Origin of the sequence: Rathayibacter sp. AY1H2 (genome assembly GCF_002931985.1) — a bacterium.
GTDB lineage: Bacteria > Actinomycetota > Actinomycetes > Actinomycetales > Microbacteriaceae > Rathayibacter.
The window spans coordinates 55,280-112,950 of the sequence record NZ_PSUV01000007.1 but is presented as its reverse complement, the minus strand read 5'-3'; the positions used below and the strand labels follow the sequence as shown (position 1 = coordinate 112,950).

Sequence of the window (57,671 nt, the reverse complement as noted above, 5' to 3'; positions counted from 1 at the left end):
GTGGTCGTCACCCGGCACGCGCGGCCGGGGGTCCTGCGGCGAGCGCTCGGAGCGGGCGTCAGCGGCTTCCTGCCGAAGTCGCGCCGGGTCGAGGACGTCGCCGAGGTGATCCGCCAGGTCGCGAGCGGACGCCGCTACGTCGATCCGGAGATCGCCGCCGACGCCCTGGCGAGCACGCGCAGCCCGCTGACCGACCGCGAGCTCGACGTGCTCAGCGCCGGCTCCCGCGGCGAGACGATCGGCGAGATCGGCGCGGCGCTGCACCTCTCCTCCGGCACCGTCCGCAACCACGTCTCGTCGATCCTGCGCAAGCTCGACGTCGACACCCGCCAGCGCGCGGTCATCGAGGCCCGCGAGCGCGGCTGGATCTGAGCGAGGCGCCGCAACGGCAGCCACTCCGCAGGAGTCGTCGCACTCACACACGAGTGCGACGACTTCTGCGTTCTCGCGAGCGCCGCCGGGTCAGGCCGTCGGCGTCCAGATCCGCATCGTCGACGGTCCGCGGTTCGCCCAGCGGTGGTACGGCCGGAACTCCGCCTCGAAGCGGCGCCCCTCCTCCACCGGCACGGAACCGTAGGGCCAGCCGGGAGCCGCCTCCCGCGCCACCAGGGACACGCGCGCTCCCTCCGCCGTCACGACGGGCGGCACCGAGGCGTCGACCGCGATGTGCTCGGTGTCCAGGCCCTCGGGCAGGTCGAGCGACTCGATCGCCAGCACGAACGGCCCGCGCTCGAGGGCGACCTGGCCGCGCACCGCGTCGATCCGGGGGTGCGGGGCGACGAAGCGGGCCGTCATCGGCAGCGAGAGCCGCACGGTGTCGCCGGCGGAGAACGCCCGGCGGACGGTGACGGTCGGCGTCGAGACCGGCTCGCCGTCGAGCAGCGCCGAGCCCCGCGCGAACGGCGGCACCCGCAGCGTCAGCGCGAACTCCGCGTCCTCGAGGATCCGCACGACGATCTCGCCGTCGGCCGGGTACTCCGTCTCGACGCGCAGCGCGACGCCTCCCGTGCGCACCTCGTATGCGCCGTACTGGTGGAGTTGCACCCCGTCGTCGGTGGCGGTCGCGAAGCCGAGCTCGACGCTCGCGAGGGTGCGGGCGGTGTTGGTCGGGCAGCACGAGACCCAGAACCAGGGCGCGCGGAGGCTGGACTGCGCGCGGTCGGTCTCGCGCGACTCGTCCGGCGCCACTCCGTCGACGCGCTGCTGCAGCGTGTTCGTGTAGAAGAAGGCGCGGCCGTCGTCGCGGGTGGCGGGGAGCACCGCGTTCAGCAGCGTCCGCTCCATCAGGTCCGCGTAGCGGTGCTCGTTCGAGCCGAGCAGGAGCCGCCAGCTGAGCATCGTGGAGCCGATCGCCGCGCAGGTCTCGGCATAGGCGCGATCCGGCGGCAGCTCGTAGTCGGCGCCGAACGCCTCGTCCTGGTGGTGCGAGCCCATCCCGCCCGTGACGTAGGTGCGCCGCTCGACGGTCGCCTCCCACTGGCGGCGGACCGCCTCCTCCAGCTCGGCGTCGCCGGTCTCGACCGCGACATCGAGAGCCCCGGAGGCGAGGTAGAGGGCGCGCACCGCGTGGCCGCGCAGCACCTCCGCGTCGCGCACGGGCACGTCGTCCTGGAAGTACTCGGCGCCGAACGCGATCGGCTTCAGCGTCCCCGTCCCGCGCCGCTCCACGAAGAGGCGGGCCAGCTCGAGGTAGCGCTCCTCCCCCGTCGCCCGCGCCAGCTCGGCGAGCGCCGGCTCGATCTCGGGGTGGCCGCACACGGCGACCCTCCCCTCGGGCCCGAACTCGCGGTGCACGTGGTCGGCGAGGCGCCGGGCGACCTGCGGCAGGAGGTCGTCGTGCCCGGTGCGGAGCCGCGCCACGGCGGCCTGGATCAGGTGCCCGAAGCTGTACAGCTCGTGGCCCCACTCCAGGTCGGAGTAGCGCGCACGCTGGCCGGGCCGGCCGAAGCTCGTGTGCAGGTAGCCGTCCGGGTCCTGGGCGGAGGCGACCCGCGCGACAAGGTCGTCGTACCGCTCCTGCAGCCCGGCGTCGTCGCTCCGGCCGAGCTCCCAGGCCATGGCCTCGAGGAGCTTGTAGACCTCGGAGTCCACGAACTCGATGCCCGCGTGCGCGTCGCCGCTCTCGGCGGACGAGATCGAGCCGTCGGCAGCGCGGTCGAAGTTGCCGGCCCAGCCGACGCGCTCGATCCACGAGCGGCAGTGCTCGATGACGGCGGAGGAGTTGAGGTCCTGGTAGTGCTTCCAGAAGCCGCCGGTGAGGCGGATCTCGTCCTGGCGCAGCGGCCGGAGCACGCTCCGCGAGGGGGCGACCGGGCCGCCGAGGGCGGTGGCGGTGGGGGCGGTGAGGGTCACGGTGTCTCCTTGGAGGGACGGGTCAGTCCTTGACGGCGCCGGCGGTGACTCCCGCCGAGACGTACCGCTGGGCGACGACGAGGAGGACGGCGGCCGGGAGCGAGGCGACCACGGCGGTCGCCATGATCGAGTTCCACTCCTGGTTGTTGTTGCCGATGTACTTGTAGATGCCGAGGGTGATCGGCTGGAGCTTCCCGCCGCTGTCGAGCGTCGAGGCGAAGATGAAGTCCGACCAGGCCCAGAGGAACGCGAACAGCGAGACGGTGACGACGGAGTTGCGGCTGATCGGCATGATCACCGAGGTGAAGGTGCGCCAGGCGCTCGCTCCGTCCATCCGCGCCGCCTGGGTGAGCTCGTCGGGGATCCCCGACATGAAGGCCGTGAAGATCAGCACGCCGAACGGCACCGCGATGGTGGAGTCGGCCACGATCAGGCCCGGGATCGAGTTGAGCAGCCCCAGGTTGAGGTAGATGGCGTAGAAGCCCATCGCCATGATGATCGCCGGGATCATCTGCGCGATCAGCAGCACGAACGAGAGGGCCTGACCGCCGCGGGGCCGCAGCTTCGCCAGCGAGTAGGCGGCGGGAGCGGCGATCGCCACGGTCAGCAGCACCGTGCCGAGGCCGACGACGAGGCTGGTGCCCAGGTAGGGCAGCTGCTCGCTCAGCACCGCCTGGTAGCCGGTGAACGTGGGCGAGAACGGGAACCAGTCCGGCGGATCCTTCCGCATCGAGCCGGTCGGAGTGAGGGAGACGTTGATCATCCAGTAGACGGGGAACAGCATGACCGCCGTGAGGGCGATCCCGACCACCGTCAGGTACCAGGGGCGTCGGGCGGTCACGAGTCGGCCTGCTTCCGCTGGACGCGGATGTACACGAGGCCGAAGACGAGGGCCAGGATGATCAGCAGGTTGCCGACGGCCGCGGCCGGTCCGAAGTCGGGCAGCATCGAGCCGAAGCCGAGCTGGTACGTCCAGGTGGCGAGCGTGGTCGAGGAGTCGGCGGGGCCGCCCTTCGTCATGATCCAGATGATGTCGAACACCTTCAGCGTGTAGACGAGGCCGAGCAGGATCGTGATCGCCGACACCGGCCGCAGCAGCGGCAGCGTGATCCGCCAGAACTGCTGGGCGCCGGTCGCGCCGTCGAGCGAGGCCGCCTCGTAGAGGTCCTGCGAGATGTTCTGCAGGCCGGAGTAGAGGATCACCAGGTTGAACGGGATGCCGATCCAGATGTTCGCGATCAGGACCGCGATCAGCGAGGTGGTCGGCGAGGTGAGCCAGTTGATCTGGCCGATCCCGAACGACTCCAGGAACGCGTTCACGATGCCGGAGTCGCTGTTGAGCATCCACGACCAGGTCGAGGCCGAGACGATCAGCGGCAGGAGCCACGGCACCAGGAACAGAGCCCGGAGCGTGCTCGCCAGCGGGAAGCGGCGGTAGAAGAACACGGCGAGCGCCAGCCCCAGCGTGAACTGGAAGAGGAGCGAGACGCCGGTGAAGACCGCCGTGTGCAGCAGCGCCGGGCCGAAGGTCGCGTCCTGGAACACCTGGACGTAGTTGTCGAACCAGACGAAGGGCGCGTTCCCCTGCACGAACGAGCGGACCGTGTAGTCCTTCAGGCTCAGCTCGAGGTTGCGGTAGAGCGGGAACGCGTAGAAGACGAGCAGGTAGGCGACGAGCGGGGCGAGGAACGCCCACGCGACCAGGCGGCCGCCCTCGGGGTGCCGGCGGCGCCGACGGCTCTCGGCGGCCGGGGCGGGCGGGGCCGGCGGCTCGGTGCCGCGCCGCAGGAGGCGGGCGGTCTCGGTGGCAGTGGTCATGGTCTCTCCCGTCCCCCCGGCCGGTGCGCGGAGCACCGGCCGGGGGGACCTCGTTCGGGGAGCGGGAGCCCCCGGTCGTCCTACTTCGTGGCGGATTCGGCGGCCGACTGGGCGGCCTTCAGGGCGTCCTCGGGAGACTGCGAGCCGCTGAGCACGGTCTGCACCGCGCCCCACAGCTGCTCCGAGATCTTCGGGTACTTCGTGCCGAGGTCGTCCGAGGTGCGGCCCTTCGCCGCCTGCACGGCGGTGACCCACGGCTCGAGGTCGGCGTTGCCGGCGACCTGCTCCTGCTGCGCCTCGGCCGTCGGCGCGATGTACGAGAGCGTGTTGTCGGTCGTGACCAGGCTCTCCGTCGAGGTCAGGCACTCGGCGATCTGCTTCGAGGTCTCGTAGCGCGCCGTGTCCGACTGCACCGGGAGGGTGAGGAACTCGCCTCCGGTCGGTGCGGGGGCCGCTCCGCCGTCCTTCGACGGGATGGTCAGGACGCCGTAATCGATACCCGAGGCCTTCGCGTTGGCCAGCTGCCAGGTGCCGTTCTCGCCGAACGCGTACTCGCCGGTCTCGAACTCCTGCCAGCTCGTGGTCTGCGTGTTGCCGATCACGGAGTTGGGCGCGTAGCCCTTCTGCAGCCAGTCGCTCCAGAGCGAGACGGCGTCGACCGCGGCGGGCGAGTCGAGGTCGGTCAGCTCGGCGCCGGAGCCCCAGAACCAGGGCAGGAACTGGAAGGTCCCCTCCTCCGTGCCGATGCCGGAGAACGTGATGCCCTTGCCGCCGGAGGCGGTGACCTTCTCGAGCGCGTCGGTCAGCCCGGCCCAGTCGGTGATGGAGGCGGCGTCCACGCCGGCCTTCTCGAGCACGGCCTTGTTGTAGTACAGCGCGAGCGTGTTGGCGCCGATCGGCACGCCGAAGGTGTCGCTGCCGGTCCGGCCGGCCGCGAGGATGTTCGCGTCGATCCCGTCGGTGGAGAGCCCGGACTCGGCGGTCGTGGTCAGGATGCCCGACTCCGCGAGCGTCGAGACCACGGGGTTGTCGACGAGCAGGAGGTCGGGCGAGTTGCCCTGCTGACCGGCGAGCAGCGCCTTGTTGGTCAGGTCGGTGGTGTCGTAGCCGGTGCGCTCGACGGTGACGCCGGCCTCGGTCCCGCAGGAGTCGATGAGCTTCGCCCAGTCGGACGACTCGTCGAACTGGGGGTACGGGTCCCAGAACGTGTAGCTGCCTCCCGCGGCGGAGCCGGAGTCTCCCCCGGAGCCGCTCGCGCAGCCGGTCAGTGCGGCGGCGGCCGTCCCCAGCAGGACGGCGGCGGCGAGGCCCCGAGCGTGCTTCCTCGTCTTCACGGATGATCCCTTCGTCGTTGACGGATTCCTCGGCAGTCGTCCCGAATGTCTGCGCCGGGCCGAAACTACTTTCTGTCGGGTAAACCTAAGCAGGGGCGGTCAGCGCGTCAAGAGATGCGACCTTTTCGGTCTTTTCGGTATTTCGCCGGAGTCGTGCGATGATCGACGCGGCGGCCCGCCGGGCCCGGAACGGAGGCGCGGTGCCACCACGCAAGCCCACCGGCACCATCACGCTCACCGACGTGGCGGCCGCCGCCGGCGTCTCGATCGCCACCGCCTCCAAGGCGCTCAACGGCCGCGACCAGGTGCGCGCCGAGACCCGCCAGCGCGTGCTGGACGCCGCCGAGGCCCTCTCCTTCACCCCGAACCCGTTCGCGCAGGCCCTCAACTCCCGGCGTACGGGCACCATCGGGATGCTCACGAACGACCTCGACAACCGCTTCGTGCTCCCCGTGCTGCTCGGCGCCGAGGACGCGTTCGGCGCCGGATCGACGTCGGTGCTCCTCTGCGACGCCCGCGGCGACTCGATCCGCGAGCAGCACCACATCAAGAACCTGCTCGCCAAGCGCGTCGACGGGATCGTGGTGCTCGGCCGGACGACGAACCCGCGCCCTTCGATCACCCGCACCATCCCGGTGCCGGTCGTCTACGCCTATGCGCCCTCGGAGGATCCGCGCGACTCCTCCTTCACGCCCGACAACGTGCAGGCCGGCGTCCTCGCCGCCCGCCACCTGATCGAGCGCGGACGGACGAGGATCGCCCTCGTCAACGGCGAGCCGAGCTACACCGCCGCGCACGACCGCGCCCGGGGCGTCGAGCAGGCGCTGACGGAGGCGGGGCTGCCGCTGGTCGGCGGCGGCGTCCTCTTCGGGCAGTGGTCCGAGAGCTGGGGGCGTCAGTGCGCCGAGACGCTGCTGCGGGCGCATCCGGACCTCGACGCGATCATCTGCGCGAGCGACCAGATCGCCCGCGGCACGCTCGACCACCTGCGCGAGACCGGCCGGCGGGTGCCGCAGGACGTGGCCGTCGTCGGCTTCGACAACTGGGACCTCCTCGTCGAGGCCGCCCGCCCGCCGCTCTCGAGCATCGACATGATGCTCGACACGCTCGGCCGCGCCGCCGCGGAGGAGCTCTCGAACGCGATCCACGGACGTCCGACCGCAGGCGTGCAGGCCATGCCCGTCCGCCTCGTGCCGCGGGAGTCCTCCGGCTGACGCCCCCGCCCTCCGCGAGAACGCGGAGGACACCGCCTGCTCAGCGGTGTCCCGACGCTCGGAGCGGCGTCTCGACGCACGAGCGGGCCTGCGCGCATCGGCGAGGACACCCGAGAGACGGGCGGAGCGCGATCGTGGGCGCAGACGTGCGCCGGACCCCTCGGGAGTCCGGCGCACGGCCTGGCGGTGATCAGCTGCCGGTGATCAGCCGGGATCAGCTGCCGGTGTGCTCACCGCGGCGTCGGAGGGTGAGGAGCATCAGACCGCCGCCGACCAGGGCGAGCAGGCCCAGCACTCCGGCGGTCGCCGTCGCTGCGGCGTCCACTCCGGTCGAGGCGAGAGCCGGACCGCGGGGACCGTTCGACCCGGACACGGGAACGACCGCGGCGTGGGAGGGCGCCGGTCGCGGCGCTGTGGTCGCGGTCGGAGTCGGCGAGGCCGTGGGCGTCGCGGTCGGCGTGGTGGTGGGAGTCGCCGTCGGAGCCACGGTCGGCGTCACCGTCGGCGTGGTCGTCGGCGTGACCGTCGGGGCCACGGTGGGCGCGATCGTCGGCGTCACCGTCGGAGTGACGGTGGGCGCGATCGTCGGAGTCACCGTCGGAGTCACCGTCGGCACGACGGTGGGAGTCACCGTCGGAGTCACCGTCGGCACGACGGTGGGAGTCACCGTCGGGGTGACGGTGGGAGTCACGGTCGGCGTGACAGTGGGTGTGACCGTCGGCGTCACGGTCGGCGTGACGGTAGGGGTCACGGTCGGCGTGACGGTGGGGGTCACGGTCGGCGTGACGGTGGGGGTCACCGTCGGGGTCACGGTCGGAGTGATGGTCGGGGTCACCGTCGGCGTGACCGTGGGCGTCACGGTCGGCGTGACCGTGGGGGTCACGGTCGGCGTGACCGTCGGGGTCACGGTCGGCGTGACCGTCGGCGTCACGGTCGGCGTCACGGTCGGCGTGACCGTCGGCGTCACGGTCGGCGTGATCGTCGGCGTCACGGTCGGCGTGATGGTCGGCGTAGCCGTCGGCGACGGTCCGCCGTCGGAGGGCTCGCAGCCCGGCTCGGTGAAGTCGTTGGAGTCGAGCGTGACCGCTCCCGTGCGGGCCAGTGCGCGGCCCTCGACGGAGACGCCAGTCGTCACCGTGATCGAGGCCGAGGCGAGCACGGAGCCCACGAAGTCCGAATCGGTGCCGAGCGTCGCGGAGCTGCCGATCTGCCAGTAGACGTTGCAGGCCTGCGCTCCGTTGATCAGGGCCACAGTGCTCGACGACGCCGTCGTCAGCGTCGACGCGGCGCGGATCACGAAGACCGCCTCGTTGACGCCCTCGGCGTCGAGCGTGAGCGTCCCCGTCGCTCCGACCGGTCCGGCCGCGGTGTACACCCCGGGCTTCAGCGTGCTGCCGCCGATCTCGGCGTCGACCTGCGCGGTCGTCGCCTGCGAGGCGAGCTGTCCGTAGGCGGTGCCCACGTCGGCCTGGGCCTGAGCCGCCTCCGCGTCTCCGCGGTGGATCACTCCGTCCGTCCGTCCGGGCGGGAACCCGGTGACGGCGGTCAGCGGGCTGACCCCGACGCTCTGGTCCAGGACGCTCGACCCCGTGTTCGTCACGGTCGACGCGGCCAGGACCGAGTAGTCCTCCGCCGTGCCGAGGTCGGAAGCAGTGGCCGCCTGCGCCGAGACGCCGGCGAAGAGCGCGGCGCCGACGACGGCGAGGACGACACCCGTCCCGATCGCCCCTCTTCTGCGGTTCTGCCGATGACGGCGGAGCGAGGTACGAGAGGACACGTGCGGCATGAGGCCAGCGATCTGCCCACGTCAGCGTGAGCTCAATAACCCGAGGTGGGAGGCTCGAACCGTGGGTCGCGCTCCTCGCCCGCGTCTACGCCGCGACCCTGACGGGGGGCAGGATCCGCCGACGGCGTCCCACGACCCGGGACATGGCCGCCACAGGAGTCCTCGCGCCGGTGACGGCGGACCCGGCCGGCGGAGCGGATCAGCGGTGACGCCCGCGGCACCCGAACCGGTCGGAGTGCTGTGCGTCCCGAAGCCCTCAGCCGAGAGCCGCCACCCGCTCGATCACGCCCTCGCCCAGCCGGGCGACGTACCCCTCCGGATCCGGCCCGGCCGGCGCCAGCTGCACGTGGTCGATCCCCAGCGCCGCGTACTCCTCCATCGCACGGACGAAGCCGTCGGGGTCGCCGATCGGATCGCCGCCCCCGGTGATGGTCTTCGTGATCGTCGCGTAGTCGCGCCCGAGGTCGTCGCAGTGCCGCTTCAGCACGTCGAGCTTGTGCGCCACGTCGTCCGCGCCGGTGCCGAACAGGTTGCAGGCGTCGCCGTACTGCGCGACCAGCCGCAGCGTCTTCCTCTCGCCTCCGCCGCCGATGAGGATGGGCGGGCCGGGCTGCTGGATCGGCGCCGGGTGGTTCAGCGTCTCGGCCAGCCGGTAGTGCGTCCCCTCGAACGGCCCGTCGTCGTCGCTCCACATCTGACGGCAGATCCGCAGCGTCTCCTCCAGCCGCTCGAACCGCTCCTTCAGCGGCGGGTACGGCACGCCGAGCCCGAGGTGCTCGCGCTCGTACCAGGCGGCGCCGATGCCGAGCATCGCGCGCCCGCCGGAGAGCACGTCGAGGGTGGTGACGATCTTCGCGAGCAGTCCCGGATGGCGGTACGTCACGCCGGTGACGAGGAGCCCCAGCCGCATCCGCTCCGTCCGGCCGGCGACGAAGCCGAGCGAGGTGTAGCCCTCGAGCATCGGATCCTCGCTCGTCGCGAAGTGCTCCATCTGGAAGTAGTGGTCCATCAGCGTGAACCACGCGCAGCCGACGTCCTCGGCCGTCCGCGCGGTCGCTCCGAGGATCGGCGCGATCTGCGCACTCCCCCCGGTCAGAGTGAAGTTCATGAAGTGAATGCCGAGCTGCACGCGCGTCTCCTGTCGTCCCGGGATGTCCAGGAGCCAGTGTGCGCCGAGCCACCGCTCAACACGCCGACGCGCCCGCCTCTGAGCGGCGTCTCATCCGTTCCGCGGTGTCTCGGCCGATCGCACCCGCCGAGGCGTGGCCGCCCTCACTCGCAGACGCGGAAGCGGTTCCGGTCGAACCCGACGACGTCGCCGACGGCGAGCTGGCGCCCGCGGCGCAGATCGACTTCGCCATTGACGGTCACCATCCCCTCGGCGACCGCCTCCTTGGCCTCGCCGCCCGAGAGGATCCCCGCGAACTTGAGGAACTGGCCCAGGCGGATCGACCCGCCGCCCAGCGGGACGTCGACGGGCTCGGGGACGGCAGCGGCGCCCTTCACGTCAGACCGCCGGGATGTCGGCGAAGCGCGAGAAATGGCCGTGGAAGCCCACGGTCACCGTGCGGGTCGGGCCGTTGCGGTGCTTGGCGACGATGAGGTCGGCCTCGCCCGCGCGCGGGTTGTCCTTCTCGTAGGCGCTCTCGCGGTGCAGGAGGATCACCATGTCGGCGTCCTGCTCGATCGAGCCGGACTCGCGGAGATCCGAGATCGCGGGGAGCTTGTCGGCGCGCTGCTCGGGGCCTCGGTTCAGCTGCGAGAGCGCGATGACCGGCACCTGCAGCTCCTTCGCGAGGAGCTTGAGGGCACGCGAGAACTCCGAGACCTCCTGCTGGCGGCTCTCGACCTTCTTGCCGGAGGTCATCAGCTGCAGGTAGTCGATGACGACCATCTTGAGCCCGACCCGCTGCTTGAGCCGGCGGCACTTCGCCCGGATCTCGACGAGGGTCATGTTGGGCGAGTCGTCGATGTAGAGCGGCGCGTCGTTGATCCGGCCGCGGGTGGAGGCGATGGTCGTCCAGTCGCGCTGGTCGACCGTGCCCTTGCGCATGTGCTGCAGCGGCACGGACGCCTCGGCCGAGAGGAGGCGCATCGCGATCTCGCTTCGCCCCATCTCGAGGGAGAAGAAGATCGTCGCCATGTTGTGCTTGATCGCGGCGGCACGGGCGAAGTCGAGCGCCAGCGTCGACTTTCCGAGCGCGGGGCGCGCGGCGACGATGATCATCTGCCCGGCGTGGAAGCCGTTGGTCAGGTCGTCGAGGTCGGCGAAGCCCGTGGGGACGCCGGTGAAGCTGCCGTCCTTGTGAGCGGCCGCCTCGATCTCGTCGATCGCGACGGTCACCGCGTCGGTCAGCGGGACGTAGTCCTCCGCCGTCTCGGAGCCGGTGACGTTGTAGATCTCGGCCTGCGCCGTGTTGACCAGGTCGAGCACCTCGCCCTCGCCCTGGTAGCCCATCTGCGCGATGCGGGTGCCCGCCTCGACGAGGCGGCGCAGCAGAGCGCGCTCGGCGACGATGGAGGCGTAGTACCCGGCGTTGGCCGCGGTGGGGACCATCGAGGTGAGCGTGTGCAGGTAGTCGGCGCCGCCGGCCCGCTGCAGCTCGCCCTGCTTCGTGAGCTCGTCGGTGACCGCGATGACGTCGGTCGGCTCGCCGTGCGAGTAGAGGGCGAGGATCGCGTCGAAGACGATCTCGTGCTTGGGGATGTAGAAGTCGGTGCCCTTGACGCTCTCGACGACATCGGCGACCGCGTCCTTCGAGAGCAGCATGCCGCCCAGCGCCGACTGCTCGGCGAGGAGGTCGTGCGGAGGGGTCCGCTCGTTCCCGCGCGACTCGCCGCGGTCTCCGCGACCGTCCCGTCCGTCCGAGCCGGGTACCGCCAGGTGCGCGATCGTCATGCCTTCGCCTCCTCCTGTCGGGTGCTGCGCGTCCGGTCGAGCCGGTGCCGGGATCCGGTCTACCAGCGACCTCCGACAGCGGCGCACGGGCGCCTGCCCGCACCCCTCGCGGGGCGCTGCGCCACCCTACGGACCGCCGCCCGCGGCACGCAAACCGCCCTGTGGAGAGAGCTGTGCAGAACCGAGGGGAAACGCCGGGCCCACTGTGGGCAACGTGTGGACAACCCTGTGGGATCAGCGGCCCTCAACAAGTTTTTTCCGGCTCTTGACCAGGCATTTCCTGCTTTCCACAGGTGTGTGGGGAAAAGAGTCTCAAGACCACAGTGAAGGTTGGTCCCGCCGGAGGGTGTATGTGGATGGAGCTGTGGAGAACGGGAACGACGAAGGGCGGTGCGAGGGGACTCGGAAGTCCCGTCGCACCGCCCTCCGCGGCGTTCTCGCGGCCTTACTTGGCCGCGACCACCTGCAGCTTCACAGTGGCCTGGATGTCGTCGCGCAGACGCACCACGGCCTCGTGCTCGCCGACGTGCTTGATCGCGTTCGAGATGACGATCTTGCGCTTGTCGAGTTCGCCGAATCCGGCCGCCGCCACCGCGTTCGCGATGTCGGAGGTCTTCACCGAGCCGAACAGGCGGCCGTCCTTGCCGGCCTTGACCGTCAGCTTCACGCGGTTGGCCTCGAGGACCTGCTTGGTGTGCTGGGCCTCTTCGATGGTCTTGTGCTCACGAGCGGCTCGCGCCGACTTGATCTGCTCGACCTGCTTCTCGCCACCGCGGGTCCACGCGACGCCGAAGCCCTGCGGGATGAGGTAGTTGCGGGCGAACCCGTTCTTCACGTCGACGACGTCGCCGGCCGAGCCGAGTCCGTCGACCTCGTGGGTCAGGATGACCTTGGACATACCGTTACCTACCTTCCGCTGCCGGCGTAGGGCAGGAGCGCCATCTCGCGGGCGTTCTTGACGGCACGGGCGATGAGGCGCTGCTCCTGAACGGAGACGCCGGTGATACGACGGGCGCGGATCTTCCCGCGCTCCGAGATGAACTTGCGGAGGGTCGCGACGTCCTTGTAGTCGATGACACCCACGCGGACCGACTTCGCGGGGGCCGCGTTCTTCGCGCCCTTGCCGCGGATCGGCTTGCGGCGGTCGCCGCTGCTCTTTCCAGCCATAGTGGTTTCCTTAGATTCTGGTTCGCCCCTGCCCCGCCGCGAGCGATCGCGGTGCGGGGGAGGCGTGATTCAGGTGAGGAGAGCGTCCGAGCCGAGGCTCAGAACGGCGTCTCGTCGTTGTAGCTGCCCGGCGTGCTCCACACGTCGCCACCGGCGGGAGCGCTCGGCGCCCACGGCTCCTCGGCCTGACCGCCACGGTTGCCGCCGGCGTTGCCGGAGCCCCCCTGACCGCCGCCGCCGAAGCCGCCCTGGCCGCCGCCGATCTGACCGCCGTTGCCCTGGCCGCCACCGGCCTGGCCGCGTCCGCCTCCACCGGAGGCGCGCGTGACCTGCGCGGTCGCGTAGCGCAGCGAGGGCCCGATCTCGTCGATCTCGAGCTCGATGCTGGTGCGCTTCTCGCCTTCCTTCGTCTCGTAGGAGCGCTGCTTCAGGCGGCCGGTCGCGATGACGCGGCTGCCCTTGGTCAGCGTTCCTGCGACGTTCTCGGCGAACTCGCGCCAGACGGAGGCGCGAAGGAACAGCGCTTCGCCGTCCTTCCAGTCGTTCGCCTGACGGTCGAAGGTGCGCGGCGTGGAGGCGATGGTGAAGTTCGCGACCGCGAGCCCGCCCTGCGTGTAGCGCAGCTCGGGGTCGGCGGTGAGGTTCCCCACCACGGTGATGATCGTCTCGCCGGCCATGAGCGCTACGCCTTGGGAGCGGCCGAGGCCTTGGCAGCCTTGCGGGCGGCCTTCTCGTCGGCGAGCTTCGCGGCGGCCGCGACCTGGGCGATGCCCTCTTCGGCCCGCAGCACCTTGGTGCGCATGACGGCCTCGGACAGCTTCAGCTGACGGTCGAGCTCGTTCGCTGCGGCGGAGGTCGACGTGAAGTCGACGACGGCGTAGATGCCCTCGGACTTCTTGTTGATCTCGTACGCCAGACGACGGCGGCCCCAGACGTCGACCTTGTCGATGGATCCACCATCGGTGCGGATGACGTTGAGGAACTTGTCGAGACTCGGAGCGACGGTGCGCTCATCGATCTCGGGGTCCAGGATGACCATGATCTCGTACTGATGCGTCACTAACCCACCTCCTTCGGACTGAACGGCCACGGTATTTCCGTGACAGGAGGGTATGTAGCATCTGCCCACTCCCGCGGACGCGAGTGCGTCTGGTCGTGGACAACCTGTACAGACTACAACAGGACCGCGGCGACGCGCCGGACGGATCCGCTCGAGGCGCACCATCCCGGGCGCAGGGCGAGGCGAGCACAGGGCCCGGCTCAGCGCCTCAGCGCGACGCCCACCATTCGCGGAGCCGCTGCGTCGCGACCTCCTCGCCGAGCGGACCCTCCTCGAGCCGCAGCTCCAGCAGGAACCGGTACGCCTGCCCGACCGCGGGGCCCGGGGCGAGGCCGAGGATCTCCATGATCCGCGTGCCGTCGAGGTCGGGGCGCTTGGAGGCGAGCTCCTCCTTCTCGGCGAGCTCCGCGATGCGCGCCTCGAGGTCGTCGTAGGCGTGCGCGAGCCGGTCGGCCTTGCGGCGGTTGCGCGTGGTCACGTCGGCGCGGGTGAGGATGTGCAGCCGCTCGAGCAGGGGCCCGGCGTCGGTCACGTAGCGGCGCACCGCGGAGTCGGTCCACGCGCCGTCCGTGTACCCGAAGAAGCGCAGGTGCAGCTCGATGAGACGGGCCACGTCCTTCGTCGTCTGGTTGTCGAACTTCAGGGCGCGCATCCGCTTGATCGCGAGCTTGGAGCCGACCAGGTCGTGGTGGTGGAAGCTCACCGCTCCGGCCGGCTCGAGCCGCCGCGTGGCCGGCTTGCCGATGTCGTGCAGGAGAGCGGCGAGCCGCAGCACCACGTCCGGCGCGGCTCCGGGGTGCCGCGACTCCTCCAGCGCGATCGCCTGCTCCAGCACGGTGAGGCTGTGGGTGTAGACGTCCTTGTGGTGGTGGTGCTCGTCCTGCTCCAGGCGCAGCGCGGGCAGCTCCGGGAGGAAGCGACCGGCCAGACCGGTGTCGACGAGCAGCTCCAGGCCGGCACGGGGCGAGGCGGTCGCGAGGAGCTTCCGCAGCTCCTCCTGCACGCGCTCCGCCGAGACGTCGTCGATCCGGCCGGCGAGCTCGGCCATCGCCCACTCGACCTCGTCGGTGGTGCGGAATCCGAGCTGCGAGGTGAAGCGCGCGCCGCGGAGCATCCGGAGCGGATCGTCGCCGAAGGAGAGGTCGGCGGGGGAGGGGGTGCGCAGCCGGCCGGCGAGCAGGTCCTCCACTCCTCCCGAGGGATCGACGAGGACGACCTCCGGGAGCCGCAGCGCCATCGCGTTGACCGTGAAGTCGCGCCGCACCAGGTCGCCCTCGAGCGAGTCGCCGAACTCGACCTCGGGCTTGCGGCTCACCCCGTCGTAGCTGTCGCTGCGGTAGGTCGTGATCTCGACCGTCTCGCCGGCGACGCGGGCGCCGATCGTGCCGAAGGCCCGGCCGATGTCCCAGTGCGCCTCGGCGATCGGAGCGACGATCCGCACGATGTCGTCGGGGCGTGCGGAGGTGGTGAAGTCGAGGTCGTGCACGCCGTGGCCGAGGAAGGCGTCGCGGACCGGGCCGCCGACCAGCGCGAGCTCGTGGCCCTGGGCTGCGAACGCCTCCGCCAGCCGCGTCACCGTGGGCGTCCCCGCGAGCGCGCGGAGGGTCTCGAGAGCGGTCTGGACGCTGTGCATTCGCACGATCCTAGTGGCGGGGGGTGTCCCGGCAGCGGGTGACCGTGCCAGGGGGTTACAGGGAGAACCGCGTGCACAGCGGACGCACCGCCTGCCCCGAGGAGGGCTGCCCGTAGAATCACCCGCATGGAGGCCGAGTGAGTCCGATGCATCGGCGCGACCCCTCCCTCCGCTCCCGCCGCTCGCGGGCGGCCCTCCTCCTGCTCCGCTCGGCAGGTGCTGCCGCTCTCGCGCTCGGCCTGACCGGCGTGGCCTCCCCCGCCCTGGCGGCCCCGATCTCCGCCGCGACGGCGACCTCGACGCCCGCTCCCGGCACCGTCACCACGACCGCGGGGGCCGGCAGCGACGGCGTCCTGCGGCCCGGCCAGGACCTCGAGCTCTCGATCGCCGTGCGCAACGGCACCACCGAGGCGATCGACAGCGCCGACGTGACGGTCGCCCTCTCCTACGCCACCCTCGACACCCGCGCGGAGCTGCACGACTGGCTCGACGCCGAGGCCGACAACGACACCGACCCGGTCCGTGCGACCGCCCAGCTGCGCCTGCTGCCCTCCAGCACCGCCGAGGCCGGCCTCACCGTGCCGGTCGACCAGATCCCCTTCTCCAACGACCGGACCGCGCTCGGCACCCACGCCGTCCTCGTCACGGTCACCGGTCCGGGTGGTGTCGTCTCGACCGCTCGCACCGCCGTCGAGCTGACCGACGACGCGGCGGCCCCGGAGCGCGAGACCGGCGTCAGCGTCCTCGTCCCGCTCACCGTCCCGGACACGGCCGACGGCCTGCTCTCGGCCGAGGCCCTCGCCGACTACACCGACGGCACGGGGACCCTCACCCGGCAGCTCGACGCGGTCGCGGGGAAGGGCGTCACGATCGGGGTCGACCCGCGCATCCTCGCCTCGATCCGCATTCTCGGCAGCGCCGCTCCGGAGTCCGCCCTCGACTGGCTCGACCGGCTGCAGTCCGTGCCGAACGAGCGCTTCGCCCTGCCGTACGCCGACGCCGACGTCTCGGCCCAGGCGCAGGCCGGGCTCTCCGCACTCCTCTCTCCCACCTCCTTCGAGTACGCGATCGACGACACCCGCTTCGCCGCGGTCCCCGGCACCGCCAGCCCGGCGCCCACGGTCGCCGTCGACTCCGACCAGCCGGCCGAGGACCTGCCGGCGCGTCCGAGCACCGAGTCGCTGCTCGCCTCCGACTGGAGCACCTCCCTCGGCAGCGTCGCGTGGCCCGACGAGGGCACCCTCCGGGGGTCGGACCTCGACGTCTACGCGGCCAGCGGAGTGAACCGCACGGTCGTCCCCTCCTCCGGTCTCCTGCTGCCGGAGGAGGTGACCACCACCTCGCGCGCCACCGTCGGCGACTCGGACCTGGTCGTGGCCGACTCGCGCCTCACCGAGGCGTTCGACGCGGCCGCCACCGCCACCGACGACACCGAGTGGCGCGCCCGCATGTCCGAGATCGCGACCGATCTCGCCGAGGTGCAGGAGGAGGGGACCGCGCCGGACGTCGTGCTCACCCTCGGCCGCGGCTCGGCGATCGGCGCCGCGCGCCTCTCCGAGACCCTCGACGCGATCGAGTCGCTGCCCTGGGCCCGCGGAGTCGCCCTCTCCACCGCCCTCGCCGTCCCCGCGACCGAGGGCGCGAGCGTCGTCGACTCGCCGGAGTCGGAGTCGCGGCTCGACCGGGTGCGCGACCTGCTCGACGCCGGCTCCGAGGTCGAGGCGTTCTCCTCCGTGCTGCAGGAGCCGGAGCTGCTCTCGGGCAAGAGCCGCAACGACGTGCTGGCGCTGCTCTCGGTGACCTGGCGCGGAGACGGCAGCGGCTGGGGCGACGCCGTCGGCGCGGCCATGACCGAGGCCGACCGGACGCTCTCGCTGGTGTCGATCGACGCGACCGGCAGCATCCTGCAGGTCTCCCGCGACTCGAGCATCCCCGTGTACGTCCGCAACGAGCTCCCCTGGCCGATCGCCGTCCGCATCCAGGCCTCGACCTCGAACGCCGTCCTCGACATCGACGAGGAGGCGATCGAGACCACCGAGATCGACGCCCGCTCGCAGGGCCGCGTCCTCATCCCCGTGAAGGCCCGGGTCGGCAACGGCGAGACGAGCCTCGGCCTGCAGCTGACCTCGGCGCAGGGCGTCCCCATCGGCACCCCCACGGGCATGACGACCAGCGTCCGCGCCGACTGGGAGACCGTCGGCACCCTGGTCATCGGGATCGCGCTCGTCGTCGTCTTCGGAGCCGGCATCCTCCGCAACATCCGCCGTCGCCGTCGAGGCGACACCCCTGAGGACGAGGAGGACCCGAACGCCGTGCTCGAGGTCCAGCCCGATCTCGACGACCAGCGATCGGACCCGCGTGGCTAGCTTCTCCCTCGGACGCGCGAGCGCCGTCCTCGCCTCCGGCACGATGGTCTCGCGGATCCTCGGCTTCATCATGTCGATCGTCATGGCGAACACGATCGGAGCCGCGGTCGCGCCGGGCGCGGACGCCTTCACGACGGCGAACCTGCTGCCCAACACGATCTACTCGATCATCGCGGGCGGCGCTCTGAACGCCGTCCTCGTCCCGCAGATCGTGCGGGCGGGCCTCGACGCCGACGGCGGCCGCGGCTACATCAACCGCCTGCTGACCCTGGCGCTCGGCCTGCTCCTGGTGACCACGATCGCCGCCACGGTCCTCGCTCCCCTGCTCGTGCGCCTCTACGCGCCCGGCTACGGACCGGAGCAGTACCAGCTGGCCGTCGCCTTCGCGTTCTGGTGCCTGCCGCAGGTCTTCTTCTACGGTCTCTTCACCATCCTCGGCGAGGTGCTCAACGCCCGCGGCTCGTTCGGCCCCTTCACCTGGGCGCCCGTGCTGAACAACGTCGTGGTGATCGCCGGGCTCGTCGCCTTCATGGTGCTGTTCGGCGCCGATCCGGAGGGGAACCGTCCGGTCGACTCGTGGTCCCCGGCGATGGTCACCCTCCTCGGCGGGAGCGCGACGCTGGGCATCGTCGTCCAGTCGCTGTTCCTGATGCTCTTCTGGCGGAGGGTCGGCCTCAGCTACCGCCCCGACTTCCGCTTCCGGGGCGTCGGCCTCGGCACGGCCGGGCGGATGTCGCTGTGGTCGTTCGCCACGGTGCTGCTGACCATCGTCGCCGGCATCGTCGAGAGCCAGGTCTCCTCCACCGCGTCCGGCGAGGGGCCCTCGGCCGCGGCGCTGCAGAAGGCGTGGCTGATCTTCATGCTGCCCCACTCGGTCATCGCGATCTCGATCGCCATGGCGTACTTCACCAAGATGAGCGGCCACACCGCGCGGGGGGAGATGAAGGAGTTCCGCTCGGACGTCTCCACCTCGCTCCGCCTGGTGCTGATGATGCTCGTCTTCGCCGCCGCCGCGATCGTCGTGGTCGCGGTGCCGTTCGGCTCCGTCTTCACCGACTCGTTCGCGGACGCGCAGGCCATCGGAGCGATCGCCATGGCCTACGTGATCGCCCTGCCGCTGTTCTCCTCGATCGCCATCATGCAGCGCGCATTCTACGCCCTGAGCGACGGAGCGCGGCCGTTCCTGTTCACCCTGGTGCAGGTCGTCGTGGCGGTCGCCGGGTACCTGATCGTGCTCCGGCTCCCCGCCGACCGCACCGCTGTCGGCATCGCCGCTGCGACCTCGCTCGGCATCTGCGTGCAGGCCCTCGTGGCGGCCCTCCTCTTGCGCCGCCGGCTCGGCGGCCGCGGAGGCAGGCGGATCCTCGTCAGGCTCGCGCAGTTCGTCCTCGCCGCGGTGCCCTCCGCCGCCGCCGGCTACGGCGTCCTGGTCGCCCTCGGCGGCACGCGCGCGGGCGGTTTCGCCGTCTCGAACTACGTGGAGCCGCTGCTCTCGATGGCCGCGATCGGCACCGTGATGGCGCTCGTCTACTTCGCGGTCCTCTGGTTCCTCCGGGTGCCGGAGCTGCGCGCCGTCCTCGCTCCGGTGCTCCGCCGACTGGGCCGCTGATGCTGCTCCGGTAAAAACCCGGTCAGAGGCCCTTTCCGGTTCTGCTGAGTCGACCGGACCGTAGCACTGCCCACGCTACCGGGCCCGCGGAATAGTGCCCGCCTAGGATGTGTTGTAGCCCACGGAGCCGCGGAACGATTCGAGCGACCGGCTCCGGGTGCTCGGCTCCCGCCCCACCCGTCACCGCTCGTACAGACCCCGAGGAGTTGCCGTGCGCGACATCGTCATCATCGGATCCGGCCCCGCCGGCTGGACCGCCGCCATCTACGCGGCGCGCGCCGAACTGCACCCGGTGGTCGTGGCCTCGTCGGTCGAGATCGGCGGCGACCTGATGAACACGACGGACGTCGAGAACTTCCCCGGCTTCCCCGACGGCGTCCTCGGCCCCGAGCTGATGACCTCGATGCAGGCGCAGGCCGAGAAGTTCGGCGCCGAGACCTTCTACGACGACGTCACCTCCCTCGATCTCGAGGGCGAGGTCAAGACCGTCCACCTCGGCTCCGGCGAGAGCATCGAGGCGAAGACCGTCGTCGTCGCGACCGGATCCGCGTACCGCAAGCTGGGCCTCCACGACGAGGACCGCCTGTCGGGACATGGTGTCTCGTGGTGCGCCACCTGCGACGGATTCTTCTTCAAGGGCAAGACCATCGCCGTCGTCGGCGGGGGCGACTCCGCCATGGAGGAGGCGACCTTCCTCACCAAGCACGCCGCGAAGGTCTATGTGATCCACCGCAAGGACTCGCTCCGCGCCTCGAAGGTCATGCAGAAGCGCGCCTTCGACAACGACAGGATCGAGTTCATCTGGAACGCCGAGGTCACCGGCATCACCGGCGAGAACCACGTCGACGGCGTGAAGCTGCGCGACACGGTCGACGGCACCGAGTCCCACCTCGACCTCGACGGCCTGTTCATCGCGATCGGCAACGACCCGCGCACGCACGTCGTGCACGGCAAGCTCGACCTCACCACCGAGGGCACCATCTCGGTGGTCGGCCGCTCCTCCCAGACCTCCGTTCCCGGCGTCTTCGCCGCGGGCGACGTGATCGACCCGACCTACCGTCAGGCCGTCACCGCCGCGGCATCCGGAACGGTCGCCGCCCTCGACGCGGAGCACTACCTCGCTTCGCTCGCCGATGGCACCGCCCACACCGAAGGCTCACCCCGGGCCGAGCTCATCACCCGCTGACCGTCCGGTCATCGCACATCGGAGCCGGCAGCCCGCCGACTCGTGAAGGAGAGAACACCATGTCCACCGCGAAGAGCGTCACCGACGCATCGTTCCAGTCCGACGTCCTCGACTCCGAGAAGACCGTCCTGGTCGACTTCTGGGCCGAGTGGTGCGGCCCCTGCCGCATGGTCGCGCCGATCCTCGACCAGATCTCGGCCGAGCACGGCGACAAGATCGAGATCGTCAAGCTGAACGTCGACGAGAACCCGCAGACCGCCGCGAAGTACCAGATCACGTCGATCCCGGCGATGAAGGTGTACCAGAAGGGTGAGGTCGTGAAGACCGTCATCGGCGCCAAGCCGAAGCCGGCCCTCGAGGCCGACCTGGCCGCGTTCCTCTGAGTTCGCACTCCTGACCGCCCTGCGGTCTCCGAGAGCCCCTGTCACGTCGTGACGGGGGCTCTCCTCGTGCAGGGCTGTTTCACGTGAAACAGCCCTGCTTTGGCGCAGGCCACGATCCCTGCAGTGGCGCCCGACCGCCCCGCCGCAGCACAGGACCGGCCGGTACTGTGGATCCACCCGGCTCCGGCCGGAGAGACCCTGTCCACCGAGCGAAGCGGAACCATCGTGACCAACCGCGGCACCAACCTCGACCCCTGGTACAACTCCTACGCGGAGCGCACGGCCGGTCTGGCCGCCAGCGAGGTCCGAGCCCTGTTCGCCGTCGCGTCACGCCCCGAAGTGGTCTCGCTCGCCGGCGGCATGCCGTTCGTGTCCGCGCTCCCCCAGGACCTGGTGACCGGCGCCATCGACACCGTGATGCGGGAGCAGGGACCCGTCGCGCTGCAGTACGGGTCGGGGCAGGGCGTCCCCGTCCTGCGCGAGCAGATCCTCGACGTCATGGCTCTTGAGGGCATCTCCGCCAGCGCGGACGACATCGTGGTCACCACGGGCTCTCAGCACGCCCTGGAGCTCGTCTCGAAGCTGTTCCTGGACCCGGGGGATGTCGTCCTCTCCGAGGGCCCCAGCTACGTCACGGCGATGGTCATCTTCCGGTCGTACCAGGCCGACGTCGAGCACGTCCCCATGGACGAGCACGGGCTCATCCCCGCGGCCCTCCGCGAGCACATCGCCCGCGTGCGCGCCGCCGGGAAGACGATCAAGTTCCTGTACACGATCCCCACCTTCCACAACCCCGCAGGCGTGACCCTCAGCTGGGAGCGCCGCGTCGAGATCCTCGAGATCTGCAAGTCCGAGGGAATCCTCGTGCTCGAGGACAACCCCTACGGCCTCCTCTACTTCGAGGATGTCCCGCCGAAGGCGATGCGCTCGCTGGAGGAGGACGGGGTGATCTACCTCGGGACGTTCTCGAAGACGCTCGCTCCCGGCTTCCGGGTGGGCTGGGCTCTCGCTCCGCACGCGATCCGCGAGCGGCTGATCCTCGCCAACGAGGCGGCCGTCCTCAGTCCGTCGTCCTTCAGCCAGCTGGTCATCTCGAAGTACCTCGAGACGGCCGACTGGCGCGGACAGATCGACACCTTCCGCGGCGTCTATCGCGAGCGGAAGGAAGCGATGCTGAAGGGCCTGCAGACCCATCTGCCCGGCCTCAGCTGGACGAACCCGAACGGCGGCTTCTACGTCTGGGTCACGCTGCCCGAGGAGCTCGACTCCAAGGCGATGCTGCCGCGCGCAGTGAAGGAGCTCGTCGCGTACACGCCGGGCACTGCGTTCTACGGTAACGGAGACGGACGTCAGAACATCCGCCTCTCGTTCTGCTACCCGACGCCGGAGCGCATCGGTGACGGCATCCGCCGCCTCGCCACGGTCATCAACGGGGAGCTCGATCTGCTGTCGACCTTCGCGGGCACGGGCCGGCTGAGCAGCGCCGACGCGAGCAAGCGTGACGCCGTCCTGCCGCCGAACGTCTCCTGACACCGCTCCTTCGATAAGAAAGCCCTGGTCATGACCGATTTCTCTGTGCTCGACCGTACACTCGACATCGTCGTCATCAGCGGTGGCATCAGCCACGAGCGCGACGTCTCCTTGCGGTCGGGCCGTCGCGTGGCGGATCGTCTCTCCGCGATGGGCCACCGCGTCTCCCTGCACGAACCGGACGCCGGCCTCCTCTCGACGCTCCTGCAGAAGCGTCCGGACGTCGTCTGGCCCGCGGTGCACGGGGCGAGCGGTGAGGACGGTGCGCTCCTCGGGCTCCTCGAGGCGGCTGGCTTCGCCTACGTCGGCTCGCAGACGGACGCGGCGCGCCTGGCCTGGTTCAAGCCGACCGCGAAGACGCTCGTCGTTCGCGCGGGCTTCTCGACCCCGCGCTCCGTCACCCTCCCCCGCGAGACCTTCCGCGAGCTCGGAGCCGGCGGGATTCTGGAGCAGGTCGAGGCGCACCTGCCGGGCTCCCTCGTGGTGAAGCCCGCTCAGGGCGGTTCAGCCCAGGGCGTCAGCATCGTGACGGAGTCGTCGCAGCTCCCGCGAGCGATGGTCGAGGCGTACACCTACGGCGACGTCGTGCTCATCGAACAGCAGATCCAGGGAACCGAGGTCTCCGTCGGTGTTCTCGACCTCGGTGACGGACCTTTCGCGCTGCCGCCCGTAGAGATCGCACCCGTCGCGGGCCAGTACACCTTCGAAGCGCGCTACAACGCGGGGGAGACGCACTTCTACACGCCGGCCCGGATCTCGCCGGAGATCACGGAGGAAGTGTCCCGCGTGGCCGTCGCGATCCACGAGCTGCTGGGGCTCCGCCACCTGTCGCGACTCGACTTCATCATCGACGAGGCCGGACTCCCCTGGTTCTTCGACGCGAACGTCCTTCCCGGAATGACCGAGACCTCACTCGTTCCCCAGGCCATTGAGGCATCCGGCCGCTACCTCGGCGACGTTTACTCCACCCTCGCGAAGCTCGCAGCCTCCTGACTCCATACCGTTTCACGTGAAACGGTCCGCTGCGCGTACGCTCCTGGTCGCGAGGCTGCGACGTTCTGAACAAGCGCGCGAAACCATACCAGACGAGTAGTCGGATCGCGGCATGTCGAGACCCGCGATCGCCCCCTGCTGCTATGACATGGGTCGAGTAGCCGCCCGACAACGTGTCTTGGTCTTCATCAGCAGACCAGTAGTGCCGACTCGGGGGAAGAACCCGAGGCCGGGTCTCGACTCCCACAACGCCAGACATCCATCGCCGCGCCGGTCGAATATCCGTAGATCCGCGTGGTCAGACCCCCTCCTCGCGCTGAACCCACCAGGAATCGACCTGGCCCATGGCTTCCATCGGCACCTGGTCCTCGTCGTCATGCTGGTCGAGGAACCGCATTGCTGAGTATCGAGACCCGGACACCCTCGGTGGGTACCAGGTGAGGCATTGCCTGGGGCAAGATATCCACGCCAATCGCTTCCTCATATGAGCAGACATGCCGGTGAAGAGCAGTAGTGCGTCGAATCGAGGCTCACCACGATCGCCGCCCGCGCCATCTCTGCGGAGACACAACATTGGTCGATCGACGCTGATCGACACCAGGCACCCGTCGCCATGCTGGTCGAGTAACCACAACGCGACGTACCGAGACCCACGGCCCGAAGGGATCCCTTTAGCTTGGTTCTCCGACCTCAACTTCGCCTCGGGGGGGTGGTGTCTCTATTCCGCTGGTCAGGCGAGCAATCTCTTTCGAGCATTGCGGTCGAAGTCGGTCCCACGAGGATCCGCATGGGCGTCCAATGTTCTCGGCAGGGGCGTTTCACGTGAAACGCCTCCGCAGCCGTTGGGTAACTTCGATCCAAAATATTGCGCCCGTTGGAGCGAGTCGAGCCGACGAGGGCCTCCTCTCTTACATGACAAGCTCGTAGCTCTTCAATGGCTAGGCCGCCCTAGAGCGGACCGTTTCACGTGAAACGGCCCTTCCATCGCCTCTTTCAGTGCTCTCTGGGGGCGACCGCCGACGGGGTCCTCCGTCAAACCTCGGCGAACCCAGTCATCACATCTGCATCGATCCGCGAAAACGAAGCGATACTGCATTTCGTCTAAACTTGACCCCCCGCCGGTCAATTTCTGGAGGCCCAGGAAGCGCTCCTCACCGGCGACTTGGGATGCACGGACAGCCGAGGGGGTCCTCATCTCAGCTGCCAACGTAGGAATGTTTCACGTGAAACATTGCGCACGCGAATACCGGCGACGATGTCGTCGCCCTGGGCAGCGGAGAGCGCGACCGCGAACGACCCGTCCAGGCGCCCGTCCTGCGCCCGCCAGCGACTCACCGAACGCGACATCAACTCCGGAGCGCGACGATGTCTGAACTCGCCAACCCGCGATCCGGCGCTCCACGCCTACTCGACCGCCATATAGCCGCATCGTGATTTGCTCTATCCAGAGATAGATGTACCGGATACCCGGCGATCATCGCCGTTCGGCTATACCAGCCGTATTCTCGACCAGGCTCGGAGTCAGCAGGGCCCCGCAGAACCTGGGGCCACTTCATCAGACTGTGCCGGTCACAAGGGCTCACCAATCAGAGAGATGGCGACGGCAGAGAATGGACAGCTCACAAGGCATTTCGTAGGCCGCCTCAAGCGTACCGATTCCTGTGATCGCGGTGCCGACGAGGGGAGCGGATATCGCCACACCGGCGATTGCGGCCAAGAACACAGCGCGAGCACGCGCACGCCAGCCGCACGGCGAATCAGTGGCGGCTGCTAGGCCGGCCACTACGGAGCGAGCGACACCTCGGTCGGCTCCCCGATCTCGGCGAGGATGCGGTTCAGGTCCTGGATGGTGGCGAAGTCGATGACCATCTGGCCCTTGCGAGCACCCAGAGTGACCTTGACACGCGTGTTCAACCGGTCGCCGAGGTGATCCGCGATCGACGAGAGGTGTCCGGAGTGGCCGCCCTGCTCCTCCACCACAGGACGCGTGGTCGTCCGCGGCGCCTTCATCTGCGCCGCGGCAGCCTCGGCGGCGCGGACGGACAGGTCCTCATTGACGATCTTGTCGGCCAGGCGGCGCATCATCTCGACGTCGTCGAGGGACAGAACCGCACGCGCGTGTCCTGCGGTCAGGACGCCGGCAGCGACGCGGGCCTGCACATCGGCCGGGAGCCGCAGGAGACGGAGCGTGTTCGAGATCTGCGGCCGCGAACGTCCGAGCCGCGTCGCCAGGGCCTCCTGGGTGATCCCGAAGTCGCTGAGGAGCTGCTGGTAGGCGGACGCCTCCTCGAGCGGGTTGAGGTCGGCGCGGTGCAGGTTCTCCAGCAGCGCGTCGCGGAGCATGTTCTCGTCGGCCGTGTCCTTGACGACCGCGGGGATGGTGGTCAGTCCAGCGGCCTTCGAGGCACGGAACCGGCGCTCACCCATGACGAGCTCGTACTTCGCTCCGCCGCGAGCCGTCACGGGCCGGACGACGATCGGCTGCAGCACTCCGAACTCGCGGATGCTGTGGACGAGTTCCGCGAGGTCGTCCTCGTCGAACACCGACCGCGGCTGCGCCGTGTTGGGGGTGATGTCGGCGAGGGGGAGTCGCGCCAAACGCGCTCCGGGGACCTCGAGGAGCTCCTCGGCACGGGCCGAATCGCCGACCTGATCAGGGAAGAAGACGTCGACAGGTCGGGAGCGCGACTCGTCGCTGGTCGGGATGAGCGAGCCGATCCCCCGGCCGAGTCCCGTGCGCTTGGTCGCCATCAGCGTGCCTCTCCTTCGTGTGACGTCTCGGGTGTCTTCCGGGCTCCGCGTCGTGCGATCTCCGCGGCCGCCTCCAGATACGCCAGCGAACCGGACGATTGCGGGTCGTAGCTGATCACGCTCTGTCCGTAGCTCGGCGCCTCCGAGATCCTCACGTTGCGCGGGATCACCGCGCGCAGCACCTCCTTCGGGAAGTGCTCTCGGACATCCGCTGCTACCTGCTGGGAGAGGTTCGTGCGGCCGTCGTACATCGTCAGGAGGATCGTCGAGACACCGAGGTTCGGATTGAGGTGCCGCTCGATCAGGTCGATGTTCTTGAGCAGCTGGCTGAGCCCCTCGAGGGCGTAGTACTCGCACTGGATCGGGATGAGCACCTCGCGAGCGGCGACGAACGCGTTGATGGTCAGCAGACCGAGCGACGGCGGGCAGTCGATGAAGACGTAGTCGAACGGCTCGTCCATGGTGTCGAGCATGCGGTCGAGCGCACGGCGGAGACGCTGCTCGCGTGCGACGAGCGAGACCAGCTCGATCTCGGCGCCGGCCAGGTGGATGGTCGCCGGCACACCGTAGAGCGAGGCGAACTCCGGGCTCTTCTGCACGACGTCCGCGAGGGGAGTGTCGTTGACGATCACGTCGTACACGCTGGCCGTCTCGGCGCGGTGCTCGATGCCCAGGGCCGTCGACGCGTTGCCCTGCGGATCGAGGTCGATGACGAGCACCTTCGCCTCACCGCGGGCGAGCCCGGCGGCGAGGTTGACGGTCGTCGTCGTCTTGCCGACGCCGCCCTTCTGGTTCGAGATCGTGATGACGCGCGTCGACTCGGGCTTGGGCAGCGGCTGGGCGTTCAGCAGTGCGCGCCGGCGGGTCATGTCCGCGATCTCCCGGGCCAGGGGAGTCGAGGAATCGAAGCCTCCGGTCAGACCGGCGGAATCGGTTTGTTTCACGTGAAACCTTCGCTCAGCGAGTGGGACGGACAGCAGCACCGAGGAGTCGACGGACGAGGAGTCGGGGGCTCACTGCGGCGTCGTGGCGATCAACCCACTGTAGCCCGGACGACCCTCGTCACCTCGGAGAGCACGCCGTCGCCGAGCACGACGACCTCGGGCGGGGAGAGCCGGAAACGACGGATCTGCTTGGCCGCCGCCTCGATCTCCTTCTCGGCGTTGATGCCCTTCAGCAGGACCAGCTCGCCTCCGGGCCGCAGCAGCGGCGCGGTCAGCGGGATCAGCTTCGAGAGGGCGCTGACCGCCCGAGCGGTCACCTGGTCGAGAGGCTCCGCGAGCTCCGCCTCTTCAGCACGGGCTCGAAGAACTGAGACATTCTCGAGTCCGAGTCCGTCCACCTGCTCCTGAAGCCAGACGACGCGACGCTCCATCGGCTCGATGAGCACGAAGCGGACGTCGGGCCGCACGATGGCGAGGACGAGCCCGGGAAGGCCCGCGCCACTGCCGACATCACCCACCAGTCCCGGACGCAGGAGAGGGGCCACCAGGGCGCTGTTGAGCACGTGCCGCGTCCAGAGACGGGGGAGCTCCAAGGGCCCGATCAGGCCGCGCTCCTCACCCTGGTCAGCGAGAGCTTCCGTGAACCGCCGCAGGAGGGGCAGGCGGTCGCCGGCGATCGCCGCAGCGGCTGCGGGCTCGGCCTCGAGGGTCGACTCCACGCCGTTCAGCCGCGGGTGATGACGGTGTGGCGCTCGCGCGCCTCGCCGCGCGACTCCGACACGAAGCCGCGCTCGCCCACCATGTCGTGGACCAGCTTGCGCTCGTACGACGACATGGGCGGGAGCGAGGCCGACGTGGCGCCGTCCTCGATCCGCTCGATCGCGCGGTCGACCAGCTGGGCGAGCTCAGCCTCGCGGGCGTCGCGGGAGCCGCCGATGTCGAGGATGAGGCGGGAGAACGCGCCGGTCTTCGTCTGGACCGCCAGGCGCGTCAGCTCCTGCAGTGCCTGGACGGCGTCGGGGCGGGAGAGCACCCGGAGGTTCGTGTCGCCGGAGGCGGTGACCGAGAGGTAGGCGCGGCCGTTGCGGACCTCGATGTCGATGTCGCCGTCGAGGTCGCAGATGTCGAGGAACTCCTCGATGTAGTCGGCGGCGACGTCCCCCTCGTCCTCGAGCTGCGAGAGCGTGGACTCGGGCGCCTCGTCGACGGCGGACGCGTCCACGTCCACGTCCGCGGGTGCGGACGCGTCGTCGGTGATGGTCTGCATCGGATCGGTCATGGCGGCTCTACTTCTTTCCGGCTTGCTTCTTGGAGCGGTTCTTGCTCACGGGCTGCGTGCGCTGCACGGCCTTCTTCTCGACGAGGGTGACGTCGCCGGCGGCCGTGGTCTCCTCGACCAGCTTGCCCTTGCGGCGCAGGCGCTCCTCGCGGGCCTTGGCGGCCTCGCTGCCCGGGGTCGGCATGTTCCGGATGACGATGAACTGCTGGATCATCGTCCAGATGTTCGAGGTCAGCCAGTAGAACATCACGCCGAGGGGGAAGGCGAAGCCCGAGAAGGCGAAGACGAGGGGGAGGATGTAGAGCAGGATCCGCTGCTGCTTGAACGTCGGCGAGGCCTTCGCCTCGGGCGACATGTTCTTCGACACGATCTGCAGCTGCGTGATGAACTGCGACGCCGTCATCAGGACGACCATGATCACCGCGATGATGATGACCGGCTCCTGGCCGCCCTCGGCGAGTGCGCCCTGGATCGACTGGTGCAGCGGTGCCACGCCGAAGAGGTTCGCCTCGCCGAACTGGCGGGCGAGCGTCTCGTCGAGCGGGCCCACGCCCTTCTGGCTGTGCTGCGCCGCGTTCAGCACCGAGAACAGGCTGAAGAAGATCGGCATCTGGATCAGCAGGGGCAGGCAGGAGGCGAGCGGGTTGGTGCCCGTCTTCTTGTAGAGCTCCATGGTCTCGCGGGACATCGCCTCGCGGGACAGCTGGTCGCGCTTGCCCTTGTACTTGTCCTGGATCTTCTTGAGCTGGGGCGCGACCTCGAGCATCCGGCGCTGGCTCTTGATCTGCTTGACGAAGATCGGGATGAGCGCGGCGCGGATGACGATGACCAGGCCGACGATCGAGAGGACCCAGGTGATTCCCGCGGCCGCCTCCATGCCGGTGAAGGTCAGCAGCTGGTGGAAGGCGACGAGGAGCAGCTCGACCACCCACTTGAGGGGCCAGAGGATCGTGCCGAGGAGGTCCATGGAGTGGGGTCAGTCCTTTCGAGGGCCCACGACGAACCCGGCTCGCGTCACGGCGAAGCGGGTCCGGCCGGAAGCCGGTCGGTGCAGGGGGATCGAGGTCGGGACGTCGTCGATGCCGCCGGCCGCCCACGGGTGGCAGCGGAGCAGACGGCGGGCCGCGAGGACGGAGCCGAGGACGAGCCCGTGGAGCTGGACCGCCTGGAGCGCGTACGCGGAGCATGAGGGGTAGTAACGGCAGACGTCCCCGTAGAGAGGGGACACGACCGCCCGGTAGACGATCAGGAGCAGGACGCCGATGTTCCGCGGCAGCAGAAGGATCGCCCACCCGAGCCGGGCGAACGGCGCCTCCCGGCGGGGGAGCACGGCGGTCACGAGGACGCCCCGCTCTTCCGCGCGGCTCGCGCCATCGCGGACCACACCTCGGAGCGCAGCTCCGACCAGGGGGCGTCGGCGCTGCCGGGCAGCGCGCGGACGACGACCTGGGTGCCGGGGTCGATCTCGGGGACGAGCTCGAACGCCACGGCCTTGAGCCGGCGGCGGACGGTGTTGCGCGTCACCGCGGTGCCGACCGTCTTGGCGACGATGAACCCGAACCGCGCCGGATCGCCCGCGGAGGACCGGCGGACATACGTGACGGTGTGCGGTCCTGTGGACCGCACACCGCGACGGACGACTGTCCGGTACTCGCCTCCGTGGACGATGCGATTGGCTCTGGCCAGCACCGCTGGTCGGTACCGCTCGCTGCTAGGCGGAGAGCTCGGTGCGCCCCTTGGCGCGGCGCGCGCTGAGGATGCCGCGGCCGGCACGGGTGCGCATGCGCAGACGGAAGCCGTGCACCTTGGCGCGACGACGGTTGTTCGGCTGGAAGGTTCGCTTGCTCATAATCAGATCTCCACGTACGTGTTCCGCGGCGCGAACCGGCACCACCCGCTCGGGCGGAGACTCGGATCCTCCGGGAAGAAGGGGTGCCCGGCTGCGGAATCCGCTCGGCCTGCGAGGGCCGCACGGACGACACCGGGCAGGCGTCAACTGATTTAAACTACGGCCTGTTCCGCCACCGGTCAAATGTGGACGGCGCGAAACCTCGATCATGCACACGCGACACGGGGTTCCGCGCATTGACACGCGGGTGTCGCTGTGGTGGATTTGTCTCCCGTCGGCTCCGTTCGTTACGGTGTTGAGCCGCAGTTATCCACAGGTGGGATCCGCGTCCTCCCGCGCCCGCACAGGCATCGCTCGAGGCCGGTGGACAACCCTGTGGAGAGAGCGGCACTCGAGACCCGGCTCCGCGCCCGGTCCGCGACGCCCCTGCAGCGGGCGGCGACGGGTCCGGCGGAGACGGCGATACCGCAGCGACTTCACAGCGACAGCACCCAGGACCGGAGACAGATGGCAGACGACACGTCGATGGTCGACGCGTGGAACGTGATCCTCGGCGCACTGTCCCAGGACGAGCGGATCACCGCTCCCCTCTACGGGTTCGTCTCGCTCGTGGAGCCCAAGGGCATCATGGCGGGCACCTTCTACCTAGAGGTCCCGAACGAGTTCACCCGCGGGATGCTCGAGCAGCGCGTGCGCGTGCCCCTGCTCAGCGCGATCGGGACGCTCGACGACTCCTTCGGCGTCATGACGTTCGCCTTCGTGGTGAACCCCGACATCGAGCACGAGCCCCTCAGCTCCCCGTCGTCGCAGGAGTCGATGAACCCGTTCGAGCCGATCACCGCCTCCTCGGCGACGGTCGCGCCGACCCGCGGGGTCGAGGAGCTGCGGACCGTGCCGGCGACCGACACCCGGCTGAACCCGAAGTACAGCTTCGACAACTTCGTCATCGGAGGCTCCAACCGGTTCGCGCACGCCGCGGCCGTCGCCGTCGCCGAGGCTCCCGCCAAGGCCTACAACCCGCTCTTCGTCTACGGCGACTCCGGGCTCGGCAAGACGCACCTCCTCCACGCCATCGGCCACTACGCGATGAGCCTCTACCCGGGGATCCGCGTGCGGTACGTCTCGAGCGAGGAGTTCACGAACGACTTCATCAACTCGATCGCGAACAACCGGGGCAACGCCTTCCACGGCCGCTACCGCAACGTCGACATCCTCCTGATCGACGACATCCAGTTCCTGCAGGGGAAGGCGGAGACGCAGGAGGCGTTCTTCCACACCTTCAACCAGCTGCACGACCACAACAAGCAGGTCGTGATCACGTCCGATCTGCCGCCGAAGGCATTGACGGGCTTCGAGGACCGGATGCGCTCGCGCTTCGAGTGGGGCCTCATCACCGATGTGCAGGCTCCCGACCTCGAGACCCGCATCGCGATCCTCCGCAAGAAGGCGGTCAGCGAGAAGCTGCTCGTGCCCGACGACATCCTCGAGTTCATGGCGTCGAAGGTGTCGAGCAACATCCGCGAGCTCGAGGGGACGCTCATCCGCGTCACCGCGTTCGCGAGCCTGAACCGGACGCCGGTCGACATGTCGCTCGTGCAGACCGTGCTCAAGGACCTGATCACGCTCGACGAGGACAACGTCATCTCGCCGGTCGACATCATCAACCACACCGCGGACTACTTCAAGCTCACGGTCGACGACCTCTACGGCTCGTCGCGCTCGCAGGCCGTCGCCACCGCGCGCCAGATCGCCATGTACCTGTGCCGCGAGCTGACGAACCTCTCGCTGCCCAAGATCGGCCAGCTGTTCGGCAACCGCGACCACACCACGGTGATGTACGCGAACAAGAAGATCTCGGAGCTCATGAAGGAGCGCCGCAGCATCTACAACCAGGTCACCGAGCTGACCACCCGCATCAAGACGAACCGCTAGCCGACAGTCGTACGGTCCCCGGGACCGCCTGTCCCGGGTGGCGTGCCCCGGGGTCCATCAGCGTCCGTGCCCGGTGGTCGGGTAATCGCTCCCCTCCTTCCTCGCGTGAGGGGAGGCGGAGGCGACGGGGATCGCGGCGCGAGCAGCAGGACGTCGGTGTCGGCGCGCGTCGAGATCAGGCGAAGGCGCTGGCGGGGGTCTCGATACGGCGCGCTGGGGCTACTCGACCAGCACGGACCGGACATGCTCAGGGGGTCCGGGCGAGCGGCGGAGCGGCGGGGCGGCCTGCGTGCGATCGAACGGCGTCGATCCGCCGTGCGACGGCCCGGAGAGCAGCGCGGGGGAGAGGGAACTCGCGCCGTCTTCCGCGCCGCTCGGACGGCGCGAGCCGCGTTCGACGGTCTCCGTCGTGACCCGGAGACGTCGTCGACGGACTCCTCGACCCACTGCGCGGGCCTCGGACACGCCGCCTCGCGCGCCTCGGAGGGCCGATTTCCACAGTGTGAGGAACCTGTGGATAACTGTGGACAACCGCCTCGGGACTGTGCGCCGGGAGAGCCCGCCTGTGGAGGGCGACCGGTCGGCTCGGATCGCTCCACAGGGCGTCCACGGGCCCGCTCACACTCCCTCCACAGGGGCGGGTCCCTCCGATCCCACCCAGGAGTAGGGGTCCGAAGCGTTTTCCACAGTTTCCACACGTGTTAACACTGTTAACGCAGTTCTCTCTTTAATGAAGCCTCGACCGGCAACCTCTCCACAGCGGCTCGGGAGTGCTCGGCGGTCCACCCCCTTCCGAGCTCGTCGAGCCCGGCGGGTACGATGGGCGACGGTCTTCGTCCGCGACTCGTCAGGGGTGTACTCGTGAGGTTCCAAGCCAACCGCGATGTCTTCAGCGAGGCGGTGTCCTTCGCGGTCAAGCTGCTTCCGCAGCGCACGACCCTGCCGATCCTCTCCGGAGTCCTCATCGAGGCGACCTCCGAGGGTCTGACGCTGTCCTCCTTCGACTACGAGGTGTCCGCGCAGACGCAGATCGCGGCCGACGTGGAGGAGACGGGGACCGTGCTCGTCTCGGGCCGTCTGCTCGCCGACATCGCGAACCGCCTCCCCAACGCTCCCGTGCGCATCGCCACGGAGGAGTCGCGCGTCTCGGTCTCGGCCGGCTCGGCGCACTTCACGCTCCTGCAGATGCCCGTGGAGGAGTACCCGAGCATCCCCGAGATCGATGCCTCCACCGGCCTCGTCCCGGCCGACGCCTTCGCGGCCGCCGTCTCGCAGGTGGCGGTCGCCGCCTCCCGCGACGACGTGACCCCCGTCATCACCGGCGTGCAGCTCGAGATCACCGAGAACACGATCGGCCTCGTCGCGACGGACCGCTACCGCGTCGCCGTCCGCGAGATCGACTGGGACAACGGAGACAACCCCGCGCCCACCCAGCCGCTCACCGCCCTCGTGCCCGCGCGCACGCTGCAGGAGGTCGGGAAGACCTTCGGCCACTCCGGCACCGTCTCCGTCGCGATCACCAACCGCGACGAGCGCGAGCTGATCGCCTTCACCGCGGACCGCAAGACCGTCACCTCGCTGCTGATCAAGGGCAACTTCCCGCCCGTGAAGCGCCTCTTCCCCGCCTCCGTCGAGAACTACGCGGTCATGTCGACCAGCGACCTCATCGAGGCCACCCGCCGCGTCTCGCTCGTGCTCGAGCGCGAGGCGGCCCTCCGCTTCAGCTTCAGCAGCGACGGCCTCACCCTCGAGGCCATCGGCTCGGAGCAGGCGCAGGCGTCCGAGAGCATCGACGCGATCGTGACCGGCGACGACGTGGTCGTCTCGCTCAAGCCGCAGTTCCTGCTCGACGGCCTCGCCGCCGTCCACTCGGAGTTCGTGCGCATCGCGTTCACGAAGACCGAGAACCCCAACAAGCCCGGCCCCGTCCTGATCACCGCGCAGACCTCGCGGGAGCAGCCCGGCAGCGACAGCTACCGCTACCTGCTCCAGCCCAACCTGCTGCTGCGCTGACCACTCCCCGGATCGCAGAGCCGCGACCGCCCCGCTCCCGACGAGCGCCCGCCCGCCGGACAACGAATCCAGGAAGGTTCACCATGCACATCGGACTCGTCGGCCTCGGCAAGATGGGCGACAACATGCGCTCCCGCCTCCGCTCCAAGGGGCTCGAGGTCACCGGCTACGACCGCAATCCCGACGTCTCGGACGCGGCCTCTCTCGACGAGATGATCGCCGCACTCCCCTCGCCCCGCATCGTCTGGGTGATGGTGCCGGCCGGCGAGATCACCGACGCGGTCGTCAAGGACCTGTCGGAGAAGCTCAGCGAGGGCGACCTCGTCATCGACGGCGGCAACTCCCGCTTCACCGAGGACTTCAAGCACGACGCGCTGCTGAAGCCCAAGGGCATCCACTACATCGACGCGGGCGTCTCAGGCGGCGTCTGGGGACTCCAGAACGGCTACGGCCTGATGGTCGGCGGCCCGAAGGAGCTCGTCGAGTACGCCATGCCCGTCTTCGACGCGCTGCGCCCGGAGGGCCCCCGCGAGGAGGGCTTCGTCCACGTGGGCGAGGTCGGCGCCGGCCACTACGCGAAGATGGTCCACAACGGCATCGAGTACGCCCTGATGCAGGCGTTCGCCGAGGGCTACGAGCTGCTCGAGACCCGCAGCGACATCATCAAGGACGTCACCGGCACCTTCAAGGCGTGGCAGCGCGGCACGGTCGTGCGCTCCTGGCTGCTCGAGCTCCTCGTCCGCGCCCTCGAGCAGGACCCGGACTTCAAGAACATCGAGGGCTACGTGCAGGACTCGGGCGAGGGCCGCTGGACCATCGAGGAGGCCATCAACAACGCCGTCCCGGTGCCCACGATCAGCGCCTCGATCTTCGCCCGCTTCGTCTCCCGCCAGGAGGACTCCCCCGCGATGAAGGCCGTCGCAGCGCTCCGCAACCAGTTCGGCGGGCACTCCGTCAAGGCCGTCGACTGAGTGGGCTGGTGAGGACTGCCTCCGGCAGTCCTCACGGCGGTCGGCTTCCCGAGGGGGGCGCGTTCCGTAGAGCCGGTGACGGACGGCGGACTGCGGCCCGCCGCCCCCGTGAGGCAGGGATGCTCTCACGGAGGCGGCGGGCCTCCGGCCGCCTCCACCCTGCTACCGGCGTCGGGCGGCGAGCCTGCGGCCGCCTTCACGGGCAGGGACGGGGCGCCGCCGATCATGCTGGTCGAGTGGCCCCGCGACGGCGCATGGAGACCAGCCCGACGGATGGTCTTGCCAGCATGCTGGTCGAGTAGCCCCGGAGGGGCGTATCGAGGCTCGAGGCGAGGGCCTGGCCGGCGCTGGGAGAGCGGACCGCAGGCGCCGGGGCGGGTGGACCGGCCGATCGGGACGGGCGAGGAGCCCGCAGGGGTGCAGGGAAGGCCCGCGACGACGGGTGGAGGAGAGGAGCGCGACGTGCAGGTGACGCAGCTGGCGCTCAGCGACTTCCGGAACTACGAGTCGGTCGACGTCGAGCTCGTGCCCGGACCGAACCTCTTCGTCGGCCGCAACGGCCAGGGCAAGACGAACCTCGTCGAATCGCTCGGCTACCTCTCCACCCTGGGCTCGCACCGCGTGTCGAGCGACCAGGCGCTCATCCGCGCCGGCCGGGACAGCGCCGTGGTGCGCGCCCGCCTCCGCAACGGCGAGCGCGACCTGCTGGCCGAGGTGCAGATCAACCGCTCCTCCCCCAACCGCGCGCAGATCAACCGCGGCGGGATCAAGCCGCGCGAGCTCCCCCGCTTCTTCTCCAGCGTCCTTTTCGCCCCGGAGGACCTCCTCCTCATCCGCGGCGACCCGTCGGCCCGCCGCCGCTTCCTCGACCAGCTGGTGATCCTCCGCTCCCCGCGGATGAGCGCCGTCCAGGCCGACTACGAGCGGGTGCTGCGCCAGCGCAACTCGCTGCTCAAGTCCGCACGGGCGAGCGGCGTCCGCGACCCCTCGAAGCTCGGGACCCTCGACATCTGGGACGAGCGCCTGATCGCGCTCGGGACCGAGATCATGCAGTCGCGCCTCACCCTGGTGGAGGAGCTGAGCGGACCGGTGCGCGCCGCGTACGAGGCGGTCGCCGGTGCCGACCAGCGTCCGGTACTCCGCTCCCGCCTGAGCATCGAGGGCGCGGTCGACGACGACGGCGAGCCCGTGGAGCAGCCGGGCGCCGCGTCACCGGCGGCGGGCGAGGGACTGGCGGAGGCGTTCGCGTCCGCGCTGGCCGGGGTGCGACGCCGCGAGCTCGACCGGGGCGTCTCCCTCGTCGGCCCGCACCGGGACGACGTGCAGTTCGAGCTGAACGCGCTGCCGGCCAAGGGCTACGCCAGCCACGGCGAGAGCTGGTCGTTCGCGCTGGCGCTGAAGCTGGGCGCCGCGGAGCTGCTCCGGCGCGACTCCCCCATGGGCGATCCGGTGCTGATGCTCGACGACGTCTTCGCCGAGCTGGACGCGCGCCGGCGCGAGCGGCTCGCCTCGGTGGTCGCCGACTACGAGCAGGTCCTGATCACCGCGGCCGTCTTCGACGACGTCCCGGAGGCGCTGGCCGCGCACACCGTGCGGATCGAGGCCGGCCGGATCGTCGGCACGGGCGCCGCCGCCGCGCCGATCGCCGTGCCGGAGCCGACCGCACCCGACTCCGCCTCGTCCGATCCGGTGTCCTCCGACTCCGCTCCTCCCGGTCCGGTCTCGTCCGACTCCCCTTCTCCTGGTGCCGTCTCCTCCGCCGCGGCCTCCTCCTCGGAGCCCGCGTCCCCAGCGCCGGCGTCCACAGATCCCGCGTCCCCGGAGCCGCCCGCCCCGTCGGAGCCATCCGATGGCTGACTCCCCGCCCCGTCGGAGCCGGCCGATGGCTGACTCCCCCCGCCGCGGAGCCCCCGCACCCGGCTCCGAGGCCGCCCGCGTCTACCGCCACCTCAAGGAGGTGTTCGGCGCCGACGGCCCGCGCCGCATCCGGAAGACCGTCGAGCGCGCCGAGCCCAAGGGCGACGCGATCCCGTTCGGCAAGGGCCGCGACCCGCACGACCTCGGCGACGTCCTCGACTCCCTCACCGTGAAGCTCGGCTGGACGGCGCCGCTGGCGCAGGGCGACCTGATGTCGTCGTGGACGGCGATCGCCGGCGAGGAGACCGCGAAGCACTCGACTCCGGTGGGCGTCGTCGACGGCGTGCTGACGGTCGCGTGCGAGTCCACGGCGTGGTCGACGCAGCTCCGGCTGATGCGGATCGAGATCATGAACCACATCGCCGTGAACTTCCCCGACGCGGGCATCGCGTCGATCCGTTTCCAGGGCCCGGACGTCCCGAACTGGAAAAAGGGTCCCAGGTCGATTCCAGGGCGTGGTCCGCGCGACACCTACGGCTGAGGACGCATTTTCGGTCGACCGCCGATCTTTCGCGCCTCAGATCGCCGTCCAGCGCTTCGGATCGACCCGGCACGCGGTAGAATGGAGGGCCGCCGAACCGCAGTGACGCCGCCGCGCGGGCGATCTCCAGATCACCGTGCGCGTCGCGACGGACCGTCAGAGGAGAACTCCACAGCTATGACTCACGAGCCGAACGACTCCACGTCACCCGCAGCGAACGACCTGGACGCGAACGGCTCAGCAGCCCCCTCCGCTCCGCACGAGAGCATGTCGACCAAGTCGTCCGGCGACTATGGCGCGAACCAGATCCAGGTCCTCGAGGGCCTCGAGGCGGTCCGCAAGCGCCCCGGCATGTACATCGGATCCACGGGTCCGCGCGGTCTGCACCACCTGGTCTACGAGATCGTCGACAACGCCGTCGACGAGGCGCTCGCGGGCTACTGCGACAACATCGAGATCCTGATGCGCGCCGACGGAGGCGTCACCGTCTCCGACAACGGCCGCGGCATCCCGGTCGACATGCACCCGACCGAGGGCATCTCCACGGTCGAGCTGGTCCTCACCGTGCTGCACGCCGGCGGCAAGTTCGGCGGCGGCGGCTACGCGGTCTCCGGCGGCCTGCACGGCGTCGGCTCCTCCGTGGTCAACGCGCTGTCGACGCGACTCGACGTCGAGGTCAAGCGCCAGGGCGCCGTGTACCGGATGAGCTTCACCGACGGAGTGCCGGACGCCCCGCTCGAGAAGGGCGAGGCCAGCGACGAGACCGGCACGACGATCACCTTCTGGCCCAACGCCGGCATCTTCGAGACGGTCGAGTTCGACTACGAGACCCTGCGCGCGCGCTTCCAGCAGATGGCGTTCCTCAACAAGGGCCTGCGCATCGCGCTGACCGACCAGAACGAGGTCGAGTTCGAGGGGGAGGGCGAGAACGAGACCGAGGGCGACCGGACCGACGTCTTCCACTACGAGAAGGGCCTCGTCGACTACGTCGAGTACATCAACTCGCTGAAGAAGTCGGACCTCGTGCACTCCGAGATCATCGATTTCGAGTCCGAGGACACCGAGCGCCGCATCTCGCTCGAGGTCGCCATGCAGTGGACCACGGCCTACACCGAGAGCGTCCACACCTACGCGAACACCATCAACACCCACGAGGGCGGCACCCACGAGGAGGGCTTCCGCGCCGCGCTGACCACTCTGGTCAACCGCTACGCGCGCGCGAACAACCTGCTCAAGGAGAAGGACGAGAACCTCTCGGGCGACGACATCCGCGAGGGCCTCACCGCCGTCGTGTCGATCAAGCTCGGCGAGCCGCAGTTCGAGGGCCAGACCAAGACGAAGCTCGGCAACACCGAGGCGAAGGCGTTCGTGCAGCGCGTGGCCGGCGAGCAGCTGGCCGACTGGTTCGACCGCAACCCGAGCCAGGCCAAGGACATCATCCGCAAGGCGATCCAGGCGGCCTCGGCCCGCATGGCGGCGCGCAAGGCGCGCGAGACCGCCCGCCGCAAGGGCCTGCTCGAGGGCGGCGGCATGCCGGGCAAGCTCAAGGATTGCCAGTCCAAGGACCCGTCGATCTCCGAGATCTTCATCGTCGAGGGCGACTCGGCGGGAGGATCCGCGGTGCAGGGCCGCAATCCCGAGACGCAGGCGATCCTCCCCCTCCGCGGGAAGATCCTCAACGTCGAGAAGGCGCGGCTCGACCGCGCTCTCGGCAACAACGAGGTCCAGGCGATGATCACGGCGTTCGGCGCCGGCATCGGCGAGGACTTCAACCCCGACAAGGCGCGGTACCACAAGATCATCCTGATGGCCGACGCCGACGTCGACGGCCAGCACATCACGACGCTGCTGCTGACGCTCCTCTTCCGCTACATGCGCCCGCTGATCGACCTCGGCTACGTGTACCTCGCGCAGCCGCCGCTGTACCGCCTCAAGTGGTCGAACTCCCCGCACGAGTACGTCTACAGCGACCGCGAGCGCGACGCCCTGATCGCGCACGGCTCGGCGACCAACAAGCGCATGCCCAAGGAGAACGGCATCCAGCGCTACAAGGGCCTCGGCGAGATGGACTACAAGGAGCTGTGGGAGACCACGATGGACCCCGCCACGCGGACCCTCCTCCAGGTCACGCTCGACGACGCGGCCGCGGCCGACGAGATCTTCTCCACTCTCATGGGCGAGGACGTCGAGTCCCGCCGTTCCTTCATCCAGAAGAATGCGAAGGACGTGCGCTTCCTCGACATCTAGTGGTCGAGGAAGCGGACGTCCTTCGAAAGACGGCGGCCGGGCGGTCCAGTGGACCGTCCTCGCGACCACCTCGAACACGTGACGGCGGCCCTCGATGGGCCGCATCCTCGACCAGAACACGACAGAGGCCCTCACCGGCCCGCACACCTGACACCCAGCGCGACCGCCGCCCCCGCTCCTCCGGGGCACGGACCCACCTGAGAGACCAGAGATCATGGCAGAAGAACCCACCACCCCCACCGGCCCGGACGAGAGCGACGACATCGTCACCGAGACCGGTGTGGTGATCCACGGTCACGACAAGATCGAGCCGGTCGACCTGCAGCTCGAGATGCAGCGCTCCTACCTCGACTACGCGATGAGCGTCATCGTCGGGCGAGCCCTGCCGGAGGTGCGCGACGGCCTGAAGCCCGTGCACCGCCGCGTGATCTACGCCATGTACGACGGCGGCTACCGGCCCGACAAGGCGTTCTCGAAGTGCTCGCGCGTCGTCGGCGACGTGATGGGCCAGTTCCACCCGCACGGCGACTCCGCGATCTACGACGCGCTGGTCCGCCTGGTGCAGCCGTGGAGCCTCCGCTACCCGCTCGCGCTCGGGCAGGGCAACTTCGGCTCCCCCGGCAACGACGGCGCCGCCGCCCCCCGGTACACCGAGACCAAGATGGCGCCGCTCGCGCTCGAGATGGTCCGCGACATCGACAAGAACACCGTCGACTTCCAGGACAACTACGACGGCCGCACGCGCGAGCCGGCGATCCTGCCGGCCCGGTTCCCGAACCTGCTCGTCAACGGCTCCGTCGGCATCGCGGTCGGCATGGCGACCAACATCCCGCCGCACAACCTGCGCGAGGTCGCCGCCGGCGCCAAGTGGGCGCTCGAGAACCCCGACGCGACGCGCGAGGAGCTCCTCGAGGCGCTGCTGCAGCGGATCAAGGGACCCGACTTCCCCACCGGTGCGCAGATCCTCGGCGTCCGCGGCATCCAGGACGCGTACCGCACCGGCCGCGGCTCGATCACGATGCGCGCCGTCGTCTCCATCGAGGAGATCCAGGGCCGCACCTGCCTCGTCGTCACCGAGCTGCCGTACCAGGTGAACCCGGACAACCTGGCGATCAAGATCGCCGAGCTGGTCAAGGACGGGCGCGTCTCGGGCATCGCCGACATCCGCGACGAGACCTCCGGTCGCACCGGCCAGCGCCTCGTCGTCGTCCTGAAGCGCGACGCCGTGGCGAAGGTGGTGTTGAACAACCTCTACAAGCACACGCCGCTGCAGGAGAACTTCGGCGCGAACATGCTCGCCATCGTCGACGGCATCCCGCGCACGCTCTCGCTCGACGGCTTCATCCGCGCCTGGGTCGACCACCAGGTCGAGGTCATCGTGCGCCGCACCCAGTACCTCCTCGACGAGGCGGAGGCGCGGATCCACATCCTGCGCGGCTACCTCAAGGCGCTCGACGCGCTCGACGAGGTCATCGCCCTCATCCGCCGCTCCCCCACCGTGGAGGAGGCGCGCGACGGCCTGATGGAGCTGCTCGACATCGACGAGGTGCAGTCCCGCGCCATCCTCGACATGCAGCTGCGCCGCCTCGCGGCCCTCGAGCGCCAGAAGATCATCGACGAGCACGACCGGATCCAGGCCGAGATCGAGGACTACAAGTCGATCCTCGCGAGCCCCGAGCGCCAGCGCACGATCATCTCGGACGAGCTCGACGAGATCGTCGACCGCTTCGGCGACGACCGCCGCACCGAGATCCTCTTCGGGTTCGACGGCGACATGAGCGTCGAGGACCTGATCCCCGAGGAGGAGATGGTCGTCACCGTCACCCGCGGCGGCTACCTCAAGCGCACCCGGAGCGACTCCTACCGGGCCCAGCACCGCGGCGGCCGCGGCGTGCGCGGCGCGCAGCTGAAGGCCGACGACATCGTCGAGCACTTCTTCGTCACCACCACGCACCACTGGCTGCTGTTCTTCACGAACACCGGCCGCGTGTACCGCGCCAAGACCTACGAGCTGCAGGAGGCCGGCCGCGACGCCAAGGGCCAGCACATCGCGAACCTGCTCGCGCTCGAGCCGGGGGAGCAGATCGCGCAGATCCTCGACATCCGCGACTACGAGGCGGCCCGCTACCTGGTGCTCGCCACGCGCGACGGCCTCGTGAAGAAGACGGCCCTCTCGGAGTACGACACGAACCGCTCCGGCGGCATCATCGCGATCAAGCTGCGCGACGGCGACGAGCTCGTCTCGGCGCTCCTGGTCGAGGAGGACAGCGACGTGCTGCTGGTCTCCCGCAAGGGCATGTCGATCCGCTTCACCGCGTCCGACGAGGCGCTTCGTCCGATGGGCCGCTCGACCTCCGGAGTCCGCGGCATGTCGTTCCGCGGGGAGGACCGCCTCCTCGACGCCAACGTCGTCAGCGACGAGGGCTTCGTGTTCGTGGTCACCGAGGGCGGCTACGCCAAGCGCACCGCGGTCGACCAGTACCGCCTCCAGGGACGCGGCGGGCTGGGCATCAAGGTGGCCAAGCTCGAGGAGAAGCGCGGCGACCTCGTGGGCGCCATCATCACCGGAGAGGACGACGAGGTGCTCGTCGTGCTCGCCAGCGGCAAGGTGGTACGCTCTGCGGTGGCCGAGGTACCGGCCAAGGGTCGCGACACCATGGGAGTCGTCTTCGCACGATTCGCTGAGGACGACCGCATCATCGCACTCGCCAAGAACACCGAACGCAATCTCGACGCCCAGGACGAGGATCCCGACGCCGCGGCGCCGGCCGAGTCCGCCCCGGTGTCGGAGGAGGATGGGTCCGTAGATGAGTAGCACCGTCGCCGAGAAGCTCGCCAGGAAGTCCGCGAAGAGCCCGGCGGCGAAGCAGGTCCGCCTGAAGCTCGTCTACGTCGACTTCTGGTCGGCCGTGAAGCTCTCGTTCCTGCTGGGCCTGACGCTCGCGATCATCACGATCGTCGTCGTCTACCTGGTCTACACGGTCCTGGCCCAGACGGGCGTGTTCGACGAGGTCAACGGCCTCGTGCAGGACATCGCCGGCGCCGAGGCGTTCGACCTCAACACGATCATCTCGCTGCCGCAGGTCATGGGCTTCGCGATCGTCGTCGCGGTGCTGAACACCATCGTCACCACCGCGCTCGGCGCGATCGTGGCGCTGCTGTACAACCTCAGCGTCAAGATCACCGGCGGCCTCCTGGTGGGCTTCACCAACCAGTAGGGCGCACGGTCCGGCCGATTGGGATTCCTGCTCGATGTCGGGTAGAGTCTCCTCTGGCCATTCCGGGGGTATAGCTCAGGCGGTTAGAGCGCTTCACTGATAATGAAGAGGTCCCAGGTTCAAGTCCTGGTACCCCCACCCGGTCCGAACGGCCCGTCACCTCGCGGTGGCGGGCCGTTCGACTCTCGGAGACGGATCGCCCCGTCTCCGGCCCGGGGCCTTAGCTCAGTTGGTAGAGCGCCTGCTTTGCAAGCAGGATGTCAGGAGTTCGAATCTCCTAGGCTCCACACTTCCTCCCCGCTCGCGGGTGCTCCCCTCACAGGCCCTTCTGGTCTCCCGGCCCACGGCACTCCGGGTCCTCCGCCGTCGCGGGGTCACCGTGTCGAGGTATTCGGCGGCCTCTCCTGTCGCCCGCCGCGCGGCCATGCGATCGAGGCCGCCGCTCGGACGGCCGAGCCGCCCGCTCAGCGGTCCACGCAGGCGAGGCCGAGGAACTGCTGGACCGAGAGGGTCTCGGACGTGCCGTCGCGGATGTCGCCGACGATGATCTCGCCGACGGAGAGCGTGTCGAACTGCTCGGCCGTGAAGACGACCGGGCGGGCGAGCACGGAGCGGTCGGTCGCGTAGGCGCCCAGCGCGAGGTCGACGCCGAGCGGGAACCGCTCGATCACCGTGTCGGCCGGCCAGACCGTGGATCCGGAGAGGTCGGTCGCGCCCAGCTGCGTGACCGGTGACGGGGAGACCCAGCGGGTGACCCTCCGCAGCCCGTCGCCGATGGTCAGGGGGGCGGAGTCGGAGGCGGCGAGGTCGAGGCCGTCGACGGATCCCGAGCACACGACGACGACGCCGAGGACCTCGCCGCGCTCGCCGCCCCGTCCGAGCCCGACCGCGGCCGTGGTCACCGGCTCCTCGGAGGCGCATCCCGAGAGCGCGAGGGCGCCGAGCAGAACGACGGTGCTCGCGAGCGCAGCGCGACGGTGCATGGGTCCTCCCGCGGCCACCCTACGCGGGCAGGGCGAGGGCCAGAGCGGCGAGAGCCTGCGGGAGGGAGGGGGCGCCCTCCGCCCGGAAGACCACCTCTCCGGCCGTGTCCCGCACGACGACCGTGGGCGTCGAGCGGATGCCGGCGGCCTCGGCCTCGACGGGGTGGAAGGCCACGTCGCGCTCGCGGATCTCGGCGGCGGGGACGAGCTCCGCGGCGCGCTCCAGCACCGAGCGCGCGGCATGGCAGGCGCCGCAGAAGGCGGAGGTGTAGAGCTCGACGATCACGACGAAGGGAACGCCGGGGCGCGGCCGGGGATTCCCGGGCACCGTCAGCGGAGGAGCCAGGCCTCGTTCATGGTGAGGGCCGCGTCGACGAGCTCGACGCGCTCCAGCTCCTCGACGTCGCTCAGGGGGAACCAGGCGGCGGCGTCCGTGGAGCCGTCCACCTCGTGCGTGAGCTCGCCGCCCACGATGCGGGCGCGGTAGACGACGCGGATGGCGTGCAGGGGACCGGCCTCGGGATCGCTGCGCCGGTGCGCGGGGATCACGTGCGAGTCCACGCCGATGAGGGCCTCGAGCTCGGCGCGGTAGCCCGTCTCCTCGAAGATCTCGCGGACCGCGGCGTCGGCGGGCGACTCGCCCTCGTCGATCCCGCCGCCCGGAAGCGTCCAGGCCGACCACGGTCCCTGGCTCCAGTGCGCGAGCAGCATCCGCTCACCGTCGATGATCACGCCGTACGCGGCGACCCGGATGTCCACCGCAGAAGCCTAACCCGGGCATGCGAAGGAGCCGGACCCCCTGAGGGGCCCGGCTCCAGCGACGAGAACGTCAGGAAGCGGTCGAGGCCGCGTTCTGCGCGGCGCTCTGCGGCTCGTCCTCGGCGACCCACAGCTCATCGTCGGCGCGGAACGTCTGCCAGACGGCGTAGCCGATGCCGCCGACGGCGACCAGCGCGGCGCCGATCGCGAAGACCGTGCCGACCTTGTTCTTCTTCTTCGGGGGAGTGGTGAGCTCCTCCCAGCGCGCCTTCGAGATCTCGGCGAGCTTCGCGCGGTTCTTCGAGTCCTTGGCAGCCTCGAAGGCGGCGGCGGCCGTACCGCCCACAGCGGCGAAGGTCGGGACGACCTTGTGCTTGTAGGCGTTGCGGGCCGAGGAGTACGTGCCCTCGACGGCCGAGACGCCGTTGTCGTAGACCGGCTTGACGCGCGAGTCGTACGTGTCCTTGACGAAGGGGACGAGCTCCTTCTTGGCGTACTTCGACGCGTGGCGGCGGCTCTTCTCGAGCACGGAGGCCGCGTGCGCCAGCACCTCCTGCTGCTCGCCCCAGACCGCCTCGGCGTTCTTGCGAAGACGCTTGAGGTCCTTCTTGTGCTTACGTGACAGACCCATGTTGGTCCTCCATCGGCTACGAGCAGCGAACGCCTCAATACTGCCACTCATCGATCGGCGTCCGCATCGCGCACCCAGCGCATTGACACCGGGCGTTGCAGGGGCCTACAGACGCGCTGTGCGAGAATCCGAGCATGCCTTTGCACACCGCAGTCGCGACGTTCCACACCAACAAGGGCGACATCGTCGTCAACCTCTACGGGAACCACGCTCCCAAGACGGTCCGCAACTTCGTCGGTCTCGCGACCGGTGACATCGAGTGGACCCACCCCGCCACGGGTGCGAAGACGAAGGAGCCGCTCTACAACGGCACCGTCTTCCACCGCATCATCCCCGACTTCATGCTCCAGGGCGGCGACCCGCTCGGTCAGGGCATCGGCGGCCCGGGGTACCAGTTCGACGACGAGATCAACTCGGAGCTCGACTTCACCCAGCCCTACATCCTCGCGATGGCGAACGCCGGCAAGCAGGCGGGCCGCGGCACCAACGGCTCGCAGTTCTTCATCACCGTGGCGCCGACGACCTGGCTCCAGGGCAAGCACACCATCTTCGGCGCCGTCGCCGACGAGGAGTCGAAGAAGCTCGTGCAGTCGCTCTCGGCGGTCCCCACCGACGGCCGTGACAAGCCGCTCGAGGACGTCGTGATCGAGAGCGTCGAGATCACCGAGGTCTGATCGCCTCATCCACCACTCATTCGAGGGCCGGGTCCGTCAGGGCCCGGCCCTCGTTCTCCCCGGAGGCACGTCCGTGACCCAGGTCCCGCCGAGCAGCACCTACTCCTGCTACCGACACCCCGACCGGCAGAGCTTCGTGCGCTGCCAGCGGTGCGGCCGCACCATCTGCGGCGAGTGCCAGACGCCGGCTCCGGTCGGCGTGATCTGCCCGGACGACATGGCGCAGCAGCGCGCCACCGCACCGCGCACCCGCGGTCCCCTCCTCTCCCGCGTGCGGGCCATGACCCGTGCCGACCAGCCGACGGTGACCTACGCGATCATCGCGCTCTGCATCGTGCTGTGGATCGTCGAGATCCTTCCCTTCGTCGGCGGGCCGGCGGTCAACGCGCTCCTGTACGCCCCCGCCTACACGCTCCCCGGCTTCGGCGCCGGCTTCGAGCCGTGGCGGATGCTCACCTCGGTGTTCCTCCACAGCACGTCGCTCTTCATCGTCATTCCGTTCCACCTGGTGCTGAACATGTACACGCTGTGGGTGTTCGGCATGGTGCTCGAGCGCATGCTGGGCCGCGGGCGCTACCTCACCCTCTTCCTCCTGAGCGGTTTCGCCGGATCGGTGGGCGTCCTGCTCCTCGCGAACCCGTTGACCCCGGTGATCGGCGCCTCCGGTGCGATCTTCGGGCTGATGGGCGCGTACCTGGTGATCCTCCGGCACCTGGGCGGTCAGGCGTCGCAGCTGCTGGTGCTGGTCGGACTGAACCTCGTCATCGGCTTCCTGCCCGGGATGAACGTGGCGTGGCAGGCGCACGTCGGCGGTCTGGTGGCCGGCGCGCTCATCGGGCTGGTCTTCACGAAGACCCGGCAGCGCGCCCAGCGGCGCACGCAGAACCTCCTCGTCGGGCTCATCGGAGTCGGACTGGTGGCGATCACCGCGGGCGCCTACGTCCTCGGCTGATCCCGTCCCCTCCCGCAGCGGCGGGTCCGGCAGTGCCTCGCGCACTCCCGGGCCCGCCGCTTCGTCGTTCCCGCGGTGACCGTCTCCACCGCTGTCCACAGGTGCTCTCCACAGGTGGGGAGGAAGTTATCCACAGAGTTGTTAACACTGGGGAGAACGTCCCGGGTGTCCTCCTCGGGAGGAGGATCCGGGGACGGCGGCGCGTCCGAGAACCGGCGGGCTGGTGCCGATCGGGGCCCTCCGCGCCTCGAGCAGGCCAGCGCGGCGGAGACCGCGGAGTTCTCCACAGGAGATTCCACAGCTGGGGATAATTACAGCGGTGTAGTTCTCCGGCGGACGGCCACCAGGGCCGTCGCCTCACGGTCGTCGTCGCGGTGCAGCGAGGTGGCGAACCCGGCCGCCTGGAACGCCGAGGCACTCGCAGCGGCCTGATCCGCGCCGACCTCGATCACGACGACGCCGTGGGGTGCGAGCCACGCTCCCGCCTCCTGAGCGATGCGGCGGTGCAGGGCGAGCCCGTCCGACCCGCCGTCGAGCGTGAGCATCGGCTCGTGCACCCGGGCCTCCGGCGGCATGAGCGCGATCGCGGCGGTGGGGACGTAGGGGGCGTTGACGACGACGACGTCGATCCGCCCGCGCTCGCTCCCGGGGAGCGCGTCGAAGAGGTCGCCCTCGTGGACGTCGGCGCGGCCTGCGAGCGTGCGGCGCGCGCAGGCGACGGCGGCGGGGGAGAGGTCGGCCGCGAGCAGGCGGACGTCCGGCCGCTCCTCGGAGATCGACCGGGCGAGGGCGCCGGATCCGCAGCAGAGGTCGAGCAACACCGCGCCGTCCGGGAGGACCTCCAGGGCGCAGTCGACCAGCCACTCGGTGCGCACGCGGGGCACGAAGACGCCGGGTGCGACGGGGACGCGCAGGCCGCGGAAGGCGACCCAGCCGAGGATCTGCTCGAGGGGCTCGCCCGTCTCGCGGCGACGGAGCAGCAGCTCGAGGTCGGAGGGGGAGTCGGCGGCCTCCTCGAGCAGGCCCGCCTCCTCCTCGGCGAAGACGCAGCCGGCGGTGCGCAGACGCTCCACCGACGACGAACGCCCCGTCGGCGGACCGGACGGGGCGTCGTTCACGACTGGGGGAGGCTCAGCGCCAGCGCGTCGTCATCAGGAAGCCGATGAACGCGATGCCGAAGCCGATCAGGATGTTGAGGTTGCCGAGATCGGGGATCGGCAGGGTGCCCTGGCTCACGTAGAAGACGATGATCCAGGCGAGTCCGAGCAGCATGAAGCCGAACATCACCGGCTTGAACCAGACCGGATTCGGTGCGTTCTCGCCGGTCCGGGCCTCGTCGCGCTCGGGCTTCGGGCTCTTCGTCGCTCGTGCCATGCCGACCACTGTACCTGGCGGAGGCTCCGGGCCGGGAGCACCGGGGCTGCGCGGGTGCTGTGCGGACTCGCGGAGCGGCCGGTGCAGGCGCTCGAGTGGTCCCATCGGCCCTCCTCAGGCGGCGACTCGGGAGGGCTCTCCACAGGTCCGGATCATGCGCCACAGCCGGTCACGGCTCGCGCCTAGACTCGTCGCATGACCGCCCAGAACCCCGACGGGGCGGCTCTGCGGCCGCGAGCGAAGCGACGGAGGGCCCGCCCGGTCCGACGACTCTCGTTCTTCGGAGTCGTCGGCGAGCTCCTGATGACCGCCGGCGTCCTGGTCCTGCTCTTCCTGGCCTGGCAGCTCTGGTGGAACGACGCGGTGATCGCGGGCCGGCAGACGACGCAGGCGGCGGAGCTCCGCGAGACCTGGGGCGACTCCTCTCCGGCACCGCAGCCGACCGAGGCCGCCCCGACGGAGCCGGTCGTCGCGTCGGTCGCCGCCCTCGACACCTCCTTCGGCAACCTCTACATCCCGCGCTACGGCGAGGGGTGGGTGCGCACGATCGCCGAGGGCATCGACGCCGAGAACGTGCTCGACGAGGGGAGCATCGGCCACTACCCCGGGACGCAGATGCCCGGCCAGGCCGGCAACTTCGCGCTCGCCGCGCACCGCAGCGCGTACGGCGGAGGCATGCACCTGATCGACGAGCTCCAGCTCGGCGACCCGATCTACATCGAGACGGCGGACGGCTGGTACACCTACCGCTTCCGCAACCTCGAGTACGTCCAGCCCTCCGACGTCCAGGTGATCGACCCGGTCCCGTGGACTCCGGACGCGGCTCCGACCGACCGCCTGATCACGCTGACGAGCTGCAACCCGCTCTACTCGACGGCCGAGCGGATCATCGCGTACGGCGTCTTCGACTCGTTCCAGCCGCGGTCCGCGGGGGCCCCCGCCGAGATCGCCGCCTCGCTGGCTGAGGAGGGCTGACCGTGTACGCAGCGCTGTGGCGGCTCCTTCCCGGGCCGTGGTGGGTCCGCCTCCTGATCGTCCTCGTCCTCGTCGCGGCGGTCCTGGTGGCGCTCGACGAGTGGGTGTTCCCCTGGGTGCAGTCGCTCGTGCTCGACCGGAACGTGACCGTCGGCTCGTGACCGCCGGCGCGGCCCCGCGGATCCTGGTCGTCGACCACCACGACAGCTTCGTCTTCACGCTCGTCTCGTATCTCCGCGAGCTCGGTGCCGAGGTCGACGTGGTCGAGGGCGACGACCTCGGGACCACGGCGCTCCTGGCTCGCGCGGAGGAGGCGGACGGGGTCCTGGTCTCTCCCGGGCCGGGCCGTCCTGAGGACGTCCCCGCGTCGACGGCGCTCGTGCAGCGGGCGGAGGCGACCGGGCGGCCGCTGCTCGGAGTCTGCCTCGGCCACCAGGTGCTCGCCCATGCTCTCGGCGCCCGCGTCACGGAGGCGCCGGAGCTGCTGCACGGCCGGACGTCCGCGGTCCTTCACGACGGAGATCCGCTCTTCGACGGCCTGCCCTCCGGATTCGCCGCGATGCGGTACCACTCGCTCGCGGTCGACGGCGAAAGCCTTCCCGAGGAGCTGCGGGTGACGGCGCGGACACCGGAGGGAGTGGTCATGGCCGTCCGGCACCGGAGTGCTCCGCTCGTGGGCGTGCAGTTCCATCCGGAGTCGGTCCTCACCGAGGGCGGGCGGCGCCTTCTCGAGAACTGGCTGCGCGAGGTGAGGCCGGGCGGAGCGTCCGTATCGGCCGACGACACGCCCGGACTCTCGATCCCGGCTCGATGAATTGGAATTCGCCGGGCTTATCGGGCTCGTTATCGAGTCGAGAGCATTGAGGATGATCAGCGACCACTGTCCCCCGAACGGGGATGCCGCCCTGAGTGCGTTCTCACGTAGAAATCCGCCATCTGACGGCTAAATGACGGCGGGCGGAGGAGAACGCCGCGACAGGGTATGAGCGTGACCTTGTCCACCCCCTTGCGCACCCCCCGATCAGGTGGCGGGATTTGACGGGCTCCCGGCGGAGGATGCGGCCCCTTTTCCCTGCATAATCAGAGGGCGTCGACAGGGGGTCGGCGCCACAAGAGAAGTCCGGGGGGACCAGATGGTCGCATCGATCTCCTGGGCTTTCTCGGGAATCCGAGAGCTCGAGAATCTCGGACCGCGCATCGTCGTCAAACCCGGCACCGTTCCGAGCATCACCGGTTCGGGATTCGGCACCGCCGATCTGAGCGTCGTGCTGATGACGGTCTCGCCGCTGCGCGTCCTCCGCGGGACGTGGCCGGCCGACGACACCTCCTTCCTCACTTTCAGCTTCCTCATCGACGGCTTCGTGCGCATGGTCGCCCCGGACCGAACGGTGCTGCTGCGTCCGGGCTCGATCTCGTACCAGCAGGGGACGACGACGTTCACGACCGAGTCGACGACTCCGGCCACGATCCTCCACCTCTCGCTGCGCGCCGACGAGATGCGCCGCTACGGCTTCGACACGTCGGCCCCGGTCTACGCGCTCGACCCCGACGCCCGGTCCACCCGCGCCGCATACGCCTTCACGACCGCCTTCGCCCTCGCGGCGGAGTCCGGGACGGGGCTGCCCGGCGAGGGCGAGGTCACCGGCTTCGCCCACGTTGTCAAGCAGCTCCTCACCAGCGCGTTCCTCGCGGCGGCGAGCTCGCAGCCCGGCACCACGAGCGTGCGCGCCGCCACGCTCGGGCGCGCGCGCACGGTCATCGACCGGACGCACCGCACGCCGCGCTGCACCCCGGAGGCGGTGGCCGACGCGGTCAACGTGTCCACCCGCTCCCTCCAGCGGCTCTTCGAGGACGCGGGCACCACGGTCGCGAGCGAGATCGAGCGCTCCCGGGTCGCCAGCGCCGTGGAGCTCCTGCGCCGCCGCCCGCGGGAGGTCCCGCTCGAGGCGATCGCCGCCGCGTCCGGATTCTCCTCGGCGGACCACCTCCGCCGTGCGCTCAAGCGCCGCGAGGGGCTCACCCCGAGCGACATCCGCGGCAGGATCGCGCGCCCCGCCGACGGATCGGCAGCCGGCGAGGTCGTGCGGCTCCAGCCCCCGCTCGCCGACGCGCGCCGGGCGTAGCCGTTCACCTCGGGGCCGTCGGCCTCGCGGAGCATCGACCCCGACGAGCGACGTCCGGACGAGCCCTTCTCGGCGCGCAGAGCAGCGGCCCGGCCTCCACCGGGCACCGTCGGCCGACGCCGCAGCCGCAGCGGGCTGCAGGCCGGGTCAGCCCGCGCAGTAGCCGAGCTGGACGGTCGATCCCTGCGGGACGTCGCCCGGAGCCAGGGACTGAGTCGTGATGGGCGGGTTCGCCCGGGTCGCGTCGCAGGTCTCGTCCGGGACCTCAACCCCCACGAGCTGCAGCTTCTCGGAGGCGAGGGTGGCCAGCGCGCTGCTGAGGGACGTCCCGACGAGGTCGGGGAGCGTGACCTGGCCGGAGGAGACCGTGAGGTCGACCGGCGTGCCCGGGGCGACCTGCTGTCCCGCTCCGGGGGAGGCGGAGAGCACGACGTCGCCCGGGACGGTCGGCGAGTTCTCGCGGGTCTGGGAGCCCTCGACGAAGCCGACGGCGGTGAGCGCGTCGATGGCCTCGGCGAGGCTCTGCCCGACGGTGTCCGGCACGGCGACGGGCTGCGGGCCCTGGGACACGACGATGCGGATGACCGTCTCGGGTGCGACGATCGTGCCCGAGCCCGGATCCGTGCGGATCACCTCGCCCTCGGGGACGGTCGAGCTGTACTCCGCGACCTGGCTCGGCACGAGATCGAGCTCGGTCAGGGTCGACTGCGCGCTGTCGTAGGTGGTCTCGGTGAGGGTGGGGACCTCGCGCGACTGCGACGGCAGCGTCGACGCGGGCTGGAGCGTCAGCACCCAGATCACGAGTGCGGCGACGATCACGGCCAGCACGACGATCGAGGACCAGATCCAGAGGACCGGCGGGCGGCGCTGGGTGCGGACGATCGAGTTGTCCTCGGCCAGCTGGCGGAGGGCGAGCTCGGAGTCGTTGACTCCGCCCTGGCTGCGGGCCGCGAAGAGCGAGGTGGTCAGCTCGTCGATCGGGCGGTGGTCGGGGAGGCGTCCGGCGGCGGCGTCGCGCAGGTCGTCGCGGAACTCCGCAGCTCCCTGGAAGCGCTCGTAGCGGTCCTTCGACAGTGCGCGGGCGACGACCGCGTCGAGTGCTGGGGTGACGGCCGGGTTGATGGAGCTCGGCGCCGGCGGCGTCTCGCTGACGTGCTGGTAGGCGACGGCCACCGGGGTGTCGCCGCGGAAGGGCGCACGGCCGGTGAGGAGCTCGAAGAGCACGATGCCGGCGGAGTAGAGGTCGCTGCGGGCGTCGACCTGCTCGCCCTTCGCCTGCTCGGGGGAGAAGTAGGCCGCGGTGCCGAGGATCGCCGTGGTCTGAGCGACCGTGGCGGCGGAGTCGGAGACGGCGCGGGCGATCCCGAAGTCCATCACCTTCACCTGGCCCGACGGGGTCAGCATGATGTTGCCGGGCTTGATGTCGCGGTGGACGACGCCTGCGCGGTGCGAGTACTCGAGGGCGGTGAGGATGCCCTCCGTGATGCGGACGGCCTCGTCCACGTCGAGGGGGCCCTCGGCGATCAGGTCCTTGAGGAGGCGGCCCTCGATGTGCTCCATGACGATGAAGGGCCGGCGCGACTCGGCGCCGTTGTCGTCGAGCGAGACCTCCTCGCCCGCATCGAAGACCCGGACGATCGTGGGGTGCGACATGCGCGATGCGGACTGCGCCTCCTGGCGGAACCGCAGGCGGAAGGCGGAGTCGGAGGAGAGGGAGAGCTTCAGCTCCTTGATGGCGACGGTGCGGCCGAGCCGGGTGTCGGTGCCGAGGTACACCTCGGACATCCCGCCGCGGCCGAGCCGGGGCCCGACCTGGTACCGTCCCGCGATCAGGCGACCCTCATCCGTCACGCGCACGCTCCCGCCCTGTACTTCCGTGTGGTGCGGCCCCGAGGAGCCACGGCAAGTGTACCTATGGGCCCCTGGTGTTCCGGGCGGGGGCGCGACGCGACGGCCGCGAGGCGCCGGGCCGGAGCGGTGCCCCGGCCCGGCGCGCCGCCGCTACTCGGAGGGGGTGGGCGTCGAGGTGGCCTTCGAGGTGGGGGTCGGCGCCGGGGTCGGAGCCGGTTCCTCGACGGTGACGGAGAGGGTGGGCGAGGCCGCCGACTCCGACTCGCCGCAGAGCACGGTGTACGTGACGTCGATCGTGCCCGCCGTGGTGCCGGCCTGGATCGTCGCGGTCGTCGAGTTCGACGGGTTGGTGCTCGTCACGCTCGCGCCCTCACCGGTCGCGGTCACCCGGTAACCGCTCACGGAGGTTCCGCTCGGGCACTGGTTGTAGTTGCTCCAGGTGACGTTGAACGTCGCGCCCGCCTCGACGCTGGAGGCGGCGGGGGTGACGGTCGGCACGGCGGTCGGTGCGTCCGGGGTCGCGACCTCGGTGAAGACGGAGACCTCGATGGTCGTGCCCTTCACCACGTTCGCGGTGGGGTTCACGTCCTCGACGAGTCCGACCTGCTCGGCGGTGGGGGCGCTCGGACCGTCCGCGCGGCGGACGCCCATGCCCAGGGCCTCGAGCTCGGTCTCGACGTCGTCGAAGGAGCGCCCGACGTAGTCGGCCTTGTCGATGACGACCGTGTTCGAGGTCGGCGTCGGCGTGGGACTCGGAGTCTCGGACGGCGTCGGCGACGGGGCCGTGCTGGTCGGCGCGGTGGGGGAGGCGGCCGGGTCGCTGCTCCCGCCGGTCGTCAGGGCGAAGATCGTGCCCGCGATGACGACGGCGAGGATCACGATGAGGGCGATCAGCGGCCAGGTCCAGGGGCTGCGGCGACGCGGCTCCTCGGCCGGCTCGAGCGGCTCCTCGATCGGCACGAACGGAGCGGCGGCCGCGGCCGCGGGCGCGCCGGAGGGCAGCACCGTGGTCGCCTGCGTCGCGCCCTGGTTGGAGGGGAGGACCGTGGTCGCCTGCGTCGTGGGGAGGTCGCTGAGGACCGCGGGGACGGCCAGCGCCGCTCCTCGCACGTCGCCCGAGCGCAGCGCCTGGGCCGCTCGCGCGAGGTGCGCGGCGGTGGCGGGGCGGTCGGCCGGCTTCTTGGCGATGCAGGAGTAGACGAGGTTGCGCACCGGCTCCGCGACCGTGACCGGCAGCTCCGGCGGGGTGTCGTTGATCTGCGCCATCGCGATGGCGACCTGCGACTCGCCCGTGAAGGGGCGGCGCCCGGCCAGGCACTCGTACGCGACGATGCCCAGCGAGTAGATGTCGGTGGCGGGGGAGGCGGGCTGGCCGCTCGCCTGCTCCGGGGACAGGTACTGGACCGTGCCCATGACCTGCCCGGTCGCCGTCAGCGGGACCTGGTCGGCGATGCGCGCGATGCCGAAGTCGGTGATCTTGACGCGGCCGTCCGGCGTGATGAGCAGGTTGCCCGGCTTCACATCGCGGTGCACGAGGCCCGCGGCGTGCGCGGCGTGCAGGGCGAGCGCGGTCTGCGCGACGATGTCGAGGACCTTGTCGGTCGAGAGGACGCGCTCGCGCTCGAGGACGGTCGAGAGCGCCTCGCCGGGGACGAGCTCCATGACCAGGTAGGCCGAGCCGTCCTCCTCGCCGTAGTCGTAGACGTTGGCGATGCCCTCGTGGTTGACCAGCGCCGCGTGGCGGGCCTCGGCGCGGAAGCGCTCGAGGAAGCCGGGGTCGCCGAGGTACTCGTCCTTCAGGATCTTGATCGCGATGGTGCGGCCGATGACCAGATCGGTCGCCTGCCACACCTCTCCCATGCCGCCGATGGCGATCCGGGACTGCAGCTCGTAGCGTCCTCCGAAGGTGAGGCCTGTCGTGGGTCTCATTTGTTCAGCACCGCCTCTAGTACCTGTTGTCCGATGGGTGCGGCGATCAGGTTGCCGTACCCGGTCTGGCCGAGCCCTCCACCGTTCTCCACGAGCACGGTGATGGCGTACTGCGGGTCGTCCGCAGGCGCGAAGCCGGTGAACCAGAGGGTGTACGGGTCGTCCCCGCCGTTCTCGGCGGTGCCGGTCTTACCGGCCACAGTGACGCCCCCTATTGTTGCATTCGTCGCCGCGCCGCCCTGGACGCTGGCGACCATCATCGCCTCGACGGCGTCCGCGGTCTGCGTGCTCACCGCCCGGCCGAGCGACTTCTCCTGGAACTGCTGCAGCACGCTGAGGTCCTGCGAGCGGATCGAGTCGACCAGGTTCGGCTGCATCACCTCGCCGCCGTTCGCGATCGCCGCGGAGACCATGGCGATCTGCAGCGGCGTCGCGCGCACCTCCCACTGCCCGAAGGCGGTGAGGGCCGTCTGGGCGTCGTCCGTCTTCGTCGGGTAGATGCTCGCCTCGACCGACATCGGGATCTCGAGCTCGGTGTCGAAGCCGAACTTCTCGGCCTGCGAGCGGATCGCGTCCGCTCCCAGCTGCACGCCCATCTCGGCCATCGGGACGTTGCAGGAGAGCGAGACGGCGGTGGCCAGCGTGACCGTCTCTCCGGAGCCGCAGAGACCGCCTCCGGAGTTGATCACCTGCGACGAGGAGCCGGGCAGCGTGTACGACTCGACGTTGGGGAAGCTCGAGTCGGCGGTGAAGCGGCCGGACTCGAGGGCGGCCGAGGCCACGACGAGCTTGAAGACGGAGCCGGGCGGGTTGAGCGAGCCGCCGATGGCCCGGTTCACGAGGGGCTCGGAGGAGTCGTCGTTCAGCGCCCGGTAGGCGGCGAGGACGTCGTCGGTGTCGTGGGAGGCCAGCGCGGTGGGGTCGAAGGTGGGCTTCGAGACCATCGCGAGGATGCGGCCGGTGGCCGGCTCGGTCACGACGACGGCCCCCGTGTAGTCGCCGAGCGCGTCGAAGGCGGCCTGCTGGGCGACCGGGTCGATCGAGAGCTCGACCGACGCGCCCTTCGGGTCCTGGCCCGTGACGAGGTTGTTGATCTCGTCGAAGAACTGCGAGTTCGAGGTGCCCGAGAGGTAGTCGTTGAGCGTGCGCTCGATGCCGGTGGTGCCCTGGTTCAGGGTGAAGTAGCCGGTCACGGCGGAGTAGAGCGGGCCGTTCGCGTACTGCCGCTGGAACTTGTAGAGGTCGTCCGACGGCGTCGAGGAGGCGATCGGCTGACCGCCGGCGAGGATCGCACCGCGCTCGGTCGAGAAGCTCTCGTAGAGGGTCCGCGTGTTGCGGCCGTCCTCGTCGAGGGAGTCGGCCTGGATCACCTGGATGGTGGTGGTGGAGAGGAAGAGGGCCACGAACATCGTCAGCACGACGAGGCTCACCCGTTTGAGTTCTCGGTTCATCGACGGATCACACCACCAGACGAGGCTGACTGCGGACTGTGTCGGACAGGCGCAGCAGCACCGCCACGATCATCCAGTTCGCCACGAGGGAGGAGCCGCCGGCGGCGAGGAACGGCGTGGTCAGGCCGGTCAGCGGGATGACGCGGGTGACGCCTCCGATGACGATGAAGCACTGCAGGGCGATCACGAACGAGAGGCCGACTCCCAGGAGGCGCCCGAAGTCGTCCTGCCCGGCGAAGCCGATGCGGAACCCGCGCGAGACCAGCAGGAGGTAGAGGCCGAAGATCGCGAAGAGCCCGGCGAGGCCCAGCTCCTCGCCGAGGCTGGCGATGATGTAGTCGGACTGCGGGACCGGCGTGAGATCCGGCATCCCCTGGCCGAGGCCCGTGCCGAGCAGCCCGCCGTGCGCGAGGCCGAAGAGGCCCTGCACGAGCTGGTAGCTGCCGCCCGGATCCGCCCCGTAGCGCTCGGCGCTGAAGGGCTCGAGCCAGTTGGCGAAGCGGTTGCCCACGTAGTCGAGCGTCTGGCTCGCCAGCAGCGCGCCGCCGAGGAACAGGCCGACGCCGATGAGGACCCAGCCGGTGCGGCCGGTCGCGACGTAGAGCATGACCAGGAACAGGCCGAAGTAGAGCAGCGCCGTCCCCAGGTCGCGCTGGAAGACGATGACGCCCATCGTGACCGCCCAGACCACCAGGATCGGGCCGAGGTCGCGCAGGCGCGGGAAGCGCATCCCGAGGACGGTGCGGCCCCCCATCGAGAGGGAGTCGCGGTTGCGCACGAGGTAGCCGGCGAAGAAGACCGCGAGGGCGATCTTGGCGATCTCGCCGGGCTGGAAGCTCGCCACGTCGCCGATCCCGATCCAGACGCGCGCGCCGCTGACCTCGCGGCCGATGAAGGGCAGGAGCGGCAGGAGGAGCAGCACGATCGCCGCGAACCCGGCGACGTAGGTGTAGCGGAACAGCACGCGGTGGTTGCGGATGACCAGCAGCACCACGATCGCCGCCACGACGGCCAGGGCGCTCCAGAAGATCTGCCGC

General features: G+C 70.1%; 53 protein-coding genes and 2 tRNA genes (2 of these 55 running past the window's edge). 24 read left to right on the top strand and 31 right to left on the bottom strand.

Annotation, left to right across the window (positions count from 1 at the left end; genetic code table 11):
- Positions 1-372, top strand: the 3' portion of a protein-coding gene (locus tag C5C29_RS07410) for a response regulator transcription factor (protein ID WP_104222701.1). 231 nt of this gene lie to the left of the window's left edge; 372 of the gene's 603 nt are visible here — the last part of the coding sequence; its start codon lies off the left edge, out of view; its stop codon occupies positions 370-372.
- A gap of 90 nt (positions 373-462) precedes the next feature.
- Here the strand turns inward: C5C29_RS07410 and C5C29_RS07405 are convergent, their stop codons facing one another.
- The 4 genes from C5C29_RS07405 to C5C29_RS07390 form a co-directional block, all read right to left on the bottom strand.
- Positions 463-2,352, bottom strand: coding sequence for a glycoside hydrolase family 127 protein (locus tag C5C29_RS07405; protein WP_104222700.1), 1,890 nt, complete (start codon positions 2,350-2,352; stop codon positions 463-465).
- A gap of 22 nt (positions 2,353-2,374) precedes the next feature.
- Complete coding sequence (locus tag C5C29_RS07400; RefSeq protein WP_104222699.1) at positions 2,375-3,193, bottom strand: carbohydrate ABC transporter permease; 819 nt, start codon at positions 3,191-3,193, stop codon at positions 2,375-2,377.
- On the bottom strand, positions 3,190-4,170 hold the full coding sequence (locus C5C29_RS07395; protein ID WP_104222698.1) for a carbohydrate ABC transporter permease: 981 nt from the start codon (positions 4,168-4,170) through the stop codon (positions 3,190-3,192). The genes C5C29_RS07400 and C5C29_RS07395 overlap by 4 nt, the downstream gene beginning before the upstream one ends.
- Positions 4,171-4,250: 80 nt before the next feature.
- The gene (locus C5C29_RS07390) at positions 4,251-5,504 is read right to left on the bottom strand and encodes an extracellular solute-binding protein (RefSeq protein WP_104222697.1); all 1,254 of its coding nucleotides are present in this window, start codon (positions 5,502-5,504) and stop codon (positions 4,251-4,253) included.
- 200 nt (positions 5,505-5,704) lie between these two features.
- Here C5C29_RS07390 and C5C29_RS07385 point away from each other — a divergent pair, with 200 nt between their 5' ends.
- On the top strand, positions 5,705-6,718 hold the full coding sequence (locus C5C29_RS07385) for a LacI family DNA-binding transcriptional regulator (protein WP_104225800.1): 1,014 nt from the start codon (positions 5,705-5,707) through the stop codon (positions 6,716-6,718).
- A 214-nt stretch (positions 6,719-6,932) separates the two neighbouring features.
- Here the strand turns inward: C5C29_RS07385 and C5C29_RS17425 are convergent, their stop codons facing one another.
- From C5C29_RS17425 to C5C29_RS07340, 9 genes are all read right to left on the bottom strand, one after another.
- Positions 6,933-8,495: an ice-binding family protein gene (locus C5C29_RS17425; RefSeq protein ID WP_258062190.1), complete on the bottom strand. Its 1,563-nt coding sequence runs from the start codon at positions 8,493-8,495 to the stop codon at positions 6,933-6,935.
- Between the two features lie 265 nt (positions 8,496-8,760).
- Positions 8,761-9,633 (bottom strand): LLM class F420-dependent oxidoreductase, encoded by an 873-nt coding sequence (locus C5C29_RS07375; RefSeq protein ID WP_374953254.1) that lies wholly within the window; start codon positions 9,631-9,633, stop codon positions 8,761-8,763.
- 143 nt (positions 9,634-9,776) lie between these two features.
- Entirely contained in the window at positions 9,777-10,010 is a 234-nt protein-coding gene (locus C5C29_RS07370; RefSeq protein ID WP_104222694.1) for an RNA-binding S4 domain-containing protein, read from the bottom strand.
- Between the two features lies 1 nt (position 10,011).
- Complete coding sequence (gene dnaB, locus C5C29_RS07365; RefSeq protein WP_104225797.1) at positions 10,012-11,403, bottom strand: replicative DNA helicase; 1,392 nt, start codon at positions 11,401-11,403, stop codon at positions 10,012-10,014.
- Positions 11,404-11,848: 445 nt separating this feature from the next.
- Positions 11,849-12,301, bottom strand: coding sequence for a 50S ribosomal protein L9 (rplI, locus tag C5C29_RS07360; RefSeq protein WP_104222692.1), 453 nt, complete (start codon positions 12,299-12,301; stop codon positions 11,849-11,851).
- 8 nt (positions 12,302-12,309) lie between these two features.
- Positions 12,310-12,570, bottom strand: coding sequence for a 30S ribosomal protein S18 (rpsR, locus tag C5C29_RS07355; RefSeq protein WP_055784551.1), 261 nt, complete (start codon positions 12,568-12,570; stop codon positions 12,310-12,312).
- A 98-nt stretch (positions 12,571-12,668) separates the two neighbouring features.
- Entirely contained in the window at positions 12,669-13,247 is a 579-nt protein-coding gene (locus C5C29_RS07350; RefSeq protein WP_104222691.1) for a single-stranded DNA-binding protein, read from the bottom strand.
- A gap of 5 nt (positions 13,248-13,252) precedes the next feature.
- Positions 13,253-13,630, bottom strand: a complete 378-nt coding sequence (gene rpsF / locus C5C29_RS07345; protein WP_068207796.1) for a 30S ribosomal protein S6 — start codon at positions 13,628-13,630, stop codon at positions 13,253-13,255.
- Positions 13,631-13,838: 208 nt separating this feature from the next.
- Positions 13,839-15,263 carry a CCA tRNA nucleotidyltransferase gene (locus tag C5C29_RS07340; RefSeq protein WP_104222690.1) on the bottom strand — a complete coding sequence of 475 codons (1,425 nt, stop codon included), beginning with the start codon at positions 15,261-15,263 and terminating at the stop codon, positions 13,839-13,841.
- 146 nt (positions 15,264-15,409) lie between these two features.
- Between C5C29_RS07340 and C5C29_RS07335 the strand changes: the two genes are divergently transcribed.
- The 6 genes from C5C29_RS07335 to C5C29_RS07310 all read left to right on the top strand — a co-directional run bounded on the left by C5C29_RS07335 (position 15,410) and on the right by C5C29_RS07310 (position 23,330).
- Entirely contained in the window at positions 15,410-17,629 is a 2,220-nt protein-coding gene (locus tag C5C29_RS07335; protein ID WP_104222689.1) for a DUF6049 family protein, read from the top strand.
- Complete coding sequence (gene murJ / locus C5C29_RS07330; RefSeq protein WP_258062189.1) at positions 17,622-19,238, top strand: murein biosynthesis integral membrane protein MurJ; 1,617 nt, start codon at positions 17,622-17,624, stop codon at positions 19,236-19,238. The genes C5C29_RS07335 and murJ overlap by 8 nt, the downstream gene beginning before the upstream one ends.
- A 211-nt stretch (positions 19,239-19,449) precedes the next feature.
- A complete protein-coding gene (gene trxB / locus C5C29_RS07325; protein WP_104222688.1) occupies positions 19,450-20,424 on the top strand; it encodes a thioredoxin-disulfide reductase in 975 nt (324 codons plus the stop codon).
- Between the two features lie 59 nt (positions 20,425-20,483).
- The gene (gene trxA, locus C5C29_RS07320; protein ID WP_104222687.1) at positions 20,484-20,807 is read left to right on the top strand and encodes a thioredoxin; all 324 of its coding nucleotides are present in this window, start codon (positions 20,484-20,486) and stop codon (positions 20,805-20,807) included.
- A gap of 198 nt (positions 20,808-21,005) precedes the next feature.
- On the top strand, positions 21,006-22,337 hold the full coding sequence (locus tag C5C29_RS07315) for a PLP-dependent aminotransferase family protein (RefSeq protein ID WP_374953991.1): 1,332 nt from the start codon (positions 21,006-21,008) through the stop codon (positions 22,335-22,337).
- 30 nt (positions 22,338-22,367) lie between these two features.
- The gene (locus C5C29_RS07310; protein ID WP_104222685.1) at positions 22,368-23,330 is read left to right on the top strand and encodes an ATP-grasp domain-containing protein; all 963 of its coding nucleotides are present in this window, start codon (positions 22,368-22,370) and stop codon (positions 23,328-23,330) included.
- Positions 23,331-25,112: 1,782 nt separating this feature from the next.
- Here C5C29_RS07310 and C5C29_RS07305 read toward each other — a convergent pair.
- From C5C29_RS07305 to rpmH, 8 genes are all read right to left on the bottom strand, one after another.
- Positions 25,113-26,081 carry a ParB/RepB/Spo0J family partition protein gene (locus tag C5C29_RS07305; protein ID WP_104222684.1) on the bottom strand — a complete coding sequence of 323 codons (969 nt, stop codon included), beginning with the start codon at positions 26,079-26,081 and terminating at the stop codon, positions 25,113-25,115.
- Positions 26,081-26,950: a ParA family protein gene (locus C5C29_RS07300; RefSeq protein ID WP_104222683.1), complete on the bottom strand. Its 870-nt coding sequence runs from the start codon at positions 26,948-26,950 to the stop codon at positions 26,081-26,083. Before C5C29_RS07300 ends, C5C29_RS07305 begins: the two co-directional genes overlap by 1 nt.
- 164 nt (positions 26,951-27,114) lie before the next feature.
- Positions 27,115-27,744 (bottom strand): 16S rRNA (guanine(527)-N(7))-methyltransferase RsmG, encoded by a 630-nt coding sequence (gene rsmG, locus C5C29_RS07295; protein ID WP_104268815.1) that lies wholly within the window; start codon positions 27,742-27,744, stop codon positions 27,115-27,117.
- A 5-nt stretch (positions 27,745-27,749) separates the two neighbouring features.
- Complete coding sequence (locus C5C29_RS07290) at positions 27,750-28,304, bottom strand: R3H domain-containing nucleic acid-binding protein (protein ID WP_258062188.1); 555 nt, start codon at positions 28,302-28,304, stop codon at positions 27,750-27,752.
- 7 nt (positions 28,305-28,311) lie between these two features.
- Positions 28,312-29,271 (bottom strand): membrane protein insertase YidC, encoded by a 960-nt coding sequence (gene yidC, locus C5C29_RS07285; protein WP_104222681.1) that lies wholly within the window; start codon positions 29,269-29,271, stop codon positions 28,312-28,314.
- Positions 29,272-29,280: 9 nt separating this feature from the next.
- Positions 29,281-29,634, bottom strand: a complete 354-nt coding sequence (gene yidD, locus C5C29_RS07280) for a membrane protein insertion efficiency factor YidD (RefSeq protein ID WP_244230695.1) — start codon at positions 29,632-29,634, stop codon at positions 29,281-29,283.
- 5 nt (positions 29,635-29,639) lie between these two features.
- On the bottom strand, positions 29,640-29,993 hold the full coding sequence (gene rnpA / locus C5C29_RS07275) for a ribonuclease P protein component (RefSeq protein ID WP_104222680.1): 354 nt from the start codon (positions 29,991-29,993) through the stop codon (positions 29,640-29,642).
- Between the two features lie 22 nt (positions 29,994-30,015).
- Entirely contained in the window at positions 30,016-30,153 is a 138-nt protein-coding gene (rpmH, locus tag C5C29_RS07270) for a 50S ribosomal protein L34 (RefSeq protein WP_055784512.1), read from the bottom strand.
- 507 nt (positions 30,154-30,660) lie between these two features.
- On the opposite strand from rpmH, the gene dnaA reads away from it, so the two are divergent.
- The 10 genes from dnaA (at position 30,661) to C5C29_RS07220 (ending at position 43,219) form a co-directional block, all read left to right on the top strand.
- Positions 30,661-32,085, top strand: coding sequence for a chromosomal replication initiator protein DnaA (gene dnaA, locus C5C29_RS07265; RefSeq protein WP_104222679.1), 1,425 nt, complete (start codon positions 30,661-30,663; stop codon positions 32,083-32,085).
- A gap of 861 nt (positions 32,086-32,946) precedes the next feature.
- Entirely contained in the window at positions 32,947-34,098 is a 1,152-nt protein-coding gene (gene dnaN, locus C5C29_RS07260; RefSeq protein WP_104222678.1) for a DNA polymerase III subunit beta, read from the top strand.
- Between the two features lie 83 nt (positions 34,099-34,181).
- Complete coding sequence (gene gnd / locus C5C29_RS07255) at positions 34,182-35,069, top strand: phosphogluconate dehydrogenase (NAD(+)-dependent, decarboxylating) (protein ID WP_104222677.1); 888 nt, start codon at positions 34,182-34,184, stop codon at positions 35,067-35,069.
- 462 nt (positions 35,070-35,531) lie between these two features.
- Positions 35,532-36,926 carry a DNA replication/repair protein RecF gene (gene recF, locus C5C29_RS07250; protein ID WP_181074905.1) on the top strand — a complete coding sequence of 465 codons (1,395 nt, stop codon included), beginning with the start codon at positions 35,532-35,534 and terminating at the stop codon, positions 36,924-36,926.
- A 25-nt stretch (positions 36,927-36,951) separates the two neighbouring features.
- Complete coding sequence (locus C5C29_RS07245; protein WP_104222676.1) at positions 36,952-37,467, top strand: DUF721 domain-containing protein; 516 nt, start codon at positions 36,952-36,954, stop codon at positions 37,465-37,467.
- Positions 37,468-37,734: 267 nt separating this feature from the next.
- The gene (gene gyrB / locus C5C29_RS07240; protein WP_208543372.1) at positions 37,735-39,714 is read left to right on the top strand and encodes a DNA topoisomerase (ATP-hydrolyzing) subunit B; all 1,980 of its coding nucleotides are present in this window, start codon (positions 37,735-37,737) and stop codon (positions 39,712-39,714) included.
- Between the two features lie 214 nt (positions 39,715-39,928).
- Positions 39,929-42,529: a DNA gyrase subunit A gene (gene gyrA / locus C5C29_RS07235; RefSeq protein ID WP_104222674.1), complete on the top strand. Its 2,601-nt coding sequence runs from the start codon at positions 39,929-39,931 to the stop codon at positions 42,527-42,529.
- Positions 42,522-42,932 (top strand): DUF3566 domain-containing protein, encoded by a 411-nt coding sequence (locus C5C29_RS07230; protein ID WP_104222673.1) that lies wholly within the window; start codon positions 42,522-42,524, stop codon positions 42,930-42,932. The genes gyrA and C5C29_RS07230 overlap by 8 nt, the downstream gene beginning before the upstream one ends.
- Before the next feature lie 64 nt (positions 42,933-42,996).
- Positions 42,997-43,070 (top strand) — tRNA-Ile (locus C5C29_RS07225).
- A 76-nt stretch (positions 43,071-43,146) separates the two neighbouring features.
- Positions 43,147-43,219: transfer RNA gene (locus C5C29_RS07220), tRNA-Ala, on the top strand.
- A gap of 177 nt (positions 43,220-43,396) precedes the next feature.
- On the opposite strand, the gene C5C29_RS07215 is transcribed toward C5C29_RS07220, so the two are convergent.
- From C5C29_RS07215 to C5C29_RS07200, 4 genes are all read right to left on the bottom strand, one after another.
- Positions 43,397-43,915: a hypothetical protein gene (locus C5C29_RS07215; protein WP_104222672.1), complete on the bottom strand. Its 519-nt coding sequence runs from the start codon at positions 43,913-43,915 to the stop codon at positions 43,397-43,399.
- 19 nt (positions 43,916-43,934) lie between these two features.
- Complete coding sequence (locus C5C29_RS07210; RefSeq protein ID WP_258059325.1) at positions 43,935-44,243, bottom strand: thioredoxin family protein; 309 nt, start codon at positions 44,241-44,243, stop codon at positions 43,935-43,937.
- 2 nt (positions 44,244-44,245) lie between these two features.
- Positions 44,246-44,674, bottom strand: a complete 429-nt coding sequence (locus C5C29_RS07205) for an NUDIX hydrolase (RefSeq protein ID WP_104222671.1) — start codon at positions 44,672-44,674, stop codon at positions 44,246-44,248.
- Between the two features lie 70 nt (positions 44,675-44,744).
- Entirely contained in the window at positions 44,745-45,305 is a 561-nt protein-coding gene (locus tag C5C29_RS07200; protein WP_104222670.1) for a hypothetical protein, read from the bottom strand.
- Between the two features lie 134 nt (positions 45,306-45,439).
- Here C5C29_RS07200 and C5C29_RS07195 point away from each other — a divergent pair, with 134 nt between their 5' ends.
- Both C5C29_RS07195 and C5C29_RS07190 read left to right on the top strand, forming a co-directional pair.
- Complete coding sequence (locus C5C29_RS07195) at positions 45,440-45,979, top strand: peptidylprolyl isomerase (protein WP_104222669.1); 540 nt, start codon at positions 45,440-45,442, stop codon at positions 45,977-45,979.
- A gap of 73 nt (positions 45,980-46,052) precedes the next feature.
- Positions 46,053-46,931 (top strand): rhomboid family intramembrane serine protease, encoded by an 879-nt coding sequence (locus tag C5C29_RS07190; RefSeq protein ID WP_104222668.1) that lies wholly within the window; start codon positions 46,053-46,055, stop codon positions 46,929-46,931.
- A 311-nt stretch (positions 46,932-47,242) separates the two neighbouring features.
- Here the strand turns inward: C5C29_RS07190 and C5C29_RS07185 are convergent, their stop codons facing one another.
- Together C5C29_RS07185 and C5C29_RS07180 are read right to left on the bottom strand one after the other, a co-directional pair.
- Entirely contained in the window at positions 47,243-48,049 is an 807-nt protein-coding gene (locus C5C29_RS07185; RefSeq protein ID WP_181074904.1) for a putative protein N(5)-glutamine methyltransferase, read from the bottom strand.
- Positions 48,050-48,062: 13 nt separating this feature from the next.
- Positions 48,063-48,305, bottom strand: a complete 243-nt coding sequence (locus C5C29_RS07180) for a cell division protein CrgA (RefSeq protein WP_104222667.1) — start codon at positions 48,303-48,305, stop codon at positions 48,063-48,065.
- A gap of 195 nt (positions 48,306-48,500) precedes the next feature.
- On the opposite strand from C5C29_RS07180, the gene C5C29_RS07175 reads away from it, so the two are divergent.
- The 4 genes from C5C29_RS07175 to C5C29_RS07165 all read left to right on the top strand — a co-directional run bounded on the left by C5C29_RS07175 (position 48,501) and on the right by C5C29_RS07165 (position 51,403).
- Complete coding sequence (locus C5C29_RS07175) at positions 48,501-49,280, top strand: class E sortase (RefSeq protein ID WP_104222666.1); 780 nt, start codon at positions 48,501-48,503, stop codon at positions 49,278-49,280.
- A gap of 2 nt (positions 49,281-49,282) precedes the next feature.
- The gene (locus tag C5C29_RS17105; protein WP_167299010.1) at positions 49,283-49,441 is read left to right on the top strand and encodes a hypothetical protein; all 159 of its coding nucleotides are present in this window, start codon (positions 49,283-49,285) and stop codon (positions 49,439-49,441) included.
- A complete protein-coding gene (locus C5C29_RS07170; RefSeq protein WP_104222665.1) occupies positions 49,438-50,094 on the top strand; it encodes an aminodeoxychorismate/anthranilate synthase component II in 657 nt (218 codons plus the stop codon). Before C5C29_RS17105 ends, C5C29_RS07170 begins: the two co-directional genes overlap by 4 nt.
- 319 nt (positions 50,095-50,413) lie before the next feature.
- Complete coding sequence (locus C5C29_RS07165; protein WP_104222664.1) at positions 50,414-51,403, top strand: helix-turn-helix domain-containing protein; 990 nt, start codon at positions 50,414-50,416, stop codon at positions 51,401-51,403.
- Positions 51,404-51,550: 147 nt separating this feature from the next.
- Here C5C29_RS07165 and pknB read toward each other — a convergent pair whose 3' ends face one another.
- From pknB to C5C29_RS07145, 4 genes are all read right to left on the bottom strand, one after another.
- Positions 51,551-53,254: a Stk1 family PASTA domain-containing Ser/Thr kinase gene (gene pknB, locus C5C29_RS07160; protein ID WP_104222663.1), complete on the bottom strand. Its 1,704-nt coding sequence runs from the start codon at positions 53,252-53,254 to the stop codon at positions 51,551-51,553.
- Between the two features lie 150 nt (positions 53,255-53,404).
- Positions 53,405-55,183, bottom strand: a complete 1,779-nt coding sequence (locus C5C29_RS07155) for a serine/threonine-protein kinase (protein WP_104222662.1) — start codon at positions 55,181-55,183, stop codon at positions 53,405-53,407.
- Complete coding sequence (locus C5C29_RS07150; protein ID WP_104222661.1) at positions 55,180-56,634, bottom strand: penicillin-binding protein 2; 1,455 nt, start codon at positions 56,632-56,634, stop codon at positions 55,180-55,182. The genes C5C29_RS07155 and C5C29_RS07150 overlap by 4 nt, the downstream gene beginning before the upstream one ends.
- A 7-nt stretch (positions 56,635-56,641) precedes the next feature.
- Positions 56,642-57,671: the 3' portion of an FtsW/RodA/SpoVE family cell cycle protein gene (locus C5C29_RS07145; protein WP_104222660.1), read on the bottom strand. 353 nt of this gene lie beyond the right edge of the window; only the last 1,030 of its 1,383 coding nucleotides appear in the window; the start codon falls outside the window, past its right edge; the stop codon is at positions 56,642-56,644.

Bases quoted from the DNA above. Each gene is read 5' to 3' on its own strand.
- C5C29_RS07195 (WP_104222669.1), top strand. From the start codon at position 45,440: ATGCCTTTGCACACCGCAGTCGCGACGTTCCACACCAACAAGGGCGAC.
- C5C29_RS07335 (WP_104222689.1), top strand. From the start codon at position 15,410: ATGCATCGGCGCGACCCCTCCCTCCGCTCCCGCCGCTCGCGGGCGGCC.
- rpmH (WP_055784512.1), bottom strand. From the start codon at position 30,153: ATGAGCAAGCGAACCTTCCAGCCGAACAACCGTCGTCGCGCCAAGGTG.
- C5C29_RS07215 (WP_104222672.1), bottom strand. From the start codon at position 43,915: ATGCACCGTCGCGCTGCGCTCGCGAGCACCGTCGTTCTGCTCGGCGCC.
- C5C29_RS07300 (WP_104222683.1), bottom strand. From the start codon at position 26,950: ATGACCCGCCGGCGCGCACTGCTGAACGCCCAGCCGCTGCCCAAGCCC.
- C5C29_RS07165 (WP_104222664.1), top strand. From the start codon at position 50,414: ATGGTCGCATCGATCTCCTGGGCTTTCTCGGGAATCCGAGAGCTCGAG.
- gyrA (WP_104222674.1), top strand. From the start codon at position 39,929: ATGGCAGAAGAACCCACCACCCCCACCGGCCCGGACGAGAGCGACGAC.
- C5C29_RS07350 (WP_104222691.1), bottom strand. From the start codon at position 13,247: ATGGCCGGCGAGACGATCATCACCGTGGTGGGGAACCTCACCGCCGAC.
- C5C29_RS07200 (WP_104222670.1), bottom strand. From the start codon at position 45,305: ATGGGTCTGTCACGTAAGCACAAGAAGGACCTCAAGCGTCTTCGCAAG.
- C5C29_RS07150 (WP_104222661.1), bottom strand. From the start codon at position 56,634: ATGAACCGAGAACTCAAACGGGTGAGCCTCGTCGTGCTGACGATGTTC.
- gnd (WP_104222677.1), top strand. From the start codon at position 34,182: ATGCACATCGGACTCGTCGGCCTCGGCAAGATGGGCGACAACATGCGC.
- C5C29_RS07230 (WP_104222673.1), top strand. From the start codon at position 42,522: ATGAGTAGCACCGTCGCCGAGAAGCTCGCCAGGAAGTCCGCGAAGAGC.
- C5C29_RS07305 (WP_104222684.1), bottom strand. From the start codon at position 26,081: ATGGCGACCAAGCGCACGGGACTCGGCCGGGGGATCGGCTCGCTCATC.
- gyrB (WP_208543372.1), top strand. From the start codon at position 37,735: ATGTCGACCAAGTCGTCCGGCGACTATGGCGCGAACCAGATCCAGGTC.
- C5C29_RS07290 (WP_258062188.1), bottom strand. From the start codon at position 28,304: ATGACCGATCCGATGCAGACCATCACCGACGACGCGTCCGCACCCGCG.
- C5C29_RS07310 (WP_104222685.1), top strand. From the start codon at position 22,368: ATGACCGATTTCTCTGTGCTCGACCGTACACTCGACATCGTCGTCATC.
- dnaA (WP_104222679.1), top strand. From the start codon at position 30,661: ATGGCAGACGACACGTCGATGGTCGACGCGTGGAACGTGATCCTCGGC.
- C5C29_RS07395 (WP_104222698.1), bottom strand. From the start codon at position 4,170: ATGACCACTGCCACCGAGACCGCCCGCCTCCTGCGGCGCGGCACCGAG.
- C5C29_RS07155 (WP_104222662.1), bottom strand. From the start codon at position 55,183: ATGAGACCCACGACAGGCCTCACCTTCGGAGGACGCTACGAGCTGCAG.
- dnaB (WP_104225797.1), bottom strand. From the start codon at position 11,403: ATGACGATCGCGCACCTGGCGGTACCCGGCTCGGACGGACGGGACGGT.
- C5C29_RS07340 (WP_104222690.1), bottom strand. From the start codon at position 15,263: ATGCACAGCGTCCAGACCGCTCTCGAGACCCTCCGCGCGCTCGCGGGG.
- yidC (WP_104222681.1), bottom strand. From the start codon at position 29,271: ATGGACCTCCTCGGCACGATCCTCTGGCCCCTCAAGTGGGTGGTCGAG.
- C5C29_RS07245 (WP_104222676.1), top strand. From the start codon at position 36,952: ATGGCTGACTCCCCCCGCCGCGGAGCCCCCGCACCCGGCTCCGAGGCC.
- C5C29_RS07175 (WP_104222666.1), top strand. From the start codon at position 48,501: ATGACCGCCCAGAACCCCGACGGGGCGGCTCTGCGGCCGCGAGCGAAG.
- rplI (WP_104222692.1), bottom strand. From the start codon at position 12,301: ATGTCCAAGGTCATCCTGACCCACGAGGTCGACGGACTCGGCTCGGCC.
- trxA (WP_104222687.1), top strand. From the start codon at position 20,484: ATGTCCACCGCGAAGAGCGTCACCGACGCATCGTTCCAGTCCGACGTC.
- C5C29_RS07180 (WP_104222667.1), bottom strand. From the start codon at position 48,305: ATGGCACGAGCGACGAAGAGCCCGAAGCCCGAGCGCGACGAGGCCCGG.
- rpsR (WP_055784551.1), bottom strand. From the start codon at position 12,570: ATGGCTGGAAAGAGCAGCGGCGACCGCCGCAAGCCGATCCGCGGCAAG.